This window comes from Streptomyces sp. NPDC001348 (assembly GCF_053597535.1).
In genome coordinates, this window is sequence record NZ_JBSFIK010000030.1 from 1 (window position 1) to 57,671 (window position 57,671).

44 protein-coding genes and 1 tRNA gene (1 of these 45 running past the window's edge) are annotated in these 57,671 nt (G+C 72.5%); 28 read left to right on the forward strand and 17 right to left on the reverse strand.

Annotated elements, in window-relative coordinates:
• Window positions 1–309: 309 nt before the first annotated feature.
• Window positions 310–1,200 (reverse strand): class II fructose-bisphosphate aldolase, encoded by an 891-nt coding sequence (locus ACWC21_RS27465; RefSeq protein ID WP_450885514.1) that lies wholly within the window; start codon window positions 1,198–1,200, stop codon window positions 310–312.
• A gap of 164 nt (window positions 1,201–1,364) precedes the next feature.
• Between ACWC21_RS27465 and ACWC21_RS27470 the strand changes: the two genes are divergently transcribed.
• Entirely contained in the window at window positions 1,365–2,153 is a 789-nt protein-coding gene (locus ACWC21_RS27470) for a DeoR/GlpR family DNA-binding transcription regulator (protein WP_450885515.1), read from the forward strand.
• 56 nt (window positions 2,154–2,209) lie between these two features.
• Here the strand turns inward: ACWC21_RS27470 and ACWC21_RS27475 are convergent, their stop codons facing one another.
• The 3 genes from ACWC21_RS27475 to ACWC21_RS27485 are packed head-to-tail and all read right to left on the reverse strand — an operon-like array spanning window position 2,210 to window position 5,324.
• Entirely contained in the window at window positions 2,210–3,097 is an 888-nt protein-coding gene (locus ACWC21_RS27475) for a carbohydrate ABC transporter permease (protein WP_450885516.1), read from the reverse strand.
• Window positions 3,094–4,059: a carbohydrate ABC transporter permease gene (locus tag ACWC21_RS27480; protein WP_450885517.1), complete on the reverse strand. Its 966-nt coding sequence runs from the start codon at window positions 4,057–4,059 to the stop codon at window positions 3,094–3,096. The genes ACWC21_RS27475 and ACWC21_RS27480 overlap by 4 nt, the downstream gene beginning before the upstream one ends.
• A 5-nt stretch (window positions 4,060–4,064) precedes the next feature.
• A complete protein-coding gene (locus ACWC21_RS27485) occupies window positions 4,065–5,324 on the reverse strand; it encodes an extracellular solute-binding protein (protein ID WP_450885518.1) in 1,260 nt (419 codons plus the stop codon).
• 196 nt (window positions 5,325–5,520) lie between these two features.
• Here ACWC21_RS27485 and ACWC21_RS27490 point away from each other — a divergent pair, with 196 nt between their 5' ends.
• The 11 genes from ACWC21_RS27490 to ACWC21_RS27540 all read left to right on the forward strand — a co-directional run bounded on the left by ACWC21_RS27490 (window position 5,521) and on the right by ACWC21_RS27540 (window position 27,290).
• Window positions 5,521–6,420 carry an SIS domain-containing protein gene (locus ACWC21_RS27490; protein ID WP_450885519.1) on the forward strand — a complete coding sequence of 300 codons (900 nt, stop codon included), beginning with the start codon at window positions 5,521–5,523 and terminating at the stop codon, window positions 6,418–6,420.
• 428 nt (window positions 6,421–6,848) lie between these two features.
• Entirely contained in the window at window positions 6,849–9,821 is a 2,973-nt protein-coding gene (locus tag ACWC21_RS27495; protein WP_450885611.1) for a TIM-barrel domain-containing protein, read from the forward strand.
• 114 nt (window positions 9,822–9,935) lie between these two features.
• A complete protein-coding gene (locus ACWC21_RS27500; protein WP_450885520.1) occupies window positions 9,936–11,807 on the forward strand; it encodes a glycoside hydrolase domain-containing protein in 1,872 nt (623 codons plus the stop codon).
• A 44-nt stretch (window positions 11,808–11,851) separates the two neighbouring features.
• Entirely contained in the window at window positions 11,852–15,454 is a 3,603-nt protein-coding gene (locus ACWC21_RS27505) for a beta-galactosidase (RefSeq protein ID WP_450885521.1), read from the forward strand.
• Entirely contained in the window at window positions 15,454–17,463 is a 2,010-nt protein-coding gene (locus ACWC21_RS27510; protein WP_450885522.1) for a glycoside hydrolase family 31 protein, read from the forward strand. Before ACWC21_RS27505 ends, ACWC21_RS27510 begins: the two co-directional genes overlap by 1 nt.
• A gap of 17 nt (window positions 17,464–17,480) precedes the next feature.
• Window positions 17,481–18,692, forward strand: a complete 1,212-nt coding sequence (locus tag ACWC21_RS27515) for an SGNH/GDSL hydrolase family protein (RefSeq protein ID WP_450885523.1) — start codon at window positions 17,481–17,483, stop codon at window positions 18,690–18,692.
• 106 nt (window positions 18,693–18,798) lie between these two features.
• Entirely contained in the window at window positions 18,799–20,889 is a 2,091-nt protein-coding gene (locus ACWC21_RS27520) for a GDSL-type esterase/lipase family protein (RefSeq protein ID WP_450885524.1), read from the forward strand.
• Between the two features lie 11 nt (window positions 20,890–20,900).
• A complete protein-coding gene (locus ACWC21_RS27525; RefSeq protein WP_450885525.1) occupies window positions 20,901–22,331 on the forward strand; it encodes an alpha-L-fucosidase in 1,431 nt (476 codons plus the stop codon).
• A 5-nt stretch (window positions 22,332–22,336) separates the two neighbouring features.
• On the forward strand, window positions 22,337–23,266 hold the full coding sequence (locus tag ACWC21_RS27530) for a hypothetical protein (protein WP_450885526.1): 930 nt from the start codon (window positions 22,337–22,339) through the stop codon (window positions 23,264–23,266).
• The gene (locus ACWC21_RS27535; protein WP_450885527.1) at window positions 23,263–24,159 is read left to right on the forward strand and encodes a beta-glucosidase; all 897 of its coding nucleotides are present in this window, start codon (window positions 23,263–23,265) and stop codon (window positions 24,157–24,159) included. Before ACWC21_RS27530 ends, ACWC21_RS27535 begins: the two co-directional genes overlap by 4 nt.
• Window positions 24,160–24,179: 20 nt before the next feature.
• Window positions 24,180–27,290, forward strand: coding sequence for an alpha-N-acetylglucosaminidase (locus ACWC21_RS27540; RefSeq protein WP_450885528.1), 3,111 nt, complete (start codon window positions 24,180–24,182; stop codon window positions 27,288–27,290).
• A gap of 170 nt (window positions 27,291–27,460) precedes the next feature.
• Here ACWC21_RS27540 and ACWC21_RS27545 read toward each other — a convergent pair.
• Window positions 27,461–27,534, reverse strand: a tRNA-Pro gene (locus tag ACWC21_RS27545).
• 103 nt (window positions 27,535–27,637) lie between these two features.
• Here ACWC21_RS27545 and ACWC21_RS27550 point away from each other — a divergent pair.
• From ACWC21_RS27550 to ACWC21_RS27560, 3 genes are all read left to right on the forward strand, one after another.
• Window positions 27,638–28,129: a DUF309 domain-containing protein gene (locus ACWC21_RS27550; protein WP_450885529.1), complete on the forward strand. Its 492-nt coding sequence runs from the start codon at window positions 27,638–27,640 to the stop codon at window positions 28,127–28,129.
• Between the two features lie 63 nt (window positions 28,130–28,192).
• Complete coding sequence (cobF, locus tag ACWC21_RS27555) at window positions 28,193–28,966, forward strand: precorrin-6A synthase (deacetylating) (RefSeq protein ID WP_450885530.1); 774 nt, start codon at window positions 28,193–28,195, stop codon at window positions 28,964–28,966.
• 51 nt (window positions 28,967–29,017) lie between these two features.
• A complete protein-coding gene (locus tag ACWC21_RS27560; protein WP_450885531.1) occupies window positions 29,018–29,458 on the forward strand; it encodes a hypothetical protein in 441 nt (146 codons plus the stop codon).
• Here the strand turns inward: ACWC21_RS27560 and ACWC21_RS27565 are convergent.
• A complete protein-coding gene (locus tag ACWC21_RS27565; protein WP_450885532.1) occupies window positions 29,445–30,233 on the reverse strand; it encodes a cobalt-precorrin-6A reductase in 789 nt (262 codons plus the stop codon). The genes ACWC21_RS27560 and ACWC21_RS27565 overlap by 14 nt on opposite strands.
• 33 nt (window positions 30,234–30,266) lie before the next feature.
• Between ACWC21_RS27565 and ACWC21_RS27570 the strand changes: the two genes are divergently transcribed.
• The gene (locus tag ACWC21_RS27570; protein ID WP_450885533.1) at window positions 30,267–31,064 is read left to right on the forward strand and encodes a TIGR01458 family HAD-type hydrolase; all 798 of its coding nucleotides are present in this window, start codon (window positions 30,267–30,269) and stop codon (window positions 31,062–31,064) included.
• On the opposite strand, the gene ACWC21_RS27575 is transcribed toward ACWC21_RS27570, so the two are convergent.
• Window positions 31,053–31,826, reverse strand: a complete 774-nt coding sequence (locus tag ACWC21_RS27575) for a sulfite exporter TauE/SafE family protein (protein WP_450885534.1) — start codon at window positions 31,824–31,826, stop codon at window positions 31,053–31,055. The two genes, ACWC21_RS27570 and ACWC21_RS27575, sit on opposite strands and share 12 nt — an antisense overlap.
• Before the next feature lie 86 nt (window positions 31,827–31,912).
• On the reverse strand, window positions 31,913–33,100 hold the full coding sequence (locus tag ACWC21_RS27580; protein WP_450885535.1) for a thiolase family protein: 1,188 nt from the start codon (window positions 33,098–33,100) through the stop codon (window positions 31,913–31,915).
• Between the two features lie 133 nt (window positions 33,101–33,233).
• Between ACWC21_RS27580 and ACWC21_RS27585 the strand changes: the two genes are divergently transcribed.
• The 4 genes from ACWC21_RS27585 (at window position 33,234) to ACWC21_RS27600 (ending at window position 35,278) form a co-directional block, all read left to right on the forward strand.
• Window positions 33,234–34,046 (forward strand): alpha/beta hydrolase, encoded by an 813-nt coding sequence (locus tag ACWC21_RS27585; protein ID WP_450885536.1) that lies wholly within the window; start codon window positions 33,234–33,236, stop codon window positions 34,044–34,046.
• A 77-nt stretch (window positions 34,047–34,123) separates the two neighbouring features.
• On the forward strand, window positions 34,124–34,399 hold the full coding sequence (locus ACWC21_RS27590; RefSeq protein ID WP_389152349.1) for a WhiB family transcriptional regulator: 276 nt from the start codon (window positions 34,124–34,126) through the stop codon (window positions 34,397–34,399).
• On the forward strand, window positions 34,396–34,881 hold the full coding sequence (locus ACWC21_RS27595; RefSeq protein ID WP_450885537.1) for a Dps family protein: 486 nt from the start codon (window positions 34,396–34,398) through the stop codon (window positions 34,879–34,881). Before ACWC21_RS27590 ends, ACWC21_RS27595 begins: the two co-directional genes overlap by 4 nt.
• A 52-nt stretch (window positions 34,882–34,933) precedes the next feature.
• Entirely contained in the window at window positions 34,934–35,278 is a 345-nt protein-coding gene (locus ACWC21_RS27600) for a DUF3140 domain-containing protein (protein ID WP_389152343.1), read from the forward strand.
• 296 nt (window positions 35,279–35,574) lie between these two features.
• Here the strand turns inward: ACWC21_RS27600 and ACWC21_RS27605 are convergent, their stop codons facing one another.
• The 4 genes from ACWC21_RS27605 to ACWC21_RS27620 all read right to left on the reverse strand — a co-directional run bounded on the left by ACWC21_RS27605 (window position 35,575) and on the right by ACWC21_RS27620 (window position 41,949).
• Window positions 35,575–36,075 carry a hypothetical protein gene (locus ACWC21_RS27605; protein WP_450885538.1) on the reverse strand — a complete coding sequence of 167 codons (501 nt, stop codon included), beginning with the start codon at window positions 36,073–36,075 and terminating at the stop codon, window positions 35,575–35,577.
• A 116-nt stretch (window positions 36,076–36,191) separates the two neighbouring features.
• Entirely contained in the window at window positions 36,192–36,647 is a 456-nt protein-coding gene (locus ACWC21_RS27610) for a hypothetical protein (protein WP_450885539.1), read from the reverse strand.
• Window positions 36,648–37,010: 363 nt separating this feature from the next.
• Window positions 37,011–40,964: an nSTAND1 domain-containing NTPase gene (locus ACWC21_RS27615; RefSeq protein WP_450885540.1), complete on the reverse strand. Its 3,954-nt coding sequence runs from the start codon at window positions 40,962–40,964 to the stop codon at window positions 37,011–37,013.
• A gap of 130 nt (window positions 40,965–41,094) precedes the next feature.
• Window positions 41,095–41,949: a Cof-type HAD-IIB family hydrolase gene (locus ACWC21_RS27620; RefSeq protein ID WP_450885541.1), complete on the reverse strand. Its 855-nt coding sequence runs from the start codon at window positions 41,947–41,949 to the stop codon at window positions 41,095–41,097.
• 180 nt (window positions 41,950–42,129) lie between these two features.
• Here ACWC21_RS27620 and ACWC21_RS27625 point away from each other — a divergent pair, with 180 nt between their 5' ends.
• Genes ACWC21_RS27625 through ACWC21_RS27635 form a run of 3 tightly spaced genes read left to right on the forward strand, consistent with a single transcriptional unit; the run spans window position 42,130 to window position 45,285 of the window.
• Window positions 42,130–43,533, forward strand: coding sequence for a glutamine synthetase (locus ACWC21_RS27625; protein ID WP_450885542.1), 1,404 nt, complete (start codon window positions 42,130–42,132; stop codon window positions 43,531–43,533).
• Window positions 43,530–44,708 carry an amidohydrolase family protein gene (locus tag ACWC21_RS27630; protein ID WP_450885613.1) on the forward strand — a complete coding sequence of 393 codons (1,179 nt, stop codon included), beginning with the start codon at window positions 43,530–43,532 and terminating at the stop codon, window positions 44,706–44,708. The genes ACWC21_RS27625 and ACWC21_RS27630 overlap by 4 nt, the downstream gene beginning before the upstream one ends.
• 40 nt (window positions 44,709–44,748) lie before the next feature.
• A complete protein-coding gene (locus tag ACWC21_RS27635; protein ID WP_450885543.1) occupies window positions 44,749–45,285 on the forward strand; it encodes an NUDIX hydrolase family protein in 537 nt (178 codons plus the stop codon).
• A gap of 34 nt (window positions 45,286–45,319) precedes the next feature.
• Here the strand turns inward: ACWC21_RS27635 and ACWC21_RS27640 are convergent, their stop codons facing one another.
• The 5 genes from ACWC21_RS27640 to ACWC21_RS27660 form a co-directional block, all read right to left on the reverse strand.
• On the reverse strand, window positions 45,320–47,146 hold the full coding sequence (locus ACWC21_RS27640; RefSeq protein ID WP_450885544.1) for an ABC transporter ATP-binding protein: 1,827 nt from the start codon (window positions 47,144–47,146) through the stop codon (window positions 45,320–45,322).
• Between the two features lie 71 nt (window positions 47,147–47,217).
• The gene (locus tag ACWC21_RS27645) at window positions 47,218–48,630 is read right to left on the reverse strand and encodes a methylaspartate mutase (RefSeq protein WP_450885615.1); all 1,413 of its coding nucleotides are present in this window, start codon (window positions 48,628–48,630) and stop codon (window positions 47,218–47,220) included.
• 2 nt (window positions 48,631–48,632) lie between these two features.
• The gene (locus tag ACWC21_RS27650; protein ID WP_450885545.1) at window positions 48,633–49,196 is read right to left on the reverse strand and encodes a cobalamin B12-binding domain-containing protein; all 564 of its coding nucleotides are present in this window, start codon (window positions 49,194–49,196) and stop codon (window positions 48,633–48,635) included.
• Window positions 49,189–50,439, reverse strand: coding sequence for a type III PLP-dependent enzyme (locus ACWC21_RS27655; protein ID WP_450885546.1), 1,251 nt, complete (start codon window positions 50,437–50,439; stop codon window positions 49,189–49,191). The genes ACWC21_RS27650 and ACWC21_RS27655 overlap by 8 nt, the downstream gene beginning before the upstream one ends.
• Window positions 50,436–51,998: a class I adenylate-forming enzyme family protein gene (locus ACWC21_RS27660; protein ID WP_450885617.1), complete on the reverse strand. Its 1,563-nt coding sequence runs from the start codon at window positions 51,996–51,998 to the stop codon at window positions 50,436–50,438. Before ACWC21_RS27660 ends, ACWC21_RS27655 begins: the two co-directional genes overlap by 4 nt.
• Window positions 51,999–52,060: 62 nt before the next feature.
• Between ACWC21_RS27660 and ACWC21_RS27665 the strand changes: the two genes are divergently transcribed.
• The 5 genes from ACWC21_RS27665 to ACWC21_RS27685 form a co-directional block, all read left to right on the forward strand.
• Complete coding sequence (locus ACWC21_RS27665; RefSeq protein WP_450885547.1) at window positions 52,061–52,186, forward strand: hypothetical protein; 126 nt, start codon at window positions 52,061–52,063, stop codon at window positions 52,184–52,186.
• Between the two features lie 149 nt (window positions 52,187–52,335).
• Window positions 52,336–52,572, forward strand: a complete 237-nt coding sequence (locus ACWC21_RS27670) for an acyl carrier protein (protein ID WP_450885548.1) — start codon at window positions 52,336–52,338, stop codon at window positions 52,570–52,572.
• Complete coding sequence (locus ACWC21_RS27675; RefSeq protein WP_450885549.1) at window positions 52,548–55,811, forward strand: non-ribosomal peptide synthetase; 3,264 nt, start codon at window positions 52,548–52,550, stop codon at window positions 55,809–55,811. Before ACWC21_RS27670 ends, ACWC21_RS27675 begins: the two co-directional genes overlap by 25 nt.
• Window positions 55,812–55,814: 3 nt before the next feature.
• Window positions 55,815–57,356, forward strand: coding sequence for an amino acid adenylation domain-containing protein (locus ACWC21_RS27680; protein WP_450885550.1), 1,542 nt, complete (start codon window positions 55,815–55,817; stop codon window positions 57,354–57,356).
• Window positions 57,353–57,671: the start of an SDR family NAD(P)-dependent oxidoreductase gene (locus ACWC21_RS27685; RefSeq protein ID WP_450885551.1), read on the forward strand. It continues 464 nt past the right edge of the window; only the first 319 of its 783 coding nucleotides appear in the window; it begins with the start codon at window positions 57,353–57,355; its stop codon lies beyond the right edge, outside the window. Before ACWC21_RS27680 ends, ACWC21_RS27685 begins: the two co-directional genes overlap by 4 nt.

The window sequence follows — 57,671 nt, forward strand, 5'->3', positions numbered from 1 at the left end:
CCCGCGTACTGGATGTACTCGGGTGGTGCGACAACGCGGCGAGGTGCCGTGCCGGGCGTCGCGAGCCGGTGAACCTTTCCGGTCGCAGCACTAGGCGCGGCCGGCGGTGTCGCCCGCGCTCGTCGGCCGGTGTCCGGGACCGCACCCGGGACGCGGCGGCCGTCAGCCGGTGTCCGCCTCGTGCCCGCGCCCCTCGCGCCTGGCCGGGCACCTCCTCGGCGGCTGTCGCGAGCAGCCTCGTGGGACCGCTGCGGTCCCCGACCTCGACCAGCGGCCGTGCCCCCCACTCCCTGGCGCCGTCCCGCCGCATCATCCCCCTGCGTCGGCAGCGCGGGCCCGCTCGGCTCGTCCCGTCCCGGCTCCGCCACCCGACAGGGTCCGCAGCGCCGAGGCCACGGCATCGGTCATCGCCCGGCGTGCCGCGGCGAGGGCCGGCCGAGGGTCGACGGCCGCGGGCGCCGCGGCGAGTGTGTCGCGGACCGTGCCGGTGAAGGCGGCGTTCAGTGCGGTACCGATGTTGACCTTGACCATGCCGGCGGCCACCGCGTGCCGTAGTTCCACGTCGGGCACGCCCGTCGAGCCGTGCAGAACCAGGGGCACGGGGACCGCCGCCGCGAGGCGGGCGATGAGACCGTGGTCCAGCCGGGCGGTGCGCGTGGTCATCGCGTGGGAGCTCCCGACCGCGACGGCCAGCGCGTCGACTCCGGTGGCGCGCACGAAGTCGCGCGCCTCATCGGGGTCCGTGCGTGCCGACGGCGCGTGCACTCCGTCCTTTCCGCCGATCGCGCCGAGTTCCGCCTCCACCCAGAGGCCCTGGGAGTGTGCCCAATGCGCCGCGGCACGCGTGGCGGCGACGTTCTCGGCGTGCGGCAGCGCGGACGCGTCGAACATCACGGATCCGAAGCCGCAGTCCGCGGCGCGGCGCAGCAGCGTTTCGTCGGTGACGTGGTCGAGGTGCAGTGCCACGGGGACGGCGGCCGCCTCGGCGAGCGCGGTGGTGGCGCGGGCTATCGGGTCGAGCCGGCTGCCGTGGAACCGCACGGCGTTCTCGCTGACCTGACAGATGACCGGGCAGCCCGCGGTTTCCGCTCCGTTGACCACGGCCTCGGCGTGCTCCAGGGTGATCACGTTGAACGCACCGACGGCCCGTCCGTCGTGGTACGCGGAGCTCACGACGTCGGCGGTGGCGGTCAGCGGCACGATCGGCCTCCGATCCCTGTGCGCGAGGGCCGGCACAGAGGCGAAGGCTTGTGGGAAGAGCAGGTTTTTGCTCGTTTAGAGACCATAAAACACCTAATCAAGCACTGTGGTTTCATGGTGGTGCGCACGTCCTGGCGCGCACCACCGACAGGGGGTTGTGAGAGATGACGGCACCGCAGGCCCGGTGGAACGCGCTGCTCGAGATGCTGACGCGCGACGGCCGGATCGAAGTCGAACCGGCTGCCGAGAAGTTGGGGGTCTCCGCGGCGACGATCAGGCGCGACCTCGACGAGCTGGCCCGTCAGCAGATGGTCACCCGCACGCACGGCGGAGCCGTGATCAACGCGATCGCCTACGACCTGCCACTGCGCTACAAGGCCGCGCGCAACGCTCCGGAGAAGGAGCGGATCGCGCACGCGGCCGCCGGGCTGGTGCAGGCCGGCGCCGTGGTGGGGTTGAACGGCGGTACCACGACCACCGAGGTGGCGCGGGCACTGGCCACCCGCGCCGACCTGAGTTCCGGCGGCGCGGAGACGGCGGTCACCGTGGTGACCAACGCCCTGAACATCGCCAACGAGCTGGTCGTACGGCGCCACGTCAAGCTGGTGGTGACGGGCGGAGTGGCCCGGCCGGCGTCCTATGAGCTGATCGGGCCGCTGGCCACCGAACTGCTCGCGGAGATCGCACTGGACCAGGTCTTCATCGGGGTGGACGCCATCGACGTGGCCCACGGGGCGACCGCCCACCACGAGGGCGAGGCCAGCATCAACCGGGCGCTGGCCCGCCGCGCGCAGCAGGTCGTCGCGGTCGCCGACTCCTCCAAGCTGGACCGGCGGGCGTTCGCCCGCATCTGCCCGGTGGAGGACATCGACGTCCTGGTGACCGACAAGGCCGCCTCGGACGAGGTGACCGGGTCGTTCACGGCGGCCGGTGTGGAGGTCATCCGCGCCTGACGGCGCGTTCCGCTTCCATGCCGGGCCCGGACCCGGCCGCAACGCGCGTCCTGGCGTCATCCCCGGACACCGCCCGCGGTCAGGCCGGCGACGAGGTAGCGCTCCACGAAGGCGAACAGCACCACCACGGGCACGATCGCGACGAGCGAAGTGGCGAACAGGTACTGCCATTGCTCGTGGTACGAGGTGACGAAGCCGGGAATCGCCTTCGTCAGGGTCATCCGGTTGCCGGACGAGGTGATGGTGAGCGCCACCACGTACTCGTTCCACGCGCCGATGAAGGTGTAGACGAGCGCGGTCACCACACCGGGCATCGCGAGCGGCAGGACGACACGGGTCAGGGCGCCGAGCCGCCCGGTGCCGTCCAGCCAGGCGGCCTCCTCCAGTTCCCGGGGGATGCCGGCGAAGTACGCGTTGAGGATCCATATGCAGAACGGCAGGTTGAACGCCGCGTTCACCAGGATGAGGCCCTCGGCGGTGTCGGTCAGGTCGAGGCTGACCATCTCCCGGTAGATGCCGACCAGCAGCGCGGTCGGCGCGAACATCTGGGTGACGAGTACGAGCAGCAGGAACGCGCCGCGTCCGCGGAAGCGGTGCCGGGCGGTGTAGTACGCGGCGGGCATCCCGACGGCCAGGGCGAGCAGCGTCGCCGCCCCGGCGACGTACAGCGAGAACAGCAGCGCGTCCGTGACGCGTGGGTCGGTGAGCGACCAGATGTGCGTGAAGTTCGACCACTGCCACCGGGAGGGCAGGTAGGACGGCGGGGACTTCATCAGTTCGGGCGTCGGTCTGAGCGCCGTCAGCAGCATTTCCGCGTAGGGCGCGAGAAACGCCAGCGCCACCAGCCATCCGACGGCGGTGAGCAGGACGGTGCGCAGCTTCATCGGTCTCGGCCGCCTGCTGCGCGGCACGGCGTCGCGAGGGGTGGCGGCGGTCCTGCTCACGCGGTGTCCTCCTGTCGGCGGACGACGCGCAGATAGACCAGCACCACAGCCAGGACCAGCCCGAAATTGACGACGGCCATGGCGGCCGACTCCCCCACCGACTGGTTGTCGAAGGCGAGTTTGTACAGGTAGGTGGTGGTGGTGTCGGTGGCGAAGCCGGGGCCGCCGCGCGTCATGGCCCAGATGATGGGGAAGGAGTTGAACACATTGATCACGTTGATGATCGCGGCGACCACCAGCGAGGGCCGCAGCAGCGGCAGGGTGATGCCGAGGTAGCCGCGGACCGGGCCGGCGCCGTCCACCCACGCCGCCTCGTACACCTCGGCGGGAATGCTCTGCAGACCGGCCAGCAGCACGAACGAGGTGAACGGCAGCGAGACGAACACCGCCACGCCCATCATCGCGACCAGTGCCCGCCCCGGATCGGCCAGCCAGTTGACGGGCGCGTCCAGCACGCCGAGGTCCATGAGCAGCCGGTTGACCACGCCGTAGAAGTCGTTGAGCATCCAGCGCCAGATGAGCGCCGTCATCAGCACGGACGAGGCCCATGGCACGATCAGCGCCCATCGCACCAGCCGGCGCCCGGGAAACCGTGAGTTCAGCAGCCCGGCCAGGCCGAGGGAGACCACGACCGTGACGGTGACGACCCCGACGACCCACACGAGGGTGCGCAGCAGCACTCCGGGCAGGTCGCCCTCGGCGAACAGGTCGGTGTAGTTGCGGACTCCGGCGAAACCCTTGGACAGTCCGGTGGAGCTCACCCGTGTCAGGGACGTACGGATCATCTCGACGACCGGCCAGATGACCATGGTCAGGATGAGGAGGGTCGCGGGACCGAGCCACAGCAGCGGGTCCAGCGCACGCCATGTCCGGCGACCACGGTGCGGCGACGGCGGCGCCGACGTCGCCGGGGCCGGATGTCCGGCCTCGGTGGGGCTCGTGGTGACGTCGTGTACGGCCACCGAAGTCAGTCGCCCTTCTGCGCGGTCTTCTGGATCTCGCCCAGGACCTTCGCCGGGTCGCCGCCCGCCACCGCCGTGCCGATGCGCTGTTTCACGGCGCCGTCGACCGCGGCCCACGCGGGGTCGTCGGTGGGGGCGAACTCCGCGTCGGAGAGGGCGTCGACGAACGGCTTGTAGTAGGCGGCGTTGCGGCTGTCGGAACTGAGCACCTCACCGGCCGACCTGGTGACCGACAGAAAGCCCTCGGTGGAGACGAACTTCGCTGCGTTCTGCTTCTGGTAGAAGAAGTCGAGGAACTTCTTCACCGCCGCCCTGTTCGCCCCGCCACTCTTCTTGAAGGCGACGAGGTAGTCCTGCACGCCGAGTGTCTTGTGGGAGCTGCCGTTCTTGCTCGGCAGGGCCGCGACACCGTAGTTCAGTTTCGCGTCGACCGGGTCGATGAAGCCCTTCCGCATGAAGACCGCCCCGTTCAGCATGCCGATCCTGCCCTGTGCGAACTCGTTGAAGACGTCCTTGCGGTTGGTGGTCTCCGGATTGGGCTGGGTGAGCTTGTCCTTCGTCAGTTTTCGCAGATAGGCGAGCGTGTCGACGTTGGCCGGCCGGTCGATCGCCCACTTGCCCGAGGCGTCCGTCCAGCCACCGCCGTTGTTCATCGCCCAGATCTGGAACTCCGCCTGGGCCTCCTCGGCCCCCAGGGGCAGTCCGAGGCCGATGTAACCGGCCTTCTTGATCTTCCTGGCGTCGGCCTCGACCTCCGCCCAGGTCGACGGCGGGTGGGCGATGCCCGCCTTGGCGAAGATGTCCTTGTTGTAGAAGAACAGGCGAGCACTGGAGATGAACGGCAGGCCGTACTGGACTCCGTCGTACTGCGCCTTCTGCCGGAACACCGGGAGGAAGTCGGCCAGCACCCCGGGAGAGACGACGTCCTGCGCCTTGTGCACCAGACCGTCGCGGGCGAAGTCGGAGAACTTGTTGTAGTTGAGGATGTCGGGTTCCTGCTTGGTCTGGACGTACGTCTTGACCTTGGAGTCCATCTGCTCCCAGTCGACGACCTCGAGATTCACCCGGTAACCGGGGTTCGCGGCCTCGAAGTCCTTGATCAGCGCCCTCCAGTAGGCCTGGGTGTCGTCGTCGTACTTCGCCGCGACGAAGCTGATGGTCCTGCCGTCGGATCCGCCGCTGTCGGAGGAGCTGCCCTTGCCGCATCCGGTGAGAACCAGTGCCAGGGCCAGTCCCCCGGCGAGGCCCGCGAGATGGCGTTTCACGGAGTACCTCTCCGCACGCATGGCGTGCTTGGTCAAGCGCGTGCTCGCCCGGTTGCGGGCCCGCTTGCTTGTTTATGCTCGATTCAGAGTGTTATCAATCATCAAGCGACATGATGCTCAATGGATCGCGCACGGTGTCAAGGGCCGCCACATCACGCACCGGTCACGCCGTGCGCCCGAGAGGGGAGACTTCCCGATGAGTCGGACCGAGATCGAGATCGCCACCCAGCCCGACTGCTGGCGGCAGGCCGTGGCACTGGCCCGGCAGCCCGACGGCCCCGCTTCCGCCTCGCTGCCCCGGTCCGGCGAGCGGGTGGCCGTCGTCGGCTGCGGGACGTCCTGGTTCATCGCCCAGGCGTACGCGGCGCTGCGGGAGTCGGGCGGCCACGGCGAGACCGACGCCTTCCCCGCCTCCGAGATGCCGACCGGGCGTGCCTACGACCGGGTGCTCGCGCTGACCCGGTCCGGCACCACGACCGAGGTGCTGGATCTGCTCCGCCGGCTCCGCGGCCGCACCCCCACGACCGCCGTGTCCGCGGTACCGCGGGCACCGGTGACGGAGCTGGCCGACGCCGTCGTCCTGCTCGACTTCGCCGACGAGACCTCGGTCGTCCAGACCCGGTTCGCCAGCACGGAACTGGTCCTCCTGCGGGCACACCTGGGCGAGGACCTCGGGCAACTGCCGCGGCAGGGGCACTCGGCGCTGGACGAACCGCTGCCGGCCGGGGTGCTCGAGGCCGAGCAGTTCACCTTCCTGGGGCGGGGCTGGGCGTACGGGATCGCCCAGGAGGCGGCGCTGAAGATGCGTGAGGCGGCGTGCGCCTGGACCGAGGCCTATCCGGTGATGGAGTACCGGCACGGGCCGATCAGCGTCACCGGACCGGGCCGTGTGACGTGGTGGTTCGGGGACCCGGCGGCCCTGCCGTCCGGTCTCGCCGACGACATCGCCCGGACCGGCGGGCAGTTGGTGGCACTGGGCCGGGACCCGCTGGCGGACCTCGTCGTGGTGCACCGACTGGCCGCCACCCTCGCCTCGGCCCGCGGGCTCGACCCGGACAATCCGCGCCATCTGACCCGTTCGGTGATCCTGGCCTGACCGGGCCGGCCCCGGGGGCGGGTCTCGCGGAGGTCGCAGAATTTACCCGTCCGTTACCGACGGTTTCCGGCCCCTCGGACGTGCCTCAGCCGGACCCGGTGCCGACCGCCACCAGGACAGCTGCCGCCCCAGCAGCACTGCCGGGGCACCCGGAGACCACGCGCCCGGCATGTTGACAGGTGGCGGTTGCCGCAAGAGCATGAGCGAAACTGCTTTCAATCTTGCATCTGCACGCATCTTCAAGCAGAGGGCGAACCCTGCCCGGCACCGCGCTTCCTCGTGATCGCGCACGACCGCGCACGTCGCGGGCCACCAGCACCACGCACCGCCGCTCCTGAGTCACCGTCCTGTCCGACAGGAGGACACGAGTGCACGCCCGATCGAGCAGTCCCGGCGGCTTGTTGTTCGCTGCCGCGCTGACCGCCGCCATGCTGGTGACGCCGGTCACCGGCTACCCCGCCGCGGAAACGGCCTCAGCCCGCCCCGCCACCGGCGGCACCGGTGGCACCGGCGGGCCGAACGTGGTCCGCACCGCGCACGCGGTCACGGTCCGGGTGCCGGCCTCCGCGGGTGCCCCCGGCTACACCCTCGACGTGGCCACCGACGAACTGGCGCTGACCACGCACCGCGCCGGGAAGACCGTGCTCGGCACCGCGTCCGGCGACACCGGCGCCCTGCGTTTCACCGCGGCCGACGGCACGTGGCAGCATGCGACCGGCGTCACGGGCTGGACGTGGCAGGACGGCGTCCTGACCGTCACCGCCGACAGCACGCTCGACGGCGCCACCGTGCGGGCCCGGATCACCCCCGGCGCCGACCGTTACCAGCTCGACTGGGACGTCGAAGGCGGCGCCCCGAAGCAGCTGGGCCTCACCTACGACCTGGCGTCGGCCGGCCACTGGTACGGCCACGGCGAGGCCGAGACCCCCCAAGGCGGTCCCGGCGTCGACCAGCCCTGGCCTCTCGACGCCGGGGAGGTCGACCACAAGACCTTCGGCCCCGCGTCGTACAACATGATCGACCCGTTCTGGTACACCTCGGAGTCGACCGGTCTGCGCGTCGACACCGGGAACGTCATGGACGTGGTGCTCGGCAAGGGCAAGGACGGCCTCGGCTCCTTCACCGTCGAGTCGCCCGACACCTACAAGGCCACCGTGTTCGTCGAGTCGACCCCGCTCGACGTCTACCGCGACTACATAGGCATCGTCGGCAAACCGGCCAAGAGCGACGCCACGTACGAGCAGTACGCCAAGCCGCTGTGGAATTCCTGGGCACAGTTCTACACCAAGGTCGACCAGGAGAGACTGCTCGGCTACGCCAAGGACCTCCACGACAACGGCCTGGACGGGCACACCATCCAGCTCGACGACAAGTGGGAGTCGAACTACGGCAATCTGACCTGGGATCCCAAGACCTTCCCCGATCCCGAGGGCCTCTCCGAGAAGATCCACGACATGGGGTTCGACTTCGGCATCTGGGTCACCCTGTGGATCAACCTGGACTCCGACAACTACCGGTACGCGGTCGACCACGACTACCTGCTCAAGGATGCCGAGGACACGACCAAGCCGTGTGAGGTGACCTGGTGGAACGGCCGGGCCGGGATCATCGACCTGGCGAATCCCGACGCCAAGGCCTGGTACGAGGGCAACCTCAGGAAGCTCATGGCCACGTACCACATCGACGGGCTGAAGTTCGACACCCGCTTCTTCGACGAGAAGTGCGCGCCGCGCGCGGGTCATCAGGCCACGGACTACCAGAAGCTCGGCACGCAGCTCGCCGACGAGTTCGACCTCCAGGGCGCCGGCATCCGGGTGCACTGGAACCGGACGGCCCACCAGGCGGGCTTCGTCACCCGCCAGGTCGACAAGGGCACCGGCTGGGACTCACTGCGCGCCTCCGCCACCCAGAACCTCGCCATCTCCACCATCGGCTATCCGTTCGTGGAGTCCGACATGATCGGTGGCTCCGGCGGCCAGAGCGCACCGTCGAAAGGCGTGCTGGTGCGGTGGGCTCAATCCGCCTCGCTGATGCCGCTGATGTACGCCTCCACCTCCCCCGTGGACACCAACGACACCACCACCGGGCAGAAGGTGGACTACGACCAGGAGACGGTCGACCTCTACCGACAGGCGATCAAGACGCACGAGAAGCTCGCCCCCTACATCTGGGATCAGGTGCAGAGCACCCTGAGGACCGGCGACCCCATCATGCGCCCGCTGTTCTTCGACTTCCCGAAGGACGAGGCGAGTTACACCGTCTCCGACGAGTGGATGCTCGGCCCGGCCGTGCTGGCCGCGCCCAAGCTGAGCACCGGCGCCACCCGCTCCGTCCATCTGCCGCCGGGCACCTGGTACGACGTGAACCAGGGCACGGTGATCCGCGGCCCCAGGACGCTCAAGGGGTACGCGGCGCCGCTCGGCGTCACCCCGGCCTTCGTCGACCTCAAGGCCAAGGGCGCGGCCAAGGCCATCAAGGCGCTGCGGCGCTACGACGCTCCGGCCGCCTCCGTCCTGATCACACCGGACGCCCCGTCCACCGACTCCGGTACACCGTTCGAGGTGACCACGGAGGTGACCAACTGGGGCACCCGGCCCCTCAGGCACGCCACGGCGGCACTGGAGCTGCCCGACGGCTGGAGCGCCGAGCCGGCCGGTCCGACCACCGCGAGGTCCCTCAAGAACGGCGCCACACTCACCACCACCTGGACGGTGACCCCGGCCGACGACGCCCGATGGGGCGGCCACGACCTCACCGGCACCGCCGTCCACGACGGTTCGACGAAGGTGTCCGACACCGTGCAGGCGCAGGTGAGGGCCGTCCCGGGCAGGGTGCGGGAGCCCTACCTGACGACCGACACCACCGCCGGCGACGCCCGATACGCCCAGGCCGGTGACCAGTTCGCCATCTGGGCGGGCGGCCAGGACCTGTCCGGCTGGAAGGACGAGAAGGGCGTCGTCTACCGGCACGGCGCGGCCGGGGAGAAGGCCACCGTGCAGGCCCGGCTGATCTCCCAGGACAGCGCCTCACCGGTCGGCAAGGCAGGCATCGCCGTCGCCAACGACCTGACCGCGCCGCAGAAGGGCGGTTACGCGGTGCTGGTCATGACCCAGCGGTACGGACTCGAGTTCATGACCGACAGCGACGGCGACGGGAAGCTCGACACCTGGGCGGGCGGCGGCTCCACCTACCACCCGGCGTATCTCAGGCTGACCCGGGACGGCGCCACCTACACCGCGTACGCCAGCAGGGACGGCGACACCTGGTCGCAGGTCGGCACCGCCCAGGTGCCGTCGGCCGCCGGCCCCGGTGACGCCGGAATGGTCGCGGGGGCGGCCAACGCCAACTACCCCGGCACGACGATCGAAGCCGTCTTCAGCGGATTCTCCGTCACCTCCTGACACCACGGGCGCCACCGCTCCCCACCGGCGCCACCGGCACACCCCGTTCCCCGGCAGGCCTCCCCTGGGGCCTGCCGGGCCCCCGCACGCACGTGAGAGAGGGAACCCAGCCCCATGACACGTACGTCCTCAGCTGTCGCCGGCTTCGTCGCGGGCGTGGTCGTGGCGGCGAGCACCACCGCGATCGCCGTCACCGGTACGACGACCAGCACCGGTTCCGACCCCGGTTCCAGGACCACCACCACCTGGCTGACCGTCAAGGTCGCCGACGCCATGGGCACCAGGGACACCATCACCTGGGTTCCCACCGGCTCCTTCGCCGACTCCGCGGAGGAACGGGTCCCGCGCTACCCGATGACCGCCATCCAGGGCAAGGACACCAAGGAGCTCGAACTCTCCGCCGTCCGGGGCGAGCAGGTATCGGCGCAGCTGGCGATCGCGTCCGGCCATGACCTCGATGACGTCAAGGCCGTGGTCGGTGATCTCACCGGGCCCGGCGGAGCGAGGCTGTCCGGGAGCGACACCCAGGTCCGGTTCGTCAAGTACGTGCCGGTGCAGCGCTCCAAGAGCGAGGTCGACTGGTCGGCCACCATCGACCAGGTCAGCTCCGGCAAGGAGGTGTCCGGCGACCGCGACCCCGACGTGGTCGGCGATCCGCTTCAGGAGCGGGATGCCGTGGACGTGCCCGCGTATGCGGCACAACCGCTGTGGTTCACCTTCCACATCCCCGAGGCGGCCAGGCCCGGCACCTACACCGGCACGGTCAAGGTCAACGCCGACGGCCGCACCCAGGCCAGTTATCCGCTGACCATCGAGGTCGCGGACGCGAGCGTGCCCGCCCCGAAGGACTACGGCTTCTTCCTCGACGTGTGGGCGCAGCCGGAGACGATCGCCAGGAACCACGGCGTCAAGCTCTGGTCCGACCGCCACTGGAAGCTGATCGAGAAGTACGACCGCGACCTGGCCTCGCGCGGCCAGAAGGTCATCAACACCACCATCGTGGACAACCCGTGGCACCACCAGTGGTCGCTCGGCACCCGGGAGTCGCAGACCGCCACGCCGTACACCAGCATGGTGGGCTGGAGCTGGAACGGAAAGACCTTCTCCTTCGACTTCGACCGCTGGGACAAGTACGTACGGACCGCCAGACGCGCAGGTCTGGGGCCGGACATCGGCGCCTTCTCCATGCTGGCGTTCCAGGACCAGGAGCACCTCACCTACACCGACACCAGCACCGGCAGGACCGTCTACGAGAACGTCGGTCTGGGCGGGGGCCGCTGGCGGCAGGCGTGGGGAGCGTTCCTTGCCGCCTTCGAGAAACACCTCAGGGCGAAGGGCTGGCTGGAGGACACCTGGCTGTCCTTCGACGAGCGGCCCGTCGACACCATGAAGGTGGTCAAGGACTTCGTCCACGAGGTCGCGCCGGCCTTCGACGACCGTATCTCGGTGGCCGGTTCGATCAGCACCGAGGGCGTCGCGTCCAACCTGTCCGTCGACTGGGGCGGCATCGACGCGATGACGAAGGAGAAGGTGGCGGAGCGGCGCAAGGCCGGCAAGATCACGACCTTCTACGTGTACGGCTCGCCGGCCCATCCCAACACACTGTCGTTCTCGCCCGCGATCGAGTCGCGGATGCTGCCGTGGATCTCCGCCCAGCGGCACCTGGACGGTTTCCTGCGCTGGTCGTACAACAGCTGGACCAGCGACCCCTTCAAGCAGCCGGTGCACATCTTCACGCAGGGCGACGAGTACCTGGTCTACCCGGGCAAGGACGGCCCGATGTCCAGCATCCGCTGGGAGCAGTTGAAGGAGGGCATCGAGGACTACGAACTCATCGCCCAGCTGCGCAGGAAGGACGGCGGCGCCGACAGCGACGCGCTGGCCGAGGCCCTCACCACCGCGACCCGGAACCTCGACGGCCGGACGAAGGACGTGCGCGACATCGAGGCCGCGCGGGCGGCAGTCGTGAAGGAGCTGACGTCGTGAGGGGCAGGCGGAGGGCCCTGCTGCTCGCCGGAGCCCTTACTGTCATGCCCCTGACCAGTGCAGCCGTCCCGGTACCGGCCCGGGCGGGGCAACAGACCCAGGCGCGGCACACCGTCACCTACGACCAGTACTCCGTGCGGGTCGACGGAAAGCCCGTGTACCTCTGGGGAGCCGAGTTCCACTACTTCCGGCTGCCCAGCCCCGATGCGTGGCGCGATGTACTGCAGAAGATCAAGGCGGGCGGATTCAACGCGGTGTCGCTCTACTTCGACTGGGGCTACCACTCGGCCCGGCCGGGCGGTTACGACTTCACCGGCATCCGTGACGTGGAGCGGCTGCTCGACGAGGCCGAGCGCGCGGGCCTGTACGTGATCGCCCGCCCGGGCCCGTACATCAACGCGGAGGTCTCCGGCGGCGGCATGCCCGCCTGGCGGTCGACCCAGGCCGGCGTGAACCGCACCTCCGAGCCGGAGTACATGAAGGCGGCCCGGGAGTGGATGAGCCGGATCAACCCGGTCATCGCGCGCCACCAGCTCACCCGTGGCACCGGGTCGGTGATCCTCTACCAGGTCGAGAACGAGTACCAGGGCGGCCGGCACGACGCCGACTACATGCAGACCCTCATCGACTGGGCGAAGGAGGACGGCATCGATGTGCCCACCTTCGTCAACGACGGCGGCGCCAACAAGAACTGGGTCAGCGGCAAGGGCGCCCCGGACATCTACGGCTTCGACGCCTACCCACAGGGCTTCGACTGCAAGAACCCCGACACCTGGAAGAACCTGCCCGACTACTCCTATGTCAAGGAGTGGAAGCCCGAGTCCCCCCTGATCATCCCTGAGGTACAGGGCGGCGCCTTCGACCCCTGGGGCGGCACCGGATACAAGGACTGCGCGAAACTCACCGGCACCGACTTCACCCGGGTGTTCAGCAGGACGAACATCGCCGCCGGGGTGAGCGGCCAGTCCTTCTACATGACGTACGGCGGCACCAACTGGGGCTGGCTCGCCGACCCCAACGCGGTCTACACGTCGTACGACTACGGGGCCGCGATCAACGAGTCCCGCCGACTGACGGACAAGTACCAGGAGTTCAAGCGGCTCGGGTACATGGTCAACTCTGTGACCTCGCTGGCGCGCACGGACAAGGCCGAGGCGCCGGTTCCGTCCGACGACGCCCTGCGCATCGACCGGCGGGTCAATCCCGACGACGGCACCCAGTTCTTCGTCGTCCGGCACTCCGACACGCGCGTGAAGGACAAGGACGAGACCACCCTGTCCCTCTCGGGCAAGGACGGCGACTACCCGCGCGTCCCGCAGCAGGGCGAGATCACCGTCGACGGCCGGGACGCCAAACTCCTCGTCGCGGGCTACGACCTGGGCGATACGCGGCTCGTCTACTCCACGTCGGAGATCATGACGCACGCCCGGGTCGGCGACCGGGACGTGGCGCTGCTGTACGGGCGTGGGGGCGAGGCCGGTGAGACCGTGCTGAGGTACGCCGAGCGGCCCGAGGTCACCGTCCTCGACGGCGACGTCACGACCACCTGGGACGCCGAACGCGGCGACCTGCGCCTGGACTACAGCCACAAGGGCCTGGCCCGCGTGCTGGTGAACGGCCTGGAGCTGCTGATCGCCGACACCGCGGAGACCACCCGCTGGTGGCGGCAGGACACCGCCGCGGGCCCGGTTCTGGTACGAGGCCCGTCCCTCCTCCGTACCGCCGAACAGACGGGTGCCACCCTGAAGTTGACCGGAGACTCCACCAAGGCCGCGAAGATCGAGGTCATTGCGGACGCCAAGAAGGTGACCTGGAACGGCCGCAGGGTGACCGTCACCCGGGCGCCACGCCCGGTCGAGCTGCCCGCGCTGACGGCATGGAGGTACAAGGAGGAGGCGCCGGAGGCCGCCCCGGACTTCGACGACTCCACCTGGACCACCGCCGACCACCTCACCGCCGCCAATCCGGCACTGGCCGGGTCGCTGCCGGTCCTCGCGATGGACGAGTACGGCTACCACCACGGCGACGTCTGGTATCGCGGCCGGTTCAGGACCACCGGTGCCGCGAAGGCGCTCGCACTCGACGCCAGGACCGGTCCGACCGGCCAGTACGCGGTATGGCTGGGCGGCCGGTACCTCGGCAGCTCCGGCGATGGCGGGCACACCTTCGACATCCCCCCGGACACGCTGAAGAACAGCGGGAGCGGTGAGGACAACGTCCTGTCCGTCCTCGTGGAGAACGCCGGCCACAACGAGGAATGGGGCCACGACTACTCCAAGGAGCCGCGCGGTCTGCTCGGCGCCGAGGTGATCGGCGGGGCCTCGACCCTGACCTGGAAGATCCAGGGCGACCGGGGCGGCGAGGCCCCGGTCGACACCGCCCGGGGCCAGTACAACAACGGCGGCCTCTACGGGGAGCGGGCCGGCTGGTCGCTGCCGGGACACCCCGACGACGGCTGGAAGAGCACCACCCTCTCTCGGCAGACCGGGAAGACCCGGCCCGGCGTGCGCTGGTACCGCACCTCCGCCCGGCTCGACCTGCCACAGGGCCAGGACAACGCGATCGCACTCGATCTCGCCGAAGCCGACGGCGGCCGCACCGGCTACCGCGCCCAGATCTTCGTCAACGGCTGGCTGATCGGCCGCTGTCTGCCGGACACCGGACCGCAGAGACGGTTCGTCATCCCCAAGGGCATCCTGCGCGAGCAGGGCAGCAACACGATCGCCCTGGCCGTGTGGTCCACCGAGGCCGGTGCGGGCCCGGGTTCGGCGAAGCTCGTCGACCTCGGCGCCTCGGCGGGCGGGATCAAGGTCGCCACGGTGGCCGCGCCCTCGTACAACCCCAGGACGTACGCCGTGCCGGACTCCGGGGCCCGTGTCACGGTGGACGCCGAACCGTTCCTGAGCACCTCCGCCGCCGCAAAGGCCACCGTCACCGTCACCGTGCCGAAGGACGCGCCGACCGCCCGGAACGTCGAACTCGCGCTGAAGGTTCCGGACGGCTGGACCGCGACCACCGACGACACCACCCGTTTCGACCGGGTACGGCCCGGCGGCGCGGTGACCGCCGGCTACACCGTCACCCCGCCCGGCGACCCTGTCCCCTACGCCGTCCTGTCCGCGACCGCCGAACTCACCCAGCCCGGCCGTCCGGGCACCGTCACCGGTGTACGGGCCGTGCAGGTGACGCCGCCGGGGCCGTCCTCCGACGCCTACGTCAGCGGCCTGACCCTCGTCAAGGCGGTCAACGGCTGGGGACCGGTGGAGAAGGACGCCTCCAACGGGGAGTCGGCGGCCGGTGACGGACACCACCTGAGCATCGGCGGCACGCTTTACGCCAAAGGCCTCGGCGTGCACGCGAACAGCCGGATCCGGGTCCATCTCGGCGGTGGCTGCACCCGGTTCACCGCGACCGCCGGGGTGGACGACGAGGTCGGCGACAGCGGCAGCGTCTCCTTCGAGGTGATCGCCGACGGCCGCTCGCTCACCACGACCCCGGTGGTACGCGGCTCCGACGGCGGCACCGGAATCGACGTGGACGTGACCGCCGCCCGCTGGCTCGACCTGCTGGTCGACGGGGACGGCGACGTCTCAGCGGACCACGCCGACTGGGCCGACGCCAAGCTGACCTGCGGCGGCGGTGCGTGATGCCCGGACGCGGACAAGCGGTGCGCCGCGCCTCGGCGGCGCTGATCCTGGCCGCCCCGCTGCTCGGCGCGACCCCCGCCGCGACGGCCGCCGTGCCCAGGCCGATCACCGTCACCACCCCGGGCTACGAACTGGGGGTCGACACCCACCGGTTGGCCCTCACCACGGTACGCGCCGGCCGGACCGTCCTGGCCACCGCGCCCGGAGCGTTCCGGTTCCGGCTCGGCGCCGACTGGCACATCGTCCAAGAGGTCACCGGCAGCACCCGTGAAGGCGACACCTTGCGCGTCACCGCCGCCACCGACCTGACGGGCGTGACCGTGGACCTACGGATCACCCTGCGTTCCGACCGGTACGACATGAACTGGTCGCTGTCGGGTGTCCGGGCCGACGCGCTCAGCACGGCGTACGACCTCAGCAGCGCCGGGCACTGGTACGGGCACGGCGAGAACAGCGACCAGACCGTCCAGCCGTGGCCACTGGACTCCGGGCAGATCGTGGACACCGGGTTCAGCCCGGCCTCCTACCAGGTGGTCTCCCCCTTCTGGTACACCTCCACCGCCACCGGGCTGTGGGCGGACACGGACGACCCCATGGACGTGCGGATCAACTCCGGCGGCAACGGGCTCGGCGAGTTCACCGTCAACGGGAAACGGCCCGCCGCCTTCACGGTGTTCGTCGAGCACACCCCCGCCGAGGTGTACCGCGACCACATCGCGCTGGTCGGCAAGCCCGAACGCTCCGACACCCCCTACGAGCAGTACGCCACCCCCCTGTGGAACTCCTGGGCACAGCTCTACGGCGAGCAGACCCAGGAGAACGTCCTCGACTGGGCCCGCGCGCTGGCCGGCGCCGGGCTCGACGGGCACGCTCTGCAGATCGAGGAGAGCGTGATCGCCGCCGACTTCCGCGAACGGTTCCCCGACCCGGCCGCCCTGTCCAGGCAACTCGACCGCCTCGGCTTCGACCTCGGCATGTGGACGGGCCTGTACATGCCCGAGACCGCCACCGACTTCCGCGAAGCCGTCGACAACGGGTATCTGCTGAAGGACCCGTCCGACCCGTCCAGACCCTGCCTGTTCACTTGGTGGAACGGCCGCCGGGCCGGGCTGATCGACCTGGCGAACCCGTCGGCGCGGCAGTGGTACACCAACGGTCTCAAGGCGCAGACAAGCGAGTTGGGGGTCGCCGGGTTCAAGTTCGACACTGCCTTCTTCGACGACCGGTGCGCCCCCTACCCAGGGGCCACCCGCACCGACTATGTGAAGTACGGCACCGAGTTGGCCGACGAGTTCGACCAGCAGGGAGCCGGGTTACGGGTCCCCTGGAACGCCGCGCAGGCCAAGGGCTTCGCCACCCGCACGGCCGACAAGCCGACCACTTTCGCGGGGTTGCGCGCCGCGGTCTCGGCCAACCTGGCCGTCTCCACTATCGGTTACCCCTTCGTCGAGACCGACATGATCGGCGGCTCGCTCAGCTACCCGCCGCCCACGAAGCAGGTCCTGGCCCGCTGGGCACAGGCGGCGTCCCTGATGCCGCTGATGTACTCATCGACCTCGCCCACGGGCGTACGGGACGCGACGACCGGCGAGTGGGTCGGCTACGACCGCGCGACGGTCGGCCTCTACCGGTCGGCCATCGCGACCCACGAGCGGCTGGCCCCCTACATCTGGGACCAGGTGCAGAGCACCCTCGAGACCGGCGATCCGATCATGCGGCCGTTGTTGTTCGACTTCCCGAAGGACGAGGCGAGTTACACCGTCTCCGACGAGTGGATGCTCGGTCCGGCCGTGCTGGCCGCGCCGAAGCTCGATGAAGGCACCACCCGGGACGTCTTCCTGCCGACCGGAACGTGGCGTGACGTCACAGGCGGCAAGGTCGTCCGCGGCCCCGTGACGCTCAAGGGATACGCGGCCCCGCTCGGGGTGACCCCGGCTTTCGTCAACCTCAAGGCCAAGGGCGCCGCCAGGGCGTACCGGGCACTGGCACGCACCGGTGCACAACGGTAGGGGGCAGGATGCGTTCGATGCTCGGCAGGTTCGCTGTGCTGATGCTCCTGGTCGTGGCTGTCCTGGCTGGGCCGGTGGCGCCCAGCCAGGCAGGTGAGTCGGTTGGTCGGCACGGCTGGACGGGGACCTGGGCGGCCGCGGCCAGCGAGTACTACGAGGTCTCGGGGATGTCCGAGGTGACGGTGCGGATGCCGGTGCACACCAGTGTCGGCGGTTCGTCCGTACGCATCCGCCTGACCAACGCCTACGCCACCGACCCGGTGACGATCGGGCACGCGACCGTGGGCCTGCGTGACGGGGGTTCCGCCGTGGCACGCCCCTACGACGTGCGGTTCGGCGGGAAGCGCGAGGTCACGATCCCGGCGGGCGGCGAGGCGGTCAGCGATCCGGTCCGCCTGGCCGCGCCGGCGCCGGCCGACCTGGTGGTCAGTCTCCATCTGCCCGGCCAGGTCACGCACATCACCGATCACTGGTGGGCGCAGCAGACCGTGTACTGGACGGACTACGGGGCGGGCGACCACACCGCCGACACCGCCGGTGACGCCTTCACCTGGACCACCACGAGCTGGCCGTTCCTCAGCGGTGTCGATGTGACCGCGCCGAGGAGCGGGGCGGTGGTGGCGCTCGGCGACTCGATCACCGACGGGTCCTTCTCGACGGCCGACACCAACCAGCGCTGGCCCGACCTGCTCTCCGCGCGGCTGAACGCCTGCCGGACCGGCGCAGGGGTGCTCAACGCGGGCATCACCAGCAACCGGATCACCGCCGGGACCGCGACGAATCCCTCGGCCCTGGACCGGCTCGACCGGGACGTGCTCTCCCAGCCGGGGGCGCGGACCCTGATCCTCTTCGAGGGGATCAACGATCTCGGCGGGGCGACCGCCGAGCAGATCATCGCCGGGATGACCAAGATCGCTGACCGGGCGCACCAGCGCCGGATGCGGGTCGTCGGCGCCACGATCACCCCGTACGAGGACTTCACCTGGGGCGGTTGGACCGAGGAGACGGAGGCGCGGCGACAGCAGGTCAACGCGTTCGTCCGTGACTCCGGCGGGGTCTTCGACGGCTACGCCGACTTCGACCGGGCGGTCCGGGACCCGGCAGATCCGCGCCGGCTGGGCGCGGCGTACGACTCCGGTGACCATCTGCATCCCGATGACGCCGGGATGAAGGCTCTCGCCGACTCCATCGACCTGACCACGCTCGGCCTCGGCCACGGCTGTTCCTGAGGAGGGCCCGGTGCTCCGACCACTTCGACACCTGCGGGGACACCCCCGTGGACACCTGAACAGGCACCTGTGTGGACGCCGAAGATTCGCCGTCCTGGCGGCGGCCGTGGCGGCCGTCGTGGTGGCCCCGCTTCCGGCGCCTCGGGCCGAGGCCGGGGCCCGGCAGCCGGACTGGACAGGGACTTGGGCGACGGCGCAGCACGCCTCCTACGACCCGGGCACCTCGGAGGTGACCGTGCGGATCCCGGTGCACGTCAGCGCGGGCGGGACGAGCGTCCGGATCCGGCTGACCAATGGGTTCACCGACCAGCCGGTGACGATCGGACACGCGACCGTGGGCCGGCGCGCGAGCGGCTCGTCCGTGTCCGGCCTGCGCGATCTGACGTTCGGCGGGAAGGACGACGTGACGATCCCGGCCGGGGGGCAGGAGGCGAGTGACGGGGTGCGGATTCCCGTCGCGGCCCGCAGCGACCTGGTGGTCAGCCTGTACTTCCCGGGCCGGCTGACCCACATCAGCCAGCACTGGATGGGCCTGCAGACCGTCTACTGGACGCCCGACGGCGGCGGCGACCACGCGGGGGACGCCGGCGGCGGCGCGTTCACCACGACCGACTCCACCTTCCCGTTCCTCACCGGAGTCGACGTACGGGGCGGGCGGGCGCGGGGCTCCGTCGTCGCGCTCGGCGACTCCATCACCGACGGGGCCGCCTCCACCTCGGACGCCAACCGGCGCTGGCCGGACTACCTGGCGGCCCGGCTGTCGGCCTGCACCTCCACCGCCGGCGTGCTGAACGAGGGCATCAGCGGCAACCGCATCACGGCCGGGACCGACGGCAACCCCTCGGCGCTGCAGCGGCTGGAGCGCGATGTGCTGTCCCAGCCGGACGTCCGGACGGTGATCCTCTTCGAGGGCGTCAACGACCTCAGCTGGGGCGGCGCCACCGGCGACCAGGTGATCGACGGCATGAAGGAGATCGCGCGGCGGGCCCACGCCCTCGGGCTGCGGGTGATCGGCGCGACCGTGGTCCCGTACCGGGGCTGGGGCGAGTGGTGGACCGAGGCCAAGGAGACGGACCGGCAGAAGGTCAACACCTTCGTACGCGGCTCGGCCGGCGTCTTCGACGGCTACGCCGACTTCGACAAGGCGGTACGGGATCCGGACGACCCCACCCGCTACGCCGCCGCGTTCGACTCCGGGGACCATCTGCACCCCAACGACACCGGGATGAAGGCGTTCGCCGACGCGGTCGACCTCGCCACCCTCGGGGCGGCCCGCGACTGCCCCTCGGCCCGCGTCCGGCTCACCCCGTACCGTCCGAGCCTCCCGGCCGGCCGCGCCACGGAGATCACCGCGACCGTGACCAACACCGGCACGAAGGCGGTCACCCGGGTCAGAACCGGGCTGCGCCTGCCGGACGGCTGGACCGCCGAAGCGGAGGGGAGGCCGGGCACCGGCTTCCTTCCCCCCGGCGGGAGTCGCACCGTCACCTGGCGCGTGGCCCCGTCCGCCGACGCGGCATGGGGGCCGTACGACATCGGCGTGGGCGTCTCCTTCCGGCAGGGCGGCCGGACGCGCCTCGACACCGACAGCGTGACCGCCGACGTCACCCCCGTGCCGTCCGCCGTGCGGCCCCCGTACCGGACGTTCGCCACCACCGACGACGCGCAATACGCCCAGAACGCCGCCCAGTTCGCGATCTGGGCCGGCGGTCGGGACCTGGCCGGCTGGAAGGACGAGAAGGCCGCCATCCATGTGCCGGACGCCGTGTCCGCCTCGGGCAGCGTCACCGCCCGCCTCGTCGGCCAGACCGGCAGCGGACCCTCCGCCAAGGCCGGGATCGCCGTCGCGAACGACCTGACCGCCCCGGAGCACGGCGGCTACGCCGTGCTCACCATGTCCAAGAGCAACGGCGTGGAGTTCATGACCGACAGCGACGGCGACGGCCGGCTCGACACTTGGGCGGGCGGCGGCTCCTCGTACCACCCGGCCTGGCTCAGACTCACCCGCGACGGCACCGCCTACACCTCGTACGCCAGTACCGACGGCACCGCCTGGCAGCGGATCGGGACCGCGACCGTGCCGTCCGCCGCCGACCGCGGCGGCCTCGACGCCGGGATGGTCGCGAGCGCCGTCAACCTCGAGCACCCCGGCCAGACCACCACAGCCGTCTTCGACTCCTTCTCCACCACCGACTGAAAGGCCTTCCCGTGAACGTCAGCCGCAGACGCTTCCTGACCACGGCCACTGCTCTCGGCTCGGCAGTGCTCCTGGCCCCACCCGGTGCCGCCATTGCGATCAGCGGCGGCATCCCCGACTACAAGGCCACGAAGGAATCCCTCGACACCCACCCCGTACCGCGCTGGTACAAGGACGCCAAGTTCGGCATCTTCGTCCACTGGGGCATCTACTCGGTCCCCGCCGGCTCCGCCCGGCAGATGGCTGCCGAGTGGTACCTCTGGTACCAGAGCTTCGACACCGATCCCACCTGGAAGTACCACCGCGACACCTACGGCCAGGACTTCCTCTACGACGACTTCATCCCGCAGTTCAAGGCCGAGAACTACGATCCCGACTCCTGGGTGCGGCTGTTCGAGCAGGCGGGCGCCGAGTACTTCGCGCTGACCAGCAAGCACCACGACGGATTCGCCCTGTGGCCGAGCAAGGTGACGGACCGCCATGCCGGGAAGTACGGACCGCGGCGCGACCTGGTCGGCGAGCTGATGGCGGCCGCTCGCAGACGCGGCACCGTGCGGCCCGGCCTGTACTACTCGCTCGGCGAGTTCTTCAACCCGGCGATCGGCAGGCCCATGAAGAACTTCTACACCGGTGAAGAGGTCCGGATGACCGGCTACAAGCCGGTCGACGACTACATCGCAGACTACGAACTGAAGCAGCTGTACGAGATCATCGACCGCTACGACCCGGAACTGCTGTGGGCGGACGGCCAGTGGTTCCGGCCTGCCGGCGAACCGCCGTGGCGCAGCGAGGAGGCGCTGGCCCATTACTACAACCGGGCCAAGAACCGCAGCCGTCCCAAGGGTGTCGTGGTCAACGACCGTTTCGACACGCACTTCGACTTCGCCACCTACGAGCAGCGCACCAACCCCACGATGGACCCTCAGAAGTGGGAGTGCTGCATCACGATGGGCTACTCCTGGGGCTACAACAAGTTCGAGGTGGAGGAGGACTACAAGACCTCCGAGTTCCTGGTCCATCTGCTCGCCGACGTCACCAGCAAGAACGGCAACCTGCTGCTGAACATCGGGCCGAAGCCGGACGGCACGATCCCCGACGTCATGCAGCGGCGGCTGCGGGACATCGGCGCCTGGCTGGACATCAACGGGCCCGCGATCTACGGCTCGACGCCGTGGCTTCGGGCCGAGGAGGAAGGCAGCCCCCTCGGCATCCGGTACACGGTCACCCCGGGCAAGTTCAACATCATCGTGCTGGGTGCCCCCAGCGGTACCTTCTCCGTGCCGGCGGACATACCCCTCTCCGCAACCTCGCGGATCCGGCTGCTCGGCCACAACAAGCCGCTGAAATGGACTCGTTCCGACGGCAAGGTCCACATCAGCGTCCCGGAGAGGCTGCCCAGCGAACTCGCCAACACCTTCACCGTCGACTGGGAGCGGCGGTGAACGGCGTGAGCACCCGTACGGACACCCTCGGCCCCACCCTCACCGTCACCACCGAGCCCGCCGAACCGGCCGGCGGCGACGCCGTCACCGCCACCGCGGCCCTCGTCAACGACTGCCCGTTCCCGCTGCGCGGCGCCGTCCTGTACCTGGTGGACCCGGGCGCGACGAGCGCGGCACGCACCATCCCGCTCGGTGATCTGCGCCGCGGCGCGAAGGTCACCCGCAGCTGGCGCACGTCGATGCCGGCCGACGTCGCCGGAGACGTCGCCTTCACCGCGCACGTCCTCTTCGACGTGGACGGACGCAGCACCGACTGCGCACGAGCCGCGAAGACCGTCAGCGTGCCCTACGAGCCCAACGGGGTACGGGACCCGTACAAGACGTTCACCACCACCGACGACGCCCGATTCGGCCAGTACGGCACCCAGTTGGTGATCTGGGCGGGCGGCCGCGACCTGTCCGGCGGCACGGACGAGAAGGCCGGGATCCTCCTGCCCGCCTCCGCCACCGATTCGTGCACCGTGCAGGCCAAGACGGTCAGCCTCACCGGGAGTGACAACCCGTCCTCCAAGTACGGAATCGCGGTCGCCAACGACCTGACGGCACCGGAGAAGGGCGGCTACGCCGTGCTCACCATGTCGAAGTCGTACGGCGTGGAGTTCATGACCGACAGCGACGGCGACGGCCGGCTCGACACCTGGGCCGGTGGCGGCGGCTCCACCCACCCGGCCTGGCTGCGCCTGGTCCGCGACGGCACCACCTACACCGCGTACTCCACCACCAACGGTCTGGCCTGGAACGAGATCGCGAGTGCGACCGTGCCATCGGCGAGCGGCGCCCTGGACGCCGGCGTGGTGGCGAGCGCCGTGAACCTCAACTACCCCGGCACGACGGTCCGAGCAGTGTTCGACCACTTCACCGTGGAGGAGTCGTGAACGCCCACCGCCCCGAGGAGGACTTCCTCCCGCCGCCCGTCTCGCTCACCGTCACCCCGCCCGCACCCGAGCCGGGCCAGGCCATGACCCTGACGGCCACCCTCACCAACACCACCGGCATCGCGCTGCGCGGAACCGTCCTGTATCTCGCCGTGGACGACACCGGCGAACCGGACAGCCTGGGCAGCCTGGCCCCCGGACGGTCGGTGACCCGCACCTGGCGGTCCCGGCTCCCCGAGGACGCCGAGGGCCGGATCGTCTTCACCGCCCACGCCCTGTTCGACGTGCACCGCCACGGCTCCGACTGCACCCGCGCCACCTCCTCCGTCCTGCTGCCGTACCGCTCACTGCCCGGCGCCTTCGACAACGCGGGCATCGCCTCCGACGACGCGCTCACCGTCGCCGACATCGACGGCTCGAACTCCAGTCTGTCCGCCGAGGCACTGGCGTCGGTGGGGCTGACACCGGGCGCCGCGGTCACCTACGGCGGCGTGACCTTCACCTGGCCGCACAGCCGGCCCGGAAGCAAGGACAACGTCGTCTCCTCGGGCCAGACCGTGCGGCTCTCCGGCTCCGGCGCCCGGCTGTCCTTCCTCGGCACCAGCACCTGGGGCGAGGGCAAGGGCGACGGCAAGGTCGTCTACGCCGACGGCACGGAGCAGGCCTTCTCCGTCGCCGTTCCCGACTGGTACGGCACGCACCCCTCCGCCGCCGTCGTGGTGCCCTACCGCCACATCGCCGCCGGCCGGGACGACACCCCCGTCAGCCTGTTCACCTTCGGTGTGGACCTCGCGCCCGGCAAGGAACTGCGCTCCCTGGTCCTGCCCAAGGTCAGCGACGGTCTCCGGTCGGGCGTCCCCGCCCTGCACATCTTCGCCATGACCATCGACTGAGCTCTGCCGGAAGGACGTTCATGCACGACAACCGAGGCGACCTGGGCACCACGGGTGTCACCCGCAGACGGATCCTCACGGGTGCGGTCGCGCTGGGCGGCGCCGCGCTCCTGCCCCGTCCGCAGGGCGCGTACGCGGCCGGCGGCGCCCCGTTCGACGCCGCTCCCGCCGCGGCCGCGCTGAAGCGTCTGCTGCCCGGCCACCACCGGCAGCTCACCCTGCGGGCCGTCGACGACGACACCGACCGCTTCCGGGTCACCGGCCGGGCCGGGGACATCACGGTGGAGGGCACCAGCCCCGGCGTGCTGCTCGCGGGTGTCCACACCTACTTGCGGCGGACCGCGCACGCCTCCGTCTCCTGGACGGGCGAGCAGCTGAACCTGCCGCACACCCTCCCCGCTCCCGCCGGGGTGATCACGGGAACGGCCGACGTCCCGCACCGCTTCGCCTTCAACGACACCAACGAGGGCTACACCGGCCCCTACCGCGGCTGGGACGCCTGGCAGCACGAACTGGACGTGCTGGCGCTGCACGGAGTCAACCGGGTCCTCGTCCACATCGGCAGCGATGCGGTGTACTACGACACCTTCCGCCGCTTCGGCTACTCCGACGCGGCGCTGCGCGCCTGGATCCCGGCCCCCGCCCACCAGCCCTGGTGGCTGCTGCAGAACATGTCGGGCTTCGGCGGCCCCGTCTCCCGGCAGCTCATCGAGCGACGTGCCGCGCTCGCGGAGAAGATCGTCGGCCGGATGCGTGAGCTGGGCATGACACCGGTCCTGCCGGGCTACTACGGCACCGTCCCGGGCGGCTTCCCCGACAGGTACGGCGGGGACGCGGCGGTGGTGGCGCAGGGCACCTGGGGCGCCTTCCAACGCCCCGACTGGCTGGACCCGCGCACCACGGCCTTCGCCGACGTGGCCGCCTCCTTCTACCGGGCCCAGAGCGAGCGGTTCGGCAAGAGCACGATGTACAAGATGGACCTGCTGCACGAGGGCGGCAACGCCGGTGACGTGCCGGTGGACGAGGCCGCGAAGGCCGTGGAGACGGCGCTGCAGAAGGCCCGCCCGGGCGCGGTCTGGGCGATCCTGGGCTGGCAGACCAACCCCTCCAAGGCGCTGCTCGAGGGCGTCGACAAGAGCCGGATGCTGATCGTGGACGGGCTGTCGGACCGCTACCCCACGGTCACCGACAGGGAGGGCGACTGGGGCGGAACCCCGTACGCCTTCGGCAGCATCTGGAACTTCGGCGGCCACACCCCGATCGGCGCCAACGCTCCGGACTGGGTGCGGCAGTATCCCGAATGGCGTGACAAGGAGGGCAGTGCACTCGCCGGGATCGCCGCGATGCCGGAGGCCGGCGACAACAACGCGGCCGCCCTGGCTCTGTTGACGGACCTCGCCTGGACGCCCGGCACCGTGGACCTGGACGACTGGTTCGCGGCGTACGCCCTCTCCCGCTACGGCGGTCCGGACCGGCACGCGGCCGCGGCCTGGCGGACGATCCGCGACACCGCGTACAACATGTCCCGCGCGGATTCGTGGAGCGAGGCACCCGACGGCCTGTACGGCGCCCGTCCGAGCCTGACGGCGAACAAGGCCGCCGCCTGGGGCCCGGAGAAGGACCGCTACGACACCACGGCCTTCGACGGGGCACTCACCGAACTACTGGCCGTACGCGCGGAGCTGAGGAAGAGCTCCGCCTACCGGTACGACGTCGTCGACGTGGCCCGGCAGGTCCTGTCCAACCGCAGCCGTGTCCTGCTGCCGCAGATCAAGGCGGCGTACGAGGCGAGGGAGGAGGCACTGCTGCGGAGGCTGACCCGTACCTGGCTGACGTGGATGGATCTGCTCGACGACCTCCTGGCCACCTCCGCCCCGCACCTGCTCGGCCGCTGGCTCGCCGACGCCCGCGGCTGGGGCGCCGACGGGGCGGAGAAGGACCGCCTGGAGTACGACGCCCGGTCGATCATCACCACCTGGGGCGGGCGCGCGAGCAGTGAGGAAGGCCTGCACGACTATGCGAACCGGGAGTGGGCGGGCCTGGTCGGCGGCCTCTACCGCACCCGCTGGAAGACGTACTTCGGCACGCTGACCGACGCGCTGGGCACCGGACGGGACCCCGAGACCGTCGACTGGTTCGCCCTCGAGGACCGCTGGGCGCACCGCCACGACACGTACCCGACCGAGCCGAAGGGCTCCGCGTACGCCCAGGCCCGCCGCGTCCGCGACCTGCTCGCCGCCACCCCCCACCAGTCCGTTCTCACGGCCGCCACCGACCGGGCGGCGGTGGCCGACGGCGCACCCGCGACGGTCACGGCCCGCTTCACCCACCGCAACGGCTTCGCTCCCGCCCGTGACGTCACCCTCTCGGTGTCCGTCCCCGACGGCATGACGGCCAGAGCGCTCGACCCGGTGACCACGGCATCGGTCGCCCCCGGCGAAACCCGCACCGCACGCTTCGAGATCACCCTGACGGGCCGGTCGCCGGAACTGGTCCCCCAGGCCGTGGCCACGGCCACGTACGCGGGCGGCGGCAGGGCGGTCGCGCCGGTGCGGCTGGTGGCCGCCACCGGGGTCGGCGCCCCGTACCGCTCGGTCTCGTACAACGACGCCGTCTTCGGCCAGGCCGGCGACGAGATCGCCGTCGAGGGCGCCGGGGCCGATCTGTGGGGCGGCACCAACGAGTTCGGGGCGGTGTACCGGGCCGGCGCGTACGGCGACGGAACCGTGGCCGAGGTCACGGTGACCTCCCAGGACGCGACCGGGGGGTGGGCGCGGGCGGGCCTCGTCGTCCGCGACGACATGGGCACGCAGGGGAGCGCGGGCTATGTGAACCTGGCGGTCACGCCGTCCAACGGCTGCGCGCTGAGCTGGGACGCCGACGGCGACGGCCGTCTCGACTCGATCGCGCTGTCGGGCTCCTTCACCGCGCCGGTGCGGCTGCGGCTGACCAGGTCCGGCGCCTCCTACAAGGGGGAGGCCAGCACGGACGGCGTCACCTGGACGACGGTGGGCACGGCCACGCCGTCAGGGGCCGCCGCCGCGCAGGACGTAGGGGTGTTCATGACCGCGGCCAACGGCTGGAACGGCGCGCGGGGCATCGCCACGTTCGACGGGTTCACGGTGGCCTGATCTCTGTCGTCGCCACGCCGGACGGGGGCTTGCCACCAGCGGCCACACGACCCCGTCCGGACGCTCGTTCGAAGACCCTCTCGCGCGCCCGGAATGCTGCCGCTCACCACACGACGAAACCCCCGAACCCGTAGGTTCGGGGGTTTCCGATGTCCTGCGACATCACACCGTCGGGACGACAGGATTTGAACCTGCGACCCCTTGACCCCCAGTCAAGTGCGCTACCAAGCTGCGCCACGTCCCGGTGCGCTCGCACACGGTGAGCCGTGTGATCGCGCGGAAAGCACTTTACCGCACGCCCCGGGGTCGGCCGAAGGGGGCGCCCGGTCCGGGGGAGAATCGGGCACATGGGCAACAGGCGGGACCGGGACAGTGAGGGGCGGGCGCGGAACGCGCGGCCCCGGGACGGGCTGGGGCGGCCCCTGCCGTACGGCGCCGAGGGGGTGGCACGGCAGCCGGAGGGCGTGGTGCGGACCCCGGAGGAGACCGTCGGTGAGGCGCAGGCGCTGCTGGCGGCCGGAAGGCCGTTCCACGCGCACGAGGTGTTCGAGGACGCGTGGAAGTCCGGGCCGGAGGGTGAACGCGCGCTCTGGCGGGGGCTGGCGCAGCTCGCCGTGGGGCTGACGCACGCCGCGCGGGGGAACGCCACCGGCGGGGCGCGGCTGCTCCGGCGCGGCGCGGGCGCCGTCGAGCAGTGGGCGGACAGCGGGCCGCGGCGGCCCTACGGCATCGATCTCGTCGGGGTCGTCGCCTGGGCGCGGGAACTGGCGGAGGACGTGGAGCGGGGCGGCGGACCGGTCGACGCGCGGGCACGGGCGCCCCGGCTGCGGGCGTCGTAGCGGGTCGCGTCCCGTCCCTGGGCGGTGCACGCACTGTCGGTGGCATACGGCAGACTCGGGGTCGTGCGAGAGATTCATGTCATCGGTATAGGCGCGGGCGACCCCGACCAGCTGACCCTGCAGGCGGTCAAGGCGCTGCGGAGCACCGACGTGTTCTTCATCCTGGACAAGGGTGAGGCGAAGTCGGATCTGACGAGGCTGCGCCGGGACATGCTGGACGCGCACGTACCGGAGGGGGCCTACCGGCTGGTGGAGGCCCGTGATCCGGAGCGGGACCGGAGCGCGGGCGGTACGGCGTACTCGCCGGCCGTGGAGGACTGGCGCAGCGCCCGGGCCGACATCTACGAGCGGCTGATCACCGAGGAGCTGGGCGAGGACGAGACCGGCGCGTTCCTGGTGTGGGGCGATCCGGCGCTGTACGACAGCACGCTCGGGATCCTCGAAGAGGTGCTGGAGCGGGGCGCCGTGGCGTTCGAGTACGACGTCGTGCCCGGTGTCAGCAGCGTCTCGGCGCTCGTCGCCCGGCACCGCACGGGACTGAACCGGGTGGCCCGGCCGGTGCAGATCACCACCGGCCGGCGGCTCGCCGAGGGCTTTCCGGAGGGCGTGGACGACGTGGTGGTGATGCTGGACGCCCGTCAGACCTTCCGGCAGTACGCGGGCGACGACATCGACATCTACTGGGGGGCCTACATAGGCACCCCGGACGAGATCCTGGTCTCGGGCCCGATCGCCGAGGCCGCCCCCCGTATCGAGCGGCTGCGGGCGGAGGCCCGGGAGCGCAAGGGCTGGATCATGGACACGTATCTGCTGCGCCGGAACCCGAAGGACGCGTGAGGCCTCGTCATCGGGGTGCCTGAGAGAGGGGGCGTCCTTCATACTCCCGGCATGTCTCCCGTGCCCGTCCGCTTCCACGACACCGGCCTCACGGCCTGCCGGTTCCGGTCCCCGATGCTGGTCCGCTGCCCGCGCTGTGCGCGCATCGCCCACGCCGAGGAACGGCCGGAGCTCGCCCGGGAAGCGCCGCACCGTCTCGTCTGCCGGTCCTGCGGGCTGTCCCGGACCTCGTGGCTCGTCGGCGGGCACTGGCCGGCGCTGTGGCTGCGGACCACCACCCGGCACGGTGAGATCTGGGCGTACAACCTCGAACACCTCGACCTGCTCCGGCGCTCCGTGGCCGCTTCGCTGCGGGAACGAACTCCCTGGTACGAGCACGGGCGGAAGATGACGTACGTGGCCCGGCTGCCCGCGTGGATCAAGAGCGCCAAGAACCGTGACGAGGTGCTGCGCGCGATCGACCGGCTGAGGCAGTCGGTCACGGCCGGTTGAGCCCGGACCGGGCCGCTCCTTCCAGCCGGCTCAGCCGTTCCAGTACGGACGTCATGTCGGGCAGTGCGGTGACTCCCTCCGGCAGCGGGGGGCGCCGTACCACCACCACGGGCAGGCCCAGTTGGCGGGCCGCGGTCAGTTTGGCGGCCGTCGCCTCTCCCCCGCTGTCCTTGGTGACCAGCACGTCGATGCGGTGGCCGCGCAGCAGCCGGAGTTCGTCGGCGACGGTGAAGGGGCCGCGCGCCAGGAGCACTTCGAGGCCCGGCGGCACCGGTGGCTCGGGGGGCTCCACGGAGCGGGCGACGAAGTGCAGGTCGTCGAGGTGTGCGAAGGCCTTCAGGCCCAGGCGGCCGGTGGTGAGGAACACGCGGCGGCCGAGGGCCGGGAGTGCCTCGGCCGCCGCGCCGAGCGAGGGCACCGGGTGCCAGCGGTCGCCTTCGACGGGCCGCCAGCCCGGGCGCCTCAGCACCAGGAGCGGGACGGAGGCGGACGTCGCGGCCCGCGCCGCGTTGGCGGTGATCCGGGCGGCGAAGGGATGGGTGGCGTCGACGACGGCGTCCACGTGGTGTTCACGCAGCCAGTCGGACAGCCCGTCCGCCCCGCCGAACCCGCCGGTCCGGACCTCGCCCTCCGGCGTCCCGGGCCGGGTCACCCGTCCGGCCAGCGAGGTGGTGACCCGGAGACCGCCGCGTGCCGTGAGCTCGGCGGCCAGTCGGCGGGCCTCGGTGGTGCCGCCGAGGATCAGGACGTGCGGGGTTGTGGCGTGCGGGGACATGGCGTCAGCGTACGGGGCGGCTATCGTCCGGGCATGGAGTCCGTGCGTGGTGTGCTGATCGACATCGACGGGGTGCTCACGGTGTCGTGGGAGCCGCTGCCGGGTGCGGTGGAGGCGCTGCGGGAGATCCGGGAGGCCGGTCTCGCCGTGGCGCTGGTGACCAACACGACGTCCCGCACCCGGGCGTCGATCGCGCGGACGCTGTCGCAAGCCGGTTTCCCCGTCACCGGCGAGGACGTCCTGACCGCGCCCGCGGTGACCGCGGCCCATCTCGCCGAGCGCTTCCCCGGCGCCCGCTGCGCGCTCCTCAACAGCGGGGACATCGAGGAGGACCTCGTGGGCGTCACGCTCGTCGACGAGGACACCGTCCCCGACGTGGTGATCGTCGGCGGCGCCGGTCCCGAGTTCGGCTACGCGCAGCTCAACCGGGCCTTCGGGCACCTCCAGCGCGGGGCGCGGCTGGTCGCCGTGCACCGCAACCTGTACTGGCGGACGGACGCCGGTCTGCAACTGGACGCGGGCGCGTTCCTGGCCGGGCTGGAGAAGGCCGCGCGGGTCGAGGCGGAGGTCATCGGCAAGCCGTCGCCGGCGTTCTTCGAGGCCGCGCTGTCCCGGCTGGGGGTGGGCGCGGGCCAGGCCGTGATGGTGGGCGACGACATCGAGTCGGACGTGCTCGCGGCGCAGCGTGCGGGAATCACGGGCGTGCTGGTGAGGACCGGGAAGTACCTGCCCGAGACGCATGAGGGGGCGAGCGGCACCCCCGACCACGTCCTGGACTCGTTCGCGGATCTTCCGGGGCTGCTCGGGCTGCGTGAGGGGTCAGCGCAGTAGCAGCTGCACCCCGCCCACGACCGTCGCCGCGATCACCAGTTGTTCGAACAGCCGCTGGTTGATCTTGTTCACGGCCCATTTGCCGATGAACGCGCCCGGCACGACGAACACCGCGAGTGCGGCGTCCAGCAGCAGCGAGCGGCCGTCGATCAGACCCAGGCCGACGCTGAAGGGCACCTTGGAGACGTTCACGATCAGGAAGAAGAAGGCCGAGGTCCCGAGGAAGCCCAGCTTCCGGAAGCCCGCGGACAGCAGGTAGAGGGACATCACCGGGCCGCCCGCGTTGGCGACCATCGTGGTGAAGCCGCCGAGCACGCCGTACGAGCGGGCCTTGATCCGGCCCGCCCGGCCGGCCACCGAGTCCGGCTCCTCCTCCGCCTCGGAGCGGCGCCGCCGCCAGAGCGTGACGGCGGCCATCAGCAGCAGGATCGCGCCGATCGAGGTCCGTACGACACCGTCGTCCGCCCCCATCAGGAACAGGGTGCCGACGATCACTCCGGCCGCCACCGCGGGGAACAGCCGCCACAGCGTGGGCCAGTGGGCGTGCCGCCGGTAGGTGAGGACGGCCAGCACGTCGCCCGCGATGAGCACCGGCAGCAGCACCCCGGTGGAGGCCCGGGCGGGCAGCACCGCGGCGAAGACGGCGAGGCTGACCGTGTTGGCCCCGCTGACGGCGGTCTTGGAGAAGCCGACGAGCAGCGCCGCGAAGGCCAGCGCGGTGAATCCCCACCCGGATATGTGCCAGAGCGTCATCGTGTTCATGCCGGGCCGATGCTATGCGCACGCATGCGACGGCGTGAGCACCGTCTCGCCAGTCGGTCCCGGCACGCCCACGAGTCCCGCTGTCGCTAATGCCGTTCCACCAGCACCGCGGTCCCCTGCCCCACCCCCACGCACATCGTCGCCAGCCCGCGCCTCGCCCCCGTGCGGCGCATGCGGTGCAGCAGCGTGGTGAGGATGCGGGCGCCGGAGCAGCCCAAGGGGTGGCCGAGGGCGATCGCGCCGCCGGTGGGGTTCACCAGGTCGGGGTCGATGCCGAGCCGGTCGACGCAGGCGAGGGCCTGCGCCGCGAAGGCCTCGTTGAACTCGGCCTCCTGGAGGTCGGTGATCTCCCAGCCGGCCCGGGCGAGGGCCTTCCGGGTGGCGGGCACCGGGCCGACGCCCATCACGTCCGGGTGCACGCCCGCCGAGGTGCCGGCGACATAGCGGCCCAGGGACTCGAGGCCCAGTTCGTTCAGGGCCTCCTCGCTGACCAGCAGGAGGCCCGCGGCGCCGTCGTTCATCGGGGAGGCGTTGCCCGCGGTGACCGTGCCGCCCTCGCGGAAGACGGGCTTCAGTCGCGCCAGCTTCTCGTAGGAGGTGTCCTCGCGGACGCATTCGTCGGCCTCGACGACGACCCCGTCCGGGCGCTCGACGGGCAGGAGTTCGTCGTCGAAGTGGCCGTCCTTGCGGGCGGCGGCGGCCAGCCGGTGGCTGCGCAGCGCGAACTCGTCCTGGCGCTCGCGCGGGATGCCGTACCGTTCGGCGACCTCCTCGGCCGTCTCCCCCATGGACAGCAGTCCGTGCAGGTCCTTCATCGCCGGGTTGACCAGCCGCCAGCCGAGGCGGGTGTCGGCGGTCTCGACGCGGTGCGGCAGGGCCTCGTCGGGACGCGGCAGCACGAAGGGGGCGCGGCTCATCGACTCGGAGCCGCCGGCGAGCACCACGTCGGCCTCTCCGGCGGCGATGGTCCGGGCGGCGAGGGTGACCGCTTCCAGGCCGGAGGCGCACAGCCGGTTGACGGTCGCGCCGGGCACCGTCTCGGGCAGCCCGGCGAGCAGGGCGGCCATCCGGGCGACGTTGCGGTTGTCCTCGCCGGCCTGGTTGGCGGCGCCCCAGTAGACGTCGTCGATCCGGGCGGGGTCGAGCGAGGGCACGTCGGCCACGAGGCGGCGGACGACGGTCGCCGCGAGGTCGTCGGGGCGCACGTGGGACAGGGCGCCGCGCAGCTTGCCGATGGGGGTGCGGCGGGCGGCCGCGAAGTGGACGGGACGCAACGGAGGGACTCCTGACCGACGACGCTGTGGATCGGCAGCAGTTAATTAGCACCGCTAGTTTTGGACTATAGACCGCTGACCGGCCCCCTGGGAAGATCTCCGGGTACCGTTCACCGACGCAGCCGGAGGAGCAATGGCCGACGCCCGCGAGCACGTCCTCACCGGGACCCGGGGCACGATCAGTGTCCGCGTGTGGCAGCACCCCGAGCCGCGGTACATCGCCCTCTTGGTGCACGGGTACGGCGAACACTCCGGCCGGTACGGCGAACTGGCGGACGTGCTCACCGGGCACGGTGCGGCGGTCTACGCGCCGGACCACCAGGGGCACGGCAGGTCGGCGGGTGAGCGCGTGCTGATCGAGGACTTCGAGGACGTCGTCACCGACGTGCACGGCGTGGCGGCCCTGGCCCGCGCCGCACACCCCGGTCTGCCGCTCGTCCTCGTCGGCCACTCGATGGGCGGCCTGATCGCGGCCCGTCACGCCCAGCGGCACGGCGACGGACTCACCGCGCTCGTGCTGTCCGGGCCGGTGATCGGCGCCTGGGAACTGCCGGGACGTCTGCTCGCCCTGCCCGAGATCCCGGACACCCCGGTCGGCCCGGCCGCGCTCTCCCGCGACCCGGCGGTGGGCGCCGCATACGCCGCCGACCCACTGGTGTGGCACGGCCCGATGAAGCGGCCGACGCTGGAGGCCTTCGTACGGACCCTGGAGACCGTCGACAAGGGCGGCGACGTGGGCGCACTGCCCGTCCTGTGGCTGCACGGCGACGACGACCGGCTGGTACCGCTGCCCGGCAGCCGTTCGGGGGTGGAGCGGCTGAGCGGGGGCCGCGCGACCGAGCGGATCTACGCCGGCGCCCGGCACGAGGTGTTCCACGAGACGAACCGCGCGGAGGTGTTCGCCGACGTGACGCGCTTCCTCGACGGGGTGCTGCCGCGGCCTTAGGAACGACTGCGGGAACAGCGGATCCGGCCTGCTCGGCACCGCGTTTGCGGGTGTGAGCGCGGGGCACCCGCGCCCGCATGGAGTGGTTGCGCGCTGCCGCCTGCGTGGGTGAGGACCCCGAACTGTTCTTCCCTGTGGGCACCACCGGACCGGCGCTGCGGGACACCGCGGCGGCCAAACGCGTGTGTGCCCGCTGCCCGGTGACCACCCAGTGTCTGACGTACGCGCTGGCGTACGGCCAGACCTCCGGTGTCTGGGGCGGTACCTGCGAGGAGGAGCGAGACGCACTGCTCCGTGCGTCCAGGGACGACAGAGAACTCGAGAAGGCCGAGAAAGGAAGAAGCGCCCCATGACCGTGGTGAAGAGCACGCTGCCCGAGGAAGCGCTCGGGATCACCGGCCAGGCCCTCCAGGACACCCTGGTGGACCTGCTGGGTCTGTCGCTGATCGGGAAGCAGGCGCACTGGAACATCGTGGGACCGCGGTTCCGGTCCATCCACCTCCAGCTCGACGAGGTGGTGACGGCGGCCCGCGACTACGCCGACACCGTCGCGGAGCGTGCCGCGGCGCTGGGCGTGGCACCGGACGGGCGGCCGGAGACCATCGCGGCGACCTTCGCGTTGCCCGGCACCAAGGACGGCTGGCTGCGCGACACGGAGGTCGTGCGGCTGCTGGTGGAGTCGCTGGAGGCGGCGATCGGACGGCTGCGGCAGCGGATCGAGGCGACCGAGAAGGCCGACCCGGTCACCCAGGACCTGCTGATCGGCATCACCGCCGACCTGGAGAAGCAGCGCTGGATGTTCGAGGCCGAGAACTGGCCGAGCGACGACAAGTGAGCGGCCTGTGGCCGCGGGTTGAAGCACACGTACGTACGGAAGGGGACACGGCATGGCCGACGCCCTGGAAATGGACGCGCTGTGGGAGGACTTCCACCGCGTGGTGAACATGACCTCGGCGGAGCTCGCCGCCTGGCTGCGGGTGCGCGACGCGGACGAGGACGCCGAGCCGCTGCCCGAGGACGCGGGCACGCCCACCGGGCAGCATGTGCTCGCGATCCTGCAGAAGCGGCGCACGGACCTCGACGACGACGACATCCGTGTGATGTACAAGGTCGTGGACCGGGTCACCGACCTGGTGGACCTGGAGAACGAGCCGGAGCCGGAGAACTCCCCCGAGGACACCCGCCGCCGGCACCAGCTGATGACCCTCGGCCACGACCCGCTCAAACCGTAGCCATGGGCAGCGCCGGACGTTCCGGACGGATCCTCGCCGAGCCGGCCTCCGCGTACGGGCGGACGTACGCGCAGGAGGCGGGGATCCGGCCGCGGGACACGCCGCGCGTACCACCACCCGACTCGGCTGCGGGGCGTCGCTGTTGACCGAGTACGCGAAGTACGGGCGCGATGCTGACATCCGTCTCTCAGTCGGCCCGAGTTGCTGACAAGCCCCAACAGCCGACGGCGTCGCCGGCTGCCGGGGCTAAGCACCGTGCCGGCCCGCGAACCGCAGCTCACGGACCGGCGCCGGGGTCAGCAGTTGCGGATGGACCAGACCGGGTCCCAGCGGTAGGGGTGGGTGACGGCGTCCGGGGTGAAGGAGTACAGCACCCTTCCCTGCCGGTCGTAGAAGTAGGAGGTGACGTTCCCGGTCTGGTTGTCGAAGTAGTTGCCGTCCCCCTGCCAGAAGAACAGCTGATAGGCGCTGCAGACGGAAAGGTGGTACTGCCGCCACTTCTGCGCCACCGGGTTCCACACCATCGGGCAGAGGGTGCCGTGGCTGCAGGGTACGGGCAGGTGGCCGGACGGGAACTCGTCGAACGAGGCCGCGGGCGCGACGTAGGGCGCGACAGCCTTCGCGCCCCGGGGGAGCTTGGGACCGGGCGGGAGCGGGCGCAGCGCTGACGGCTGCGTTCGGGCACCGTCGGCGGACGGCGAGCCGGCGGTCGCGGAATCCGCCGCTGCGGCCGGGGTGAATCCGGCCAGCAGGACCGTCAGACCGGTCATGGCGACGAGGAGGCGTTTGACACGCATGGTGACGGATCTCCTTGGGTGCACGGGAGGTTCGGGCGTGGAACGGGTGCCTGCTTCGGCGTGGCGGCGCGGGGCGGACGCGGGTCTGCCCGGCCTTCGTGGGGCGCGCGGGCGGGTCAGCAGTAGCCGATCTTCTTGTAGCCCACGTAGAACTCGCCCCTGTTGTTGACACTCGCGTTGGTTCCCAGGCCGGTGACGTTGTGCGCCCCGACGATGCGCCCGATCCGGCCCTGGGAGGCGCTGTTGATGTCCACGGTCGGCGGTGCGGCCGCGTGGAAGACGAAGGTGGCCGAGGCGTCGCCGGGGGCGCGTGTGCCGCTGGCGTAGCAGGCGCTTCCGTTCGAGCGGCGGAGTACCAGATCGCCGTTGTCCTGCATCGTCACCGAGTAACCGCTGTTGCAGATGGCCTGGTTGACCCCCAGCGTTCCGGAGAACGACGGGCCGACACAGGTGACCGCCGCCCGGCCGGTGGCGGTGGTCGGCGTGTTCGCGGACGCGGTCCCGCCCGACCAGCACAGCGTCGCGGCAAGGGCCGCCGACGCCATGGTGCCGATGCGTGTCTTGCGCTTCATCGCACTGTCCTTTCCTGGGGAACGGGGTTCACGGACGGCTGTCCGGTCCTCCCGTTCCGACTCGCGTGAGCGTGGCCCCCCCCCCCGGTACCGGGGCGGGGACGGAGGGGGACCTGCGAACGACGTCTCCGATCGCGCCGCGGCTCGTCGCGGCCCCCGTGGCCTGCTCGATCCCCGGCACCGGTATAGCCCGTGGACTTTGTCCGGCGTCGGGGAAGGGACGCCGGACAATCAACCGCCGTACAAAGGGCTCTCGCCCGCAGCGCGCACGGGGACCACGGCAGCGGGTACGGCCGCGGTGCGCGGCGCCCGGTCGTGGTACCGGTCCGGGGTTTCTTTCGTGGCGGCCGTGGCCGGTGCGCTCTACGGTCCGGCCGCTGAAGCCTTCGCCGCCGGGCAGGGGGGCCGGTAGGAGAGGCCCGGCAGGTACTGGTGCCAGTCGGCGGTGCCGAGGGGAGAGCTGCCGACGTCGCGGCAGACCCGTGCGGCCGTTCGTTGCGGATCGGGATCCCAGAGCAGCGCGGTCCAGTCCTCACTGCCGGTGGCGACGAGGCCACCGTCGGGGCGGAAGGCCACCGCGTCCACCTGTTTGCCGTGGCCGGTCAGCACGGCCAGTTCGGCCGGCCGGTGCGGATCCCGGACGTCCCACATCCGCACGGCGCTCTCGCTCGCCGTGAGCAGGGTGCCGCCGTGGGGGGCGAAGGCGACGGCCTTGACCGCGCCGGCGTAGTCGCCGAGGGCGGCGACCTGCCGGGGGGCGGTGCGCCGGGTGACGTCCCACAGGCGCAGCACCCGGTCGTCCCCGCCGGTGGCCAGGGTGCGGCCGTCGGGGGCGAAGGCGACCGTCTTGACCGCGTCACGGTGCCGGTCGAGGACGGCCAGTGGACGTGGCCGGCCCGGGCGGCTCACGTCCCAGAGGCGGGCCAGACGGTCCCGGCCCGCGCTGGCCAGGGTGCGGCCGTCGGGGCTGAACGCCACCGACTCCACCTCGTCGCCGTGGGCCCGCACCACCGACAGCGCCCGGGGCCGCCGTGGGTCGCCGGTGTCCCAGAGGCGTACCGTCCCGTCGCCGTCGCCGGCGGCGAGAAGGCGGCCGCCCGGCGCGAAGGCGACGGTGTTGACCGCGTCGCCGCCGCCGGTCAGGCGCGCCAGCGGATGCGGTGCGCCGGGACGGCCGACGTCCCACAGGCGCACCGTCCGGTCCAGGCTCGCCGAGGCGAGCACCGGCCGGCGCGGATCGAAGGCGACCGCGTTGACGGCGGCGGTGTGTCCCGACAGAACGGCCAGCGGGCGTGGGCGGAGCGGACGGCTGACGTCCCAGAGTCGTACCTCACGGTCATAGCTGCCGGTGGCGAGGGTGTGGCCGTCAGGGGTGAAGGCCACCGTGTACACGGAACTCGTGTGGCCGGTGAGGGCGGGGAGCGGAAGGTGCCACAGACGCGCCGTCTGATCGCTCGCGCCGGTGGCCAGGGTACGACCGTCCGTGCTGAAGGCCGCCGAAGTGACGTACCCGGTATGCCCGCTGAGGACGCCCAGCAGCCGGACGGCCGTCCGGTCACCCGGCCGGACCTTGGTGTCCCACAGCCGTACCTCGGCGTCGACGCCGGCGCTGGCCAGGGTGCGGCCGTCCGGAGCGAAGGCGAGCGCGAAGACGGTGTCGGTGTGGCCGGTGAGGAGGGACACCGGGCGGGACCGGTCGCCGGGCCGGAGCGTCGCGGGGTTCCACAGGCGTACGACGCGGTCGTCCCCGCCGGTCGCGAGCATACGGCCGTCGGGGGCGAAGGCCACGGCGTTGGCGGGCGGCAGGCGCACCGTCTTCGCCGCCTCCACCGCCCGAGCGCCGGCGGCGGCCGGGGTACGGGCCAGATCGAGCGGCGCCTTGCCCGACTGGCGCGGTACGACGGACCACACCATGGTCCCGGCCGGTCCCGCGACGGCCAGGGCATGCCCGTCCGGGGCGAAGGCCAGGGAACGGACCTCGCCGCCCGAGGTGCCCAGGACGGCTTCCGCCGATGGGTGGCCCCGGCTCGAGGCGGGCCACCGGGCGACGATGCCCGAGGGCCCCGCGGACACGACGCTCCGGCCGTCCGGGCTGAAGGCCACCGCCGCGTTCCCCGGCCCGGCGGCGGCCCGCGGCGGGTCCAGTACCGCCCGGACACGCGGCCGGTGGGGCGCGCGCAGGTCCCACAGCGTCGTCGTGCCGAGCGCGTCCGTCGCGGCCAGCGTCCGGCTGTCGCCGCTGAACGCTATCGCCCGGACGCCCACCGCCGGGACGCTCGCCTCCCGGCCGGCCAGGACGATGGCCGGGTGGGGGCGATGCGGAGCGGCGGCGTCCCAGAGCCGTACCCTCCGGTCCGCTCCGGCGGCCGCGAAGAGACGCCCGTCGGGGCTGAAGGCCACCGCGTCGACCTTGTCCTTGCTCCTGAGCTGGGTGGCGTACGGTGTGGCGTACGAGCTGAGCAGGGCCCCGCGCGCGGCGGCGGTCGGATGCAACCGGTAGGCGGCCAGCGCCAGTTGGAGGGAGAGGGCCGGGTCGGTGCGGCGCAGTGCGTCGGCCTGCTGCGCGACCTGGCGGGAAACCGCGATGTCCCGCTGCTGCTGGGCCTGCTCCCGGGAGACGAACGCGAACCCCGTGGCCGTGGCGGTGCCCAGCAGCAGGACCGCGAGCAGCACGAGGAGCGTACGCAGCCGCCGGGCGCCGCGCAGCGCCGCCGCCCGCGAGGCGTCCCGGGCGGCCAGACTCGCCCTGAGGAACCGGTGCTCCCGCTCGCTCAGCGCATCCCTGCCCCAGTCCGCCGCCCATTCCGCGGCCTGGTCGAGACGGACACCCCGGTACAGGGCGCCGGGGTCGCGCTGGACGGCCTCCCAGGCGGTCGCGGCCTCGGTGAGCCGCCGGTGGATCCGTAGCCCCTCACGGTCCTCGGCCAGCCAGCTCCGCAGCCGCGGCCAGCGGCGGATCAGGGCCTCGTGGGCGATCTCGACGCCGTCCTGGTCGAGTGCCAGGAGCCGGGCACGCGCGAAGCGCTCGAGCACGTCCGCGGTTCCGGGGAAGTCCAGTTCCGCTCGGTCCACCCGGCGCTTGGTGTCCTCGGTGCCCTCGCCGGGAGCCGTGAGGCGCAACAGCACATTGCGGGCGACCCGTTGCCCGTCCGGTTCGAGCGCCGCGTACACCGTCTCGGCGGTGCGGGCGAGTGCGCCGTCGATACCGCCGGTCGCCCGGAAACCGGCCAGGGTCAGGGCGTTGCCGCGCCGTCGCCGCCAGGTCTCCAACAGGGCGTGCGAGAGCAGCGGAAGAAGAGCGGCCTGGTCCTTCGCCTGGGCGACCAGTTCCGCCAGCAGCGCTCCCTCGACGGTCAGCCCGGCGCGGACGGCGGGCCGGGTGATCGCCCGGCGCAGCTCGTCGGTGGTCATGGGACCGATCAGGACCTGGGTCTCGCCCACCGCCTCGACCAGTCGGGGGTGGTCCGTGCAGTGGGCGTAGAAGTCGGCCCGCACGCCCACCACGATCCGGCAGCGGCTGTTCGCGGCGCGGGCCGCGGTGATCAGCGCCTCGATGAAGGCGCCGCGCTCGGCAGGGTCCTCGCACAAGGCGAAGACCTCCTCGAACTGGTCCACGACGACGAGGACTTCGGCCTCCTCGGGGCTCCCGGCCAGGGCATGGAGCACCGCCCGGTGCAGGGCTCGCGGATCGCGCATCAACGCGTCGTGCAGTCCGCCCGGGGACTCACCGGTACGGGCGGCCAGTACCGCCGCGCACCCCTCCACGGGATGCGGGCCCGGAGTGAACGCCACCACCGGCCAGTCGCGGTGCTCGGCCGACCACTGGGCGAGCAACCCGGCGTGCAGCAGGGAGGACTTGCCCGCGCCCGAGGCCCCGACCAGGGTGGTGAACCGGCACTCCGTCACCCGCCGGGCCAGCACGGCCACCAGCCGCTCGCGGCCGAAGAACCATTCGGCCTCCTCGGTACGGAAGGCCATCAGCCCCGCGTACGGCGCGTCCCCCTCGTCCGGCGCGCAGTCCGGGCCGGGCGGCCGCAGACGGTCGCCGGCCGCCGCTTCCTGCGCCGCGGCACGCCAACGCTCCTCCCACACGGCGGGGTCGGCACCGCAGGCCTGGGCGAAGGCGACCACCACGGCGAGGCTGGGCAGCTGCCGTCCCGCGGCCGCGGCCGACAGGGTGGAGGGCGAGTAGTGGGCGGTCTCGGCCAGTTCACGGTAGGTCGGGTTCCCTGCCTCCCGCCGTAATCGGCGCAGTCCCGCCGCCAGACGCAGCAGCGGTCCGTCCCCCTCGTCCAGCGGACGTTCCCTCCTCGGCACGCCGCCCCCTTCCCACCCGCGCGTCCCGCTGACGGGCACCAGCATCCCAGAGTCGCGCCGGGGTTCACCCGATTCCCCGCGCATCCGGCGGTGTCGTCGACGTTCGGACGCCGAGGGGCCCCGAGGTGTCTCAGATGCCGAGGACGCGGGCGATGGTGCGCAGCACCCCGTTGTCGTTGTTGGACGGGGCGAGGTGGCGGGCCCGGCGGACGACCTCGGGGTGGGCGCCCGCCATGGCGAAGGACCAGTCCGCGGCGTCCAGCATCTCCAGGTCGTTGAGGTAGTCGCCGAACACCATGGTCTGCGCGGGGGTGATGCCCAGCTCCCGCTGGAGACCGCGCAGGGCGGCGCCCTTGTTGGCGGTGGGGTTCATGACGTCGGCCCAGTGCTCGCCGGAGACGACGACCTGGTGGGTGGCGGCGAAGTCCCGCAGCGCGGGCGCGGTGGTCCGCTCGGCGGAGCCGAAGTCGAACAGGGCCACCTTGAGCACCTCGTCGTCGACGGCGGTGAGGTCCTCGACGATCCGGTTCTCCACGTAGTACCTGCGGACCTCGGCGAGGAAGGCCTCGTCGGTCCGCTCCACGTAGGCGGACCGCTTGCCGCAGACCACGGCGCCCACGTCCACGCCGCCGGCCGCCAGCTCCCGTACGGTCCGCGCCAGGGAGGCCACGGCCGGCCCGTGCATCGGGTCCGAGCTGAGCTCGACGCCGTCCCGGACGACGTAGGTGCCGTTCTCCGCTATGAACACCATGCCGTCGGCCACCTCGGCGAACTGCCGGGCCAGGGTGGCGTACTGACGGCCGCTCGCCGGGCTGAAGAGCACACCGCGCCGGCGCAGTTCGGCCAGCATCGGCCACAGTCCGTCCGGGATCCGCTTGTCGTCGTCCAGCAGTGTGCCGTCCATGTCGGTGACGACGAGCCGGATGCCGGCGGGTCCGGCCGGGAGGCCCGGGTCGAGGGGGAGGGACGCGGGGGTGGCGGGCATGTCGTGCTTCCGGTCGGGGTCGGGTGTACGTCGGCCAAGTGTTCCTCATACGGCGTACGGACCCCGAACCGGGCCGTGCCGGGCCCGGCCCGTCCGGCCGTGGTGCCGCGGTTCGGCGGGGTCGCCGTGACACCCTGGCCCCGGCCCACGCAGAGTCCTGCCCGTCGAGGAGGAACGCCGATGACCACCCTTGCCGACCCGGTGCCGGGCGGGCGTCCCGGCGATGTCCAGCGGGCCACCGCGCTCGCCGCCGAACTGACCGGGCGTGGCGTGCACGGCGTCGTGCTGTCCTATGTCGACACCGCGGGCATCGGCCGGGTGAAGACGGTCCCGGCGGCCCGGCTGCCCGCGGCGGCGGCCTGGGGCGTGGGGATGTCCCCGGTGTTCGACACGTTCCTGGCGGACGACTCCGTCGTCACCACCGATGTCCTCGGCTCCCCGGACGGCGACCTGCGCCTGTACCCGGACCTCGACCACCTGGTGGTCCTGGCCGGGCAGCCCGGCTGGGCGTGGGCCCCGGTCGACCGGATCACCCAGGAGGGCGAGCGGCACCCCGGGTGCTCGCGGACGTTCCTCCGCCGGATCGTCACGGAGGCCGCCGGTCGGCACGGCATCGCCTTCCGTGCGGCCGTCGAGGTCGAATGGGCCGTCGGTACCGGCCCGGACACCGACGAGAACTTCGTCCCGGCGGTGTCCGGCCCCGCCTACGGCGCCGTCCGGCAGATCGAGCTGAGCGACTACGGCGCCGACCTGCTGGCGGCCTGCGCCGCGCAGGGCATCGATGTGGAGCAGTTCCATCCCGAGTACGCGGCCGGGCAGTTCGAGCTGTCCGCGGGCGCGCTGGACCCGGTCGCGGCGGCCGACCGGAGCGTGCTGGTCCGGCAGACCGTCCGGGCGGTGGCCCGGCGGCACGGTCTGCGTGTCGCCTTCGCACCGGCCGTGTCCGGCGAGGGCGTCGGCAACGGCGGCCATCTGCACCTGTCCGGCTGGCGCGACGGCCGCAATCTGCACACCTCCGGTCCCGGCCGGTACGGCATGACGGCGGACGCCGAGTCCTTCGCGGCCGGGATCCTCGCGCACCTGCCCGCTCTCACGGCGGTGACCGCGCCCAGCCCGGCCAGCTACCTCCGTCTCAAGCCCTCGCAGTGGGCGGGGGTGTTCACCGTCTGGGGCCGGGAGCGGCGGGAGGCCGCGGTGCGGGTCGTCACCGGTACGGCGGGGCACCGGGAGCAGGCGGCGAACCTGGAGGTCAAACCCGTCGACCTGGCCGCCAACCCCTACCTCGCCCTCGGCTGCGTCATCGCCGCCGGGCTGGACGGCGTGGCGTCGGCGGCGGTCCTGCCCGAGGAGACCACCGGGGACCCGGCACGGTTCGACGCCGAGGAGGCGGCGGCGCGGGGGGTGCGCCGGCTGCCCGCCTCGCTGCCGGAGGCCGTCGCCGAGTTCGGCGGCGACGAGGTGCTGCGGGCGGCGCTCGGCGATGTGCTGGCCGACGCGGTGACCGCGGTACGCCTCGGGGAGGCCGCCGCCGTGGACGGGCTGGACGACGCTCAGGTGGCGGCGGCCTACCGCTGGAGGTACTGACCGTGCCCGGCCCCCCGACCGGACCGGTCCATGAGGCGCTCGCCGCGCTGCCCCTGGTCGACCACCACTGCCACGGCGCCCGCACCGCCGACCTCGGCCACGACGAGTTCGCCGCCCTGCTCACCGAGGGACGGGCCCGGCCCGGAAGCGGCGTCTCCCCCTTCGACACCCCGGCCGGAGTGGCCGTACGCAGGCACTGCGCTCCCCTGCTGGACCTGCCCCGGCACGTGCCCGCCGCCGACTACACCGCCCGGCGGGCGGAGCTGGGCCGGCGCGAGGTCAACCGGCGGTTCCTCAGGGCGGCGGGAGTGGAGGTGTTCTGCGTGGACACCGGGTTCGCCCCGCATCCCGTCACCTCCCCCGCGGAGCTGGCGGCCGCCGCGGGCGGGGCGGCCCACGAGGTGGTGCGGCTGGAAGGCGTGGCGGAGTCGGTGGCCGCGTCGGGCGTGGAGGCGGGCGAGTACGCGGGCGCCTTCCGGTCGGCCGCGCGGCGCGCCGTGCGGCGGCCCGGGGTGGTGGCGGTGAAGTCCGTGGCCGCCTACCGCACCGGCTTGGCGCTGGACCCGGCGCGGCCCGCCGACAACGAGGTGACGGAGGCGGCCCGGCACTGGCTGACGCGAGGAGGACGGCTGACCGACCCGGTGCTCGTGCGCCACCTGCTGTGGACCGCCGTGGACCTCGGTCTGCCGCTGCAGCTGCACACCGGCTTCGGCGATGACGACATCCGGCTGCACCGGGCCGACCCCGCCCTCCTGACGGACTGGCTGCATCTGATCCGGGGCACCATTCCGGTACTGCTGCTGCACTGCTGGCCCTACCAGCGCCAGGCCGCCCATCTGGCGGCCGTCTTCGAGGAGGTGTACCTCGACGTCGGACTCGCCCTCCACCACGCCGGCCCGTCCCGGTCCCGGGCGATCCTGGAGGAGGCCCTCGAGATCACACCGTTCCGCAAACTCCTGTACAGCTCCGACGCGTACGGTGTGGCCGAATTCCACCACCTCGGCGCGCTGTGCTTCCGCCAGGGGCTCGCCGCGCTGCTCCAGGAACGGGTGGACGCCGACGAGCTGAGCCTGCCCGACGCCCTGCGGATCGCCGCCTGGGCGGGCCGGGACAACGCCCGCCGCCTGTACGGACTGCCCGCCGCCGGGTCGCCGCCCGGTCCCGTCTGTGACTGAGGACACGCCGTATCCGATCCCCGGAAAGTATGATCAAGCAATGTCTGACATGACCGAAACCACGCCCGGCTGGCTGACTTCCGACGAGCTGGAGATGGCGCGCGCCCGCATGCCGATCCTCTATGTCGAGGCCGTGCCGGTGCGTGTCGACGACAGCGGCGAAGTCACCAGCATCGGGCTGCTGCTCCGCATAGGGCCGGACGGAACGGTCAGCCGGACCCTGGTCTCCGGCCGTGTCCTGCACCACGAGCGGGTCCGCGACGCCCTGCTGCGGCACCTGGAGAAGGACCTCGGCCCGGTGGCGCTGCCCCGGGTCCCGGCCTCCCTGCAGCCCTTCACGGTGGCCGAGTACTTCCCCACCGCGGGCATCACCCCGTACCACGACCCGCGCCAGCACGCCGTGTCCCTCGCCTACATCGTCCCGGTGGCCGGTGACTGCCGGCCCCGGCAGGACGCGCTGGACCTGGTGTGGTTCAGCCCGCAGGAGGCCGCGTCACCGGCCCTGCAGAGCGAGATGCCGGGCGGGCACGGGGTGCTGCTGAAGCAGGCCCTCGCGCATGTGGGCCACGTGTCCTGACCGGGCGGGCCGCCCCCGGCCGGTGCGGGGCCGGTCAGTCCGGCAGGGCGCCCAGGTCCGCCCGGGCGGCGCTGTCGTCGAGGAAGCCGCCCGACTGGTGCTGCCACAGCCTGGCGTAGGCGCCGTCCGCGGCGAGCAGTTCCTGGTGCGTGCCCTGCTCGACGATCCGTCCGCGGTCGAGGACCACGAGGCGGTCCATGCCGGCGACCGTGCTCAGCCGGTGCGCCACCACGAGTGCCGTCCGGCCCTCCATGAGCCGCCACAGCGCCTCCTGGACGAGGATCTCGCTCTCGGAGTCCAGGGCGCTGGTCGCCTCGTCGAGCAGCAGGACCGGCGCGTCGCGCAGGATCGCCCGGGCGAGCGCGACCCGCTGCCGCTGGCCGCCGGACAGCTTCACACCGCGTTCGCCCACCATGGTGTCGAAGCCGTCCCGCAGCGCGTCGGCGAACTCCGTGACGTGCGCGGCCTCGGCCGCGCGGCGGATCTCGGCGTCGGTGGCGCCCGGCCGGGCGAACGCGATGTTCTCCCGCAGGGTGCGGTGGAACATCGCCGGGTCCTGCGGCACGTAGGAGATCAGGCTGCGCAGGTCCTTCTGGCGGAGCCGGCTGATGTCCTGGCCGCCGATCAGGATCCGGCCGGCGTCGATGTCCGTCATCCTCAGCAGCAGCCTGGTGAGGGTGGTCTTGCCGCCGCCGGACCGGCCGACGAGACCGATCTTCGCCCCGTCGGGCACCGAGAGGTCGAGGCCCTGGAACAGCGGCTCGGCGCCCGCGTGGGCGAAGGTCACCTTCTCGAAGCGGATGTCGGCGGCCTCCGTCAGCAACGGCTGCGGCCGCGGCGGGTCGAGCACGGTCGGCGGTGTCAGCAGCAGTTCGGTGAACTGCGCGGCCTCCGTCATCGAGCTCTCCAGACGGCGGTAGATCTGGTTGAACTCGAACATGATCCGCGTCGCGTTGGTGTAGTACGTGAAGGCGACCACGACCGCCTCCACCCCGTGCTCTCCCCCGCCGAGCCCGACCGCGAGCAGCAGACCCAGCACGTTGGTCAGCACGGACATCGGAGCGACCAGCGTGTCGATGCGCAGGTTGCCGTAGTCCCACGACCTCAGGGTGAGCCGCCGGGACTGAGCGACCCGCAGACGGTGCTCGGCGGCCTCGCGGTCCTCGGCGGCGAAGGCCCGGACCGTGTCCATGTTCATCAGGCTGTCGGAGACGTGGCCCGACACCCGGGCGATCGCCTCCTCGCGCAGGTTCACCAGGGCCTGGCGGCGCCGGACGAGCGGCGCCACGCACACCGCCGTCAGCGTGATCATCGCCAGGAGTCCGACGACGAGCAGCGGTTCGTAGCGCCACAGCACCACGGACCCGAACGCCAGCGGGACGAACCTGCCCACGATGTTGAACGCCATCGTGTCGACGAACTCCTCGAAGCGGACGGCGAAGCTCAGCACCCGCTTGGTCAGCGACCCGGCGAAGTTGTCGTGGAAGAACGCGGCGTCCTTGGCGAACAGCTCGTCCATGCCGACGATGTACAGGTGCTCGATGCCGAGGGCGTCCAGCCGGTTCAGACAGTGCAGGCCGACACGCCACAGGGCCTCGGCGGACAGCAGCACGCCGGCGAAGCCGAGGACGTAGGGCAGCGTCGCGCCGACGGCGGCACCGGAGTCACCGGCGATACGGCCGACGAGCTTGGCGACGACCAGAGGTGCGACGTAGTTGATGCCGATGTTGCCCAGCGCCGGCAGCAGCAGCGCGGGCACCGTGAGCCACCTCAGGCGGCCGAGTTCTCGTCCGTAGTAACGAAGGGCCAGGAGCACGGAGCCCCTGCCCGGCGGCGTCCTGTGTAATTCACGCGGTCCCATGGCACAGCAATGTCCCGCAGCGCCGACCGCCCGGTCCAAGTGTTTTCACCCGAATGCCGCAAGCGCCGTCGTCAGGGCGTGCGTCCGTGTTCGGGGGGTTCTGGGGGTTCGCGGGGTTCGCGGGCGGCGAGCGTGGGCGCCGGGGGGCCGTCGAAGCGGTTGCGGACGTGGGTGAGGTCGGCCAGCAGCCCGGTGGAGGTGAGCCGGGTGCTGCTGCGCGGACGCGCCAGGTGGGCGATGGGCAGATTGCCGGTGGCGGCCCAGCACAGCCGTCCGGACGGATCGAGGTAACTGCGGGTCAGGCCCCGGTTGTCGGGGTGGAGACAGTAGGGGACGTCGAGGTAGCCGCGGCGGAAGGCGTCCAGCAGCGCCCGCGAGAGGTCGGGGTGCAGGTCGAGGACGGCGTGCACGAGGGCGGCGGCCTCCTGGTAGGTGGGACTGTCGGCGAGGTGCGCGAGCGGGGCCGGTGCCGCGGTGCTCGCGGCCCGCGCGGCGGCCGCGGCCGACTCCAGGGCGTCGACGTTCTCCTGGATGGTGGGGATGCGCCGGGACTCGGCGACCGTCTTGACGATGAGGCGCTCCGCTCCCGTGCGCACGGCGAGTTCGGCGGAGTCCGCCAGCAGCCGCCGGGCGCCCCGCTCGGTCTCCGGGAAGACGCCCATGTAGGTGTAGAGGACCACGTGCCAGTCGTCGGTCGGCAGGAGTTCCGCGCACAGCCGGCGCAGCGCCGCGACCGCCTCGGTGTCCTGCTCCGCCGACACCTGCTGGGCGTAGCTGACGGAGAGGCTGCGTACGCCGTGCCGGACGAAGAACAGCGCCTCCAGGACGCTGATCGCCACCAGGAGGCTCGGCGGGCACAGCTGGCCGAGCATGCATCCGCCGAACGTCTCCAGATGGGGCTCCCGGCCCCTCTCGCGCAACGAGGCGAACAGCTCGCAGGCGGTGGCCCACTCGGCGACGGACTCGGCCAGGGGGGTCCGGCCGTAGGGGAGGCAGTAGGAGATCGGGCCGCCCTCGCTGGCGTCCAGGCCGAGCGCGGCCAGCGCCCGGAAGATGCCGACCGGGCGGGCGGAACCGTGCCGGACCTGGACGGGGAAGCGCGGCCCGCGGATGCCGTGCAGCACCTGCGCGGTGGTGGCCGGGGGATGGTTGACGACGGGATAGCCGTTGAGGGGGGTGCCGTCACGCAGGGCGGCATCGGCGGCGTCGAGCCGGCCGACGCGGGTGTGGGCGTCGAGGGTGATGGTGCCGACGGTACGGGCGGCGGCGGCCCGGGTGGCCGACAGACCGGCGCGCATGGCGGCCGGGTCGCTGAAGCCCATCCGGGGCTGCACCACGAGCCGGCCGTTGCCGCCGTGGGCGCGGACGAAGTCCCCGAACCCCCCCGGGGCCGCGGGCTCCCCGGCCCCCGCCCCCGGTCCGAGGCGGGTCGCGGGACGTTCCGGGTGGCGCTCCGGGAGCGCGCCGGGGGCGGGGGCGGGCACTGTCACGCCGGGACACCCATCTGCTCGTCGGCGCGACGCGGCCGCGCGTCGGCCCCGGCCGGGCTCCGGTAGCGGTGCGCGGCGCGGTCCCCGCCGGCGGCGAGCGCGGCGCCGCCCCCGGTGTCCAGGCCGTCGAGGAAACCGCGGAACGCCGTCAGGGTGTCGTAGCCGTCCTCGAAGACGGCGTCGAACCCGGCGGCGAGCAGCCGGTCGGCGTGGGAGGTGGCGCCGCCGTCCACGCCGAGCTTGCCGCCGATGGCGACGGGCAGGTCCGCGGTCAGCCGGTCCGCGCGCAGCGCGCGGATGACCCGCAGCCCGTCCTGGGCGCCGTGCCCGTTGACGCTGCTGATCACCACGGCGGCCGGACGGATCTCCCGGCAGTGGCGGACCAGCAGGTCGTCGGGGACGCACGGGCCCAGGTTGACGACGTCGAAGCCGAGCTCCTCCAGCAGCAGTTGCAGGAACACGAGGTTCCAGGTGTGCGAGTCGGAGGCCACGGTGGTGACGACGACCGTGGCCCTGGCGCGGTCCGGGGTGACGCCCGCGGTCCGGGTCGGGTCAGTCATGCGTGCGCTCCGCTGCGTAGGGGACGCGGGTGCGTTCGATACGGGTGACGGAGACGGTCTCCTCCCCGTCGGTCACCACCTCCACGGGGCTGGGCCGGCCGAGGAACATCAGCAGGCTGGCGGTGGGCCCGTAGGCGCCGGTGTTGGGCACGGCGAGGAGGTCGCCGGGCGCCAGGTCCGCCGGGACGTCGACGCCCCGGCCCAGGACGTCGCCCGGGGTGCACAGCGGGCCGGCCAGGGTGACCTGCCGGCTCTCCTCGTCCACCGGGACCTCGACGGAGACCGGCAGCAGGCGGCCGAGGCCGGACATGCCGCCGAACACGTTGATGCCGGCGTCGCACACGGCGAAGGTGTGACCGCGTCCCGTCTTCACGTTGCTCACGGCGGTGACGAGGTGGCCGCTGTCGCCGACGAGGTAGCGGCCGGACTCGACGGCGATCCGGGGCAGGCCCTGCCGCCAGCCGGGGAAGAACTCGTCCAGGGCGGCGGCGAGTTCGCCGCGCAGCCTGGGGTAGGCGGCCCGCTCGCCGCTGCGGCCGTAGGGCACGGAGAAGCCGCCGCCGATGTCGAGGACGCGCAGCCGCACCCCGAGTTCGTCCTGGATGCGGGCGGCGGTCGAAAGCGTGTGCCGGAACTCCGCCAGGAGGCTCTCCTCGTCGCGGGCGTTGCTCTGCGAGAACAGGTGCAGTCCCTCGACGGACGTGCCGGGTACGGAGGTGAGCGCCGCGGCGGTCTCGGGCAGGGTCTCGCTGTCGATGCCGAACTGGGTGGGTTTGCCGGTCATGCGCACCCCGCTGGCGGCGCTCGCCGTCTCGCTGTTGATGCGCAGCAGGCAGCGGGCGGTGGTGCCGTGGTCGAGTGCGGCGCGGCCGATGTGCTCCAGGTCGGACAGGGACTCGGCGGAGAACAGGCCCACGCCGTCGCGGACGGCGGCGTCGAGTTCGCCCGGGGTCTTGCCGGGACCGGTGTAGAGGATGTCCTCGCCCCGGTAGCCGGCCTCCAGGGCGGTGGCCAGTTCGCCGGTGGAGCTGATCTCCGCCTTGCAGGCGGGCCCGTCGCCGGTGCGCAGGGCGCGGACCAGGTCGGGATGCGGGTTGGCCTTGAAGGCGTAGTAGACCTCCACGCCCTGAGGCAGGTAACCGAAGAGGGCGCGGCGGGCGGCGCGCACCCGGGCCCGGTCGTAGACGTACAGCGGGGTGCCGTAGCGGGCGGCGAGGTCGCGGTGGCGGGGGCGTACGGTCACGGGCGCTCTCCGTCGATCAGGGCGGCCAGGTCCCGCCGGGCGTTCTTGCCGTGCAGGGTGAGCGGGAGCTCGGCCAGGACCCGGCACCGGGCGGGCATCTTCGCGGTCTCCAGACGTTCCATCAGTTCCCGGACGACGGTGCGCTCGTCGAGGTCGCTCTCCACGAAGAGGGTCAGGTCGTGGCGGTCGTCCGGGGGCAACGCGGCGGCGGCCCGCACACCGGGGATGTCGAGGGCCGCGGTCTCGATCTCCACGGTGCTCATGCGGAAGCCCTTGCGCTTGAACATGTCGTCGCGGCGGCCCTGGAAGTAGAGGTAGCCGTCCTCGTCGAGGTGTCCGTAGTCGCCGGTGTGCAGCCGGGTGACGGCCGGGTCGGCGGGGTCGGGGCGGAAGCTGCGCGCCGTGGCCTCGGGGTTGCGCCAGTAGCCGTCCATGACGTGCGGTCCGGTGGTGACGATCTCGCCGGTGACGCCCGGCGGCAGGCATCCGCCGTCGGGGCCGACGATGTGCACCCGGGTGCCGGGCAGGGGGCGCCCGACGCTGAGCGGCCGCTCGTGCTCCTCCTCGGGCGGCATGACGGTGATCCGCTTCGCCTCCGTCTGCCCGTACTGGCGCACCACCCGGGCGCCGGGGAAGAGGGCACGCAGGGCGTCGGCGGTGGCGGTGGGCAGCGCGGCGCCGGTGTTGGTGAACATCCGGACGGGCGGCCGCTGGTCCGGGTGGCGCCGGGCCAGCGAGACGATCATCGACGCGTAGGAAGGGACGAGCGGCACCACGGTCGCACCCGTGTCGTGCATGCGGCGCAGCACGGTGAAGTCCGAGTCGCCGTCGGCGAGGACGATCTCGCAGCGGGCGATGCAGGTCATCAGCACCTTGTAGAGGCCGTAGTCCCAGGACATCGGGAAGCGGCAGAACACGACGTCGTCGGACCGGTAGCCCAGGGCGCGGACCAGGGCCGTGGAGGCGAACACGACGGCGGCGTGCGGGCAGGCCACGGCCTTGGGCGCGGCGGTGCTGCCGGAGGTGTAGATGAGGGTGGCCAGGTCGTCGGCGGAGACCTCCGGTGGCGTCCCGGCCACGGCGGCGGGCTCGGCGAGGGCCGCGGGTTCGGCGAGGGCCGCGGGTTCGGCGAGGGCCGCGGGTTCGGTGAGGGCCGCGGGTTCGGTGAAGAGCGCCGTCTCGGCGAGGACGTCGGCGATGTCGTGGACGGGGGCGTCGGTGAGGGAGCGCAGGCGGGCGACGCCCTCGGTGTCGGTCAGTACCAGGGCGGGGTCGGCGTCGGCGACGACGGACCGCAGGTGGAAGGGTTTCATGGCCGGGTGCACCGGCACGAAGACCGCGCCGCGCCGCGCCGTGGCGTAGAAGAGGGCCGCCAGCGGCCGGCCGGTGGGCAGCTGGAGCAGGACGCGGTCACCGCGGCCCACGCCACGGGCGGCCAGCCAGGCGGCGAACCGGGCTGTCCGGTCGGCGAGTTGAGCGTAGGTCCAGGCGCCGCCGGCGTCCCGTACGGCCGGCTGGTGCGGGGACCGGGCCACGGCCTCGTCCAGGAGGCCGTGCACCGTGGGGCCGCCGGACGCCGGTGGCACGGTGCGTCGTTCGATGAGGTCCTGTGGGGTTGCCAATGCTCCGCTCTCCGTTCTCCGGCCCGGCGGGCCTGTGGGCGGGGACGGGGGCGGGCGCGGCCGGGCTCGTCGCGGGCCGCGGAGCCGCCCCCGGGGTGCTCGGCAAGCTCACCACCGGCGCCTGACGTCTCGCTCACCGTCGGCTACCGGATCACTAGCCGTGCAGGTCGGCGGGGGTGTCCGAACGCCCGGTAGCCGGCGAGGACCGGATCGTTAGGACGGGCTGCTGTGCTGTTCACGAAGCCGGATCCCGCAGAAAGGGCGGTTGCTCCGCATGACGACCACCACAGACGTCCTGGCCTCCATCACCCGCCGGGTCGGGAACCAACCGATGAGCGAGACCAGTGAGCTGACTGCTCTGGGCGTCGACTCACTGCTGCTGCTGCGCATCATCGCCGACCTGGCGGCGGACGAGACCCAGGAGATCGAGCCGCACGACCTGGCGCGGCTCGTCACCGTCGGCGACCTGACGGAGTTCGTCGACCGGTGGAACGGCGGGCCGCGCCGGTGACCGCCCTCGACCTGCGCCAGGAGACGTCCGCCGTGCGCCCCGAGAAGCACGGCGACGCTTTCCCCCTGACCGACGCTCAGCGCAGCCTGCTGTTCGTCCAGGAGGCCGCCGCCCGCAAGGACCTCTACAACAACAGCTTTCGCATCGTCTTCGACCGGGAGCTGGACGCCGACGCACTGCACGCCGCCCTGGAGCGGCTGGTGCTGGTGCAGCCGGCGCTGCGCACCGAGTTCCGCACCGGCCCCGACGGCCCTCAGGCCCGCGTCGCGCGGGCCGTCCCGCTGCCCTGGGAGGCGCTCTCCCACGACGGCGGCACGACGCCGTGGGAGAGCTGGCTGGAGGAGCAGACCGAGCAGTTCGTGCGGCTGCCGCTGGACCTGTCCCGCGCGCCGCTGTGCCGGTTCCGGCTGCTGACGTCCGCGCCCGGCGCGCCCGCCCGGTCGGCCCTGCTGGTGACGGTGCACCACACCGTCAGCGACGGGGTGTCCGTCCGGGTCCTCGTCGACGAGATCTGCGCCGGGTACCGGCTGGCCCTGGGCCGCGCGGCCGCCGACGGGAACGCCGAGGACCCGGCCGCGCTGGCCCGGTCGCGGGAGCGGACGCTGCGCGCGGAGCTGACGGCGCAGTGCGCCGCGGCGCGGGCGGCGGTGACCGCCGGGGAGGCCGACGCGCTCGCCGGGCCGCTGGCCGGCGTGGCCCCCACCACGCTGTACCCGGTGCCCGGCCGGCCGCAGGACACCGCCCACCGGGCGGAGCGGCTGCGGCTCCAGCTGGACCGGCCGGAGCGGGCGCGCGTGGAGCGGGCCGCCCGCGACCTGGGCACCACGCCGTACACGCTGCTGCTGGCCTGCTACGCGCTGCTGCTCGGCGACTACGCCGGCACCGGCGACGTGGTGGTGGGCAGCCCGTTCGCCACCCGGCGCACGGTGGCCTCGCACCAGCTGTGCGGCTTCTTCGTCAATACGCTGCCCATGGCGCTGCCCGCCCGCGACATGCCGTTCGACGCGCACTGCCGCGCGGTGTCGGCGACGGTGCGCGAGACGCGGGCCCGGCAGTCCGTGCCGTTCGACGCCCTGGTGTCGCGGCTGGCCCCGGAGCGTTCGGGCAACCGCAACCCGGTCTTCCAGTGCATGTTCGCCATGCAGGACGAGCTGCGCACCCGGGTGGCGCTGATGCCGTGGATCGAGGGCCGGATCGACATCCTGGAGAACGGCTCGGCCAAGTTCGACCTGTGGCTGGGCGCGACGGCGGTCGAGGACGGCCTGCGGATCGAGCTGGACTACGACCGGGACCTGCTGCCCGCCTCCTACGCGCGGCGCTTCCTGGCCGAGTACCGGGAGCTGCTGCTGCGTGCGGTCGGCACGCCGTCGGCGGGCACCGCGAGCCTGCTGTCCGGGCTGAGCGTGCGGCGCTGCACGAACGCACAGGCGCTGCGGCGGGGCGCCGACGGGAACACCGACGCGCCGGGCGGTCTGCTGGGCCTGGTGCGCGAGGCCGCGCTCCGCCACCCCGGCGCCGTCGCCGTGCGGCAGCCGGACGGGGCGGAGGTCACCTACGCGGAGCTGCTGCGGCGCACCGAGCGGGCCGCCACCGGGCTGGCCGGGCGTGGAGCGGGACGCGGCGACACCGTGGCGGTCGTCCCGGGTGACCTGGTGGAGACCGTGGTGGCGATGCTCGCCGTGCTGTGGCGCGGCGCGGCCTATCTGCCGCTCGACACCTCGCTGCCCGCCGAACGGCTGGCCTACATGATCGAGCAGTCCGGCTGCCGGTTCGTGATCGGCGACCGGGACGCGGTGCCGGACGGGCCGCCGCGCGCCACCCCGGCACGGCTGGAGGCCGAGGCCGGTACGGCGCCGGCGCCTCGGCCGGCGGACGGCTCGGACCCCGTCTACATCATGTTCACCTCCGGCTCCACCGGCCGCCCCAAGGGCGTCCACATGGGCCAGGGCCCCCTGGTGAACCTGCTGCACTGGCAGCTGCGCGAACTGCGGATGGACACGCGGAGCCGGTTCCTGCAGTACGCGCCGCTCGGCTTCGACGTCTCCTACCAGGAGATCTTCCCGACGCTCGCCTGCGGCGGCACGGTGGTCGGGCTCGGCGCCGTGGACCGCAGGGACCTGACGGCCGTGGCCCGCCTCGCCGAGCGGGAGGAACTCACCCACGTCTATCTGCCGGTCGCGGTGGCCGGGGCGTTCGCCGGCGCGGTCGAGGAGGCGGGGCTGAGCCTGCCCACCGTGCGGTACGTCTGTGTCTCCGGTGAGCAGCTCAACCTGGACGAGCGGCTGCGCCGGCTGCTGGCCCGGGACACCGGACGCGAACTGGTCAACCTGTACGGGCCGACCGAGACGACCGCGGTCACCTGGCACGTACTGCGCGGCGACGACCTGCCCGCGCACGACCACGTCCCCGTGGGCCGTCCGGTGCCCGGCGTGGACGCCCACCTGCTCACGCCGGACGGCCGCGACGTGCCGCCGGGCGCGGTGGGCGAGCTGTACCTGGGCGGGGTGTGCCCCGCCGTCGGCTACATCAACGACGCCGAGCGCACCGCGGCGGCCTTCCTGCCCGCGCCGGACGCGCCGCCCGGCTCCACCGCGCGGGTCTACCGCACCGGTGACCTGGCCCTGCTCGCGGAGGACGGCTCGCTGGTCTTCCTCGGCCGCCGCGACGCGCAGGTCAAGGTGCGCGGTCACCGGGTCGAGCTGGGCGAGCTGGAGTCCGCCGCCGAGCGCCTGCCCGAGGTGGGCGAGGCCGTGGCCGCGGTGCTGGGCAGCGGCGAACAGGCCGCCCTGTGCCTGTTCGTGCGCCCGGCCGGCGGGGCCGCGCCCGAGGAGCCGGCCCTCCGCTCCCATCTGGAGCGGATCCTGCCCTCCTACATGCTGCCGCGGCACGTGCGGCTGATCGACGCGGTGCCGCTGACCCCGAACGGCAAGGTCGACCGCACGGCCCTGACGACCGCGCTGCAGGCGGGCCGGCTGCGCACCGCCGAGCCCGCCGGGGCGGCGGCCGGGTGGGAGCCGACCGGGTCCGAGCGCATGATCCGCGACCTGTGGGCGACGCTGCTCGGCAGCGCGCCGAGCGGCCCCGACGAGTCGTTCTTCGCCCTGGGCGGCAACTCCTTCGACGTGCTGAAGCTGATCGCGGCGCTGCGCGAGAGGACCGGCCGGCCCCCGACGATCGGCGACTTCTTCCGTCGGCCGACCGTCCGCGCGCTCGCCGCCCACGTGGACGGGGGTGTGTGAGCGATGGCCGACAGGACGGACCTGCCGACGACCCTGGACCTGATCGAGGAACGGGTCCGGCGCACCCCGGACCGTACGGCGGTGATCTGCGGTGACGCCCGGGTCGACTACCGCGGGCTGTGGGACGGCGCACGGGCCGTGGCGCTGGCGCTGGCCGCCCGGGGGCCGGTCCGCGGCGCCGTGGTGGGGGTGCTGGGCCCCGGCGACGAGCGGTTCATGACCGCCGTCCTCGGCTGCTGGCTGGCCGGGGCGTCGTGGACGCCGCTGGACCCGGCGTGGCCCGAGGAGCGTCGGCGGCATGTGCTGGCGGACACCGGCGCACCGCTGGTCCTCGCCACCGGCGGGGCCGGGGTCCCGGCCCGGCTGCACGGGGTGCCGGTCCTCCGGGTCGCCGAGGCGGTCTCGGACGCCGCGCCGGACGACGTCCCGCTGCCCGGCCGTCCCGGCGCCGGCGACCAGGCGTACGTGATCTACACCTCCGGCTCGACGGGCACCCCGAAGGGCGTGTGCGTGGACCACGGACCGCTGGCGGCGCACCTGGCGGGCGCGGTGGAGGCGTACGGCCTCGCCGAGGACGACGTGCTGCTGTCCTTCTCGGCGCCCGCCTTCGACGCCACCGTCATGGAGATGTGGGCGGGCCTGGTGGCCGGCGGGACCGTGCTGCTGCGCGGTGCGGCACTGTGGACGGGCCCGCAGCTCTTCTCCCGGGTGCGCGAGCACCGGGTCACCTACGTGGGATGCACCACCGCCTACTTCGAGACCTTCTTCGGCGAGGAGCTGACGGCGCGGGACGTCGAGCTGCTGAGCGGACTGCGCGCCGTGTTCTTCGGCGGGGAGGCGCCCAGCGCGGCGGTGCTGCGGCGGTGGACGTCCGGCCCGCTGGCCCATGTGCCGCTGTGCAACGGCTACGGCCCCACCGAGGCGGTGATCGCGGCCACCCGGTACTGGATCCGGGAGGGCTGGGACGGCGGTGACCAGGTGCCCATCGGCACCTGCGTGCCGGGCCACGAGGCCGTGGTGCTGGACGCCGGGGGCCGCGAGGTGCCGCCGGGTGCCAGTGGCGAGCTGTACCTCGGCGGGGTGTGCGTGGCGCGCGGCTATCTGAACCGCCCGGACCTGACGGCGCAGCGGTTCGTGACGCTCCCGGGACGCGAGGGCGTGTACTACCGCACCGGCGACCTGGTCTCCCGGGCCGGCGCGGACCTGGTGTTCCTGGGGCGCGTCGACCGGCAGGTGAAGATCCGCGGCTTCCGGATCGAACCCGAGGAGATCGAGGTGGTGCTGCGCGGCCTGCCGCGGGTGCGCGGCGCGGTGGTCGGCGTCGGCCGGGGCCCCGGCGGCCGGGACCGGCTGGAGGCGTACGTCGTACCGGAGGACACCACCGTGCCGGCGGACGTGTTCACCGACCGGGTGCGCCGCGCGCTGCGCGACCGGTTGCCCGGCTACATGGTCCCCGAACTGATCCGGGTCCTCGACGAGTTGCCGCTCGGCGCGACCGGCAAGGTCGACCGCGCCCGGGTGCTGGCGGGGACGGGGGAGGCATGAGCACCGCCACCGAGCCGGCCCCGGCCCCCGGCGGCGTCACCGCCGGCTCCCTGGCCGTGGTCAGCGGCGGCACCCGGGGCATCGGGCGGGCCCTGGCCGAGCGCCTGGCCCGGCGCGGCCACCGGGTCGTCGCACTGTACGTCGCCGACGAGGCGGCCGCCCGTGCCACCGAGGCCGCCCTCGGTCCCGCCGTCCGGGCCGTCCGCGCCGACGTCACCGACCCGGACGCGGTGCGCGCCGCCGTGGCGCAGGCGGTGGAGCGGTACGGTCCGCCGCGGGTCGTGGTCAACAACGCGGGCGTCAACATCGACAAGC

Coding starts and splice junctions, on each gene's coding strand:
- ACWC21_RS27505 (WP_450885521.1), top strand. CDS start 11,852: ATGCCCCTGACCAGTGCAGCCGTCCCGGTACCGGCCCGGGCGGGGCAA.
- ACWC21_RS27590 (WP_389152349.1), top strand. CDS start 34,124: ATGGAGTGGTTGCGCGCTGCCGCCTGCGTGGGTGAGGACCCCGAACTG.
- ACWC21_RS27565 (WP_450885532.1), bottom strand. CDS start 30,233: ATGTCCCCGCACGCCACAACCCCGCACGTCCTGATCCTCGGCGGCACC.
- ACWC21_RS27600 (WP_389152343.1), top strand. CDS start 34,934: ATGGCCGACGCCCTGGAAATGGACGCGCTGTGGGAGGACTTCCACCGC.
- ACWC21_RS27510 (WP_450885522.1), top strand. CDS start 15,454: ATGCCCGGACGCGGACAAGCGGTGCGCCGCGCCTCGGCGGCGCTGATC.
- ACWC21_RS27610 (WP_450885539.1), bottom strand. CDS start 36,647: ATGAAGCGCAAGACACGCATCGGCACCATGGCGTCGGCGGCCCTTGCC.
- ACWC21_RS27665 (WP_450885547.1), top strand. CDS start 52,061: ATGCTCCGCTCTCCGTTCTCCGGCCCGGCGGGCCTGTGGGCGGGGACG.
- ACWC21_RS27635 (WP_450885543.1), top strand. CDS start 44,749: ATGTCTGACATGACCGAAACCACGCCCGGCTGGCTGACTTCCGACGAG.
- ACWC21_RS27470 (WP_450885515.1), top strand. CDS start 1,365: ATGACGGCACCGCAGGCCCGGTGGAACGCGCTGCTCGAGATGCTGACG.
- ACWC21_RS27605 (WP_450885538.1), bottom strand. CDS start 36,075: ATGCGTGTCAAACGCCTCCTCGTCGCCATGACCGGTCTGACGGTCCTG.
- ACWC21_RS27575 (WP_450885534.1), bottom strand. CDS start 31,826: ATGAACACGATGACGCTCTGGCACATATCCGGGTGGGGATTCACCGCG.
- ACWC21_RS27620 (WP_450885541.1), bottom strand. CDS start 41,949: ATGCCCGCCACCCCCGCGTCCCTCCCCCTCGACCCGGGCCTCCCGGCC.
- ACWC21_RS27680 (WP_450885550.1), top strand. CDS start 55,815: ATGGCCGACAGGACGGACCTGCCGACGACCCTGGACCTGATCGAGGAA.
- ACWC21_RS27595 (WP_450885537.1), top strand. CDS start 34,396: ATGACCGTGGTGAAGAGCACGCTGCCCGAGGAAGCGCTCGGGATCACC.
- ACWC21_RS27640 (WP_450885544.1), bottom strand. CDS start 47,146: ATGGGACCGCGTGAATTACACAGGACGCCGCCGGGCAGGGGCTCCGTG.
- ACWC21_RS27500 (WP_450885520.1), top strand. CDS start 9,936: ATGACACGTACGTCCTCAGCTGTCGCCGGCTTCGTCGCGGGCGTGGTC.
- ACWC21_RS27515 (WP_450885523.1), top strand. CDS start 17,481: ATGCTCGGCAGGTTCGCTGTGCTGATGCTCCTGGTCGTGGCTGTCCTG.
- ACWC21_RS27540 (WP_450885528.1), top strand. CDS start 24,180: ATGCACGACAACCGAGGCGACCTGGGCACCACGGGTGTCACCCGCAGA.
- ACWC21_RS27650 (WP_450885545.1), bottom strand. CDS start 49,196: ATGACTGACCCGACCCGGACCGCGGGCGTCACCCCGGACCGCGCCAGG.
- ACWC21_RS27490 (WP_450885519.1), top strand. CDS start 5,521: ATGAGTCGGACCGAGATCGAGATCGCCACCCAGCCCGACTGCTGGCGG.
- ACWC21_RS27585 (WP_450885536.1), top strand. CDS start 33,234: ATGGCCGACGCCCGCGAGCACGTCCTCACCGGGACCCGGGGCACGATC.
- ACWC21_RS27495 (WP_450885611.1), top strand. CDS start 6,849: ATGCTGGTGACGCCGGTCACCGGCTACCCCGCCGCGGAAACGGCCTCA.
- ACWC21_RS27560 (WP_450885531.1), top strand. CDS start 29,018: ATGTCTCCCGTGCCCGTCCGCTTCCACGACACCGGCCTCACGGCCTGC.
- ACWC21_RS27670 (WP_450885548.1), top strand. CDS start 52,336: ATGACGACCACCACAGACGTCCTGGCCTCCATCACCCGCCGGGTCGGG.
- ACWC21_RS27570 (WP_450885533.1), top strand. CDS start 30,267: ATGGAGTCCGTGCGTGGTGTGCTGATCGACATCGACGGGGTGCTCACG.
- ACWC21_RS27550 (WP_450885529.1), top strand. CDS start 27,638: ATGGGCAACAGGCGGGACCGGGACAGTGAGGGGCGGGCGCGGAACGCG.
- ACWC21_RS27625 (WP_450885542.1), top strand. CDS start 42,130: ATGACCACCCTTGCCGACCCGGTGCCGGGCGGGCGTCCCGGCGATGTC.